Source organism: Xenorhabdus ehlersii (assembly GCF_003610465.1).
In the GTDB taxonomy this organism is placed as follows: domain Bacteria; phylum Pseudomonadota; class Gammaproteobacteria; order Enterobacterales; family Enterobacteriaceae; genus Xenorhabdus; species Xenorhabdus ehlersii.
On the sequence record NZ_RAQI01000005.1, the window covers coordinates 230,322 to 286,631 of the forward strand.

At 43.2% G+C, this 56,310-nt stretch carries 63 protein-coding genes and 4 pseudogenes (1 of these 67 cut by a window edge); 41 read left to right on the forward strand and 26 right to left on the reverse strand.

Annotated elements, in window-relative coordinates; all coding sequences use genetic code 11:
• The first annotated feature begins 150 nt into the window (after positions 1–150).
• Together BDE27_RS15850 and BDE27_RS15855 are read left to right on the forward strand one after the other, a co-directional pair.
• Positions 151–606 (forward strand): phage tail protein, encoded by a 456-nt coding sequence (locus tag BDE27_RS15850; RefSeq protein WP_244208810.1) that lies wholly within the window; start codon positions 151–153, stop codon positions 604–606.
• Entirely contained in the window at positions 603–1,199 is a 597-nt protein-coding gene (locus tag BDE27_RS15855; RefSeq protein ID WP_167450623.1) for a tail fiber assembly protein, read from the forward strand. Before BDE27_RS15850 ends, BDE27_RS15855 begins: the two co-directional genes overlap by 4 nt.
• Positions 1,200–1,224: 25 nt before the next feature.
• Here the strand turns inward: BDE27_RS15855 and BDE27_RS15860 are convergent, their stop codons facing one another.
• Positions 1,225–1,575, reverse strand: a complete 351-nt coding sequence (locus tag BDE27_RS15860) for a tail fiber assembly protein (RefSeq protein ID WP_099134094.1) — start codon at positions 1,573–1,575, stop codon at positions 1,225–1,227.
• Between the two features lie 2 nt (positions 1,576–1,577).
• Positions 1,578–2,378 carry a hypothetical protein gene (locus BDE27_RS15865; protein WP_143707551.1) on the reverse strand — a complete coding sequence of 267 codons (801 nt, stop codon included), beginning with the start codon at positions 2,376–2,378 and terminating at the stop codon, positions 1,578–1,580.
• 162 nt (positions 2,379–2,540) lie between these two features.
• Between BDE27_RS15865 and BDE27_RS15870 the strand changes: the two genes are divergently transcribed.
• Positions 2,541–3,344, forward strand: a complete 804-nt coding sequence (locus tag BDE27_RS15870; protein ID WP_244208811.1) for a phage tail fiber protein — start codon at positions 2,541–2,543, stop codon at positions 3,342–3,344.
• Positions 3,345–3,370: 26 nt separating this feature from the next.
• Here the strand turns inward: BDE27_RS15870 and BDE27_RS15875 are convergent, their stop codons facing one another.
• The gene (locus BDE27_RS15875; protein ID WP_099134126.1) at positions 3,371–3,802 is read right to left on the reverse strand and encodes a tail fiber assembly protein; all 432 of its coding nucleotides are present in this window, start codon (positions 3,800–3,802) and stop codon (positions 3,371–3,373) included.
• 1 nt (position 3,803) lies between these two features.
• On the reverse strand, positions 3,804–4,139 hold the full coding sequence (locus BDE27_RS15880; RefSeq protein ID WP_167450615.1) for a gp53-like domain-containing protein: 336 nt from the start codon (positions 4,137–4,139) through the stop codon (positions 3,804–3,806).
• A gap of 222 nt (positions 4,140–4,361) precedes the next feature.
• On the opposite strand from BDE27_RS15880, the gene BDE27_RS15885 reads away from it, so the two are divergent.
• Complete coding sequence (locus tag BDE27_RS15885; RefSeq protein WP_099134143.1) at positions 4,362–4,823, forward strand: phage tail protein; 462 nt, start codon at positions 4,362–4,364, stop codon at positions 4,821–4,823.
• Positions 4,823–5,419, forward strand: coding sequence for a tail fiber assembly protein (locus tag BDE27_RS15890; protein ID WP_244208812.1), 597 nt, complete (start codon positions 4,823–4,825; stop codon positions 5,417–5,419). Before BDE27_RS15885 ends, BDE27_RS15890 begins: the two co-directional genes overlap by 1 nt.
• Before the next feature lie 28 nt (positions 5,420–5,447).
• Here BDE27_RS15890 and BDE27_RS15895 read toward each other — a convergent pair whose 3' ends face one another.
• Positions 5,448–6,476 (reverse strand): phage tail fiber protein, encoded by a 1,029-nt coding sequence (locus BDE27_RS15895; RefSeq protein WP_120211378.1) that lies wholly within the window; start codon positions 6,474–6,476, stop codon positions 5,448–5,450.
• Positions 6,477–6,626: 150 nt separating this feature from the next.
• Here BDE27_RS15895 and BDE27_RS15900 point away from each other — a divergent pair, with 150 nt between their 5' ends.
• The 4 genes from BDE27_RS15900 to BDE27_RS15915 all read left to right on the forward strand — a co-directional run bounded on the left by BDE27_RS15900 (position 6,627) and on the right by BDE27_RS15915 (position 9,282).
• A complete protein-coding gene (locus BDE27_RS15900; protein ID WP_099134145.1) occupies positions 6,627–6,812 on the forward strand; it encodes a hypothetical protein in 186 nt (61 codons plus the stop codon).
• Between the two features lie 92 nt (positions 6,813–6,904).
• Positions 6,905–8,044, forward strand: coding sequence for an ISAs1 family transposase (locus BDE27_RS15905; RefSeq protein WP_120211304.1), 1,140 nt, complete (start codon positions 6,905–6,907; stop codon positions 8,042–8,044).
• Positions 8,045–8,183: 139 nt separating this feature from the next.
• A complete protein-coding gene (locus BDE27_RS15910) occupies positions 8,184–8,774 on the forward strand; it encodes a hypothetical protein (RefSeq protein ID WP_099131700.1) in 591 nt (196 codons plus the stop codon).
• On the forward strand, positions 8,767–9,282 hold the full coding sequence (locus BDE27_RS15915) for a tail fiber assembly protein (protein ID WP_099131699.1): 516 nt from the start codon (positions 8,767–8,769) through the stop codon (positions 9,280–9,282). The genes BDE27_RS15910 and BDE27_RS15915 overlap by 8 nt, the downstream gene beginning before the upstream one ends.
• 26 nt (positions 9,283–9,308) lie before the next feature.
• On the opposite strand, the gene BDE27_RS15920 is transcribed toward BDE27_RS15915, so the two are convergent.
• Positions 9,309–9,839 (reverse strand): tail fiber assembly protein, encoded by a 531-nt coding sequence (locus BDE27_RS15920; protein ID WP_244208813.1) that lies wholly within the window; start codon positions 9,837–9,839, stop codon positions 9,309–9,311.
• A complete protein-coding gene (locus tag BDE27_RS15925) occupies positions 9,826–10,776 on the reverse strand; it encodes a hypothetical protein (protein ID WP_120211379.1) in 951 nt (316 codons plus the stop codon). Before BDE27_RS15925 ends, BDE27_RS15920 begins: the two co-directional genes overlap by 14 nt.
• A 367-nt stretch (positions 10,777–11,143) precedes the next feature.
• Between BDE27_RS15925 and BDE27_RS15930 the strand changes: the two genes are divergently transcribed.
• The 8 genes from BDE27_RS15930 to BDE27_RS15965 all read left to right on the forward strand — a co-directional run bounded on the left by BDE27_RS15930 (position 11,144) and on the right by BDE27_RS15965 (position 19,115).
• Positions 11,144–12,322 carry a phage tail sheath protein gene (locus BDE27_RS15930; protein WP_099133797.1) on the forward strand — a complete coding sequence of 393 codons (1,179 nt, stop codon included), beginning with the start codon at positions 11,144–11,146 and terminating at the stop codon, positions 12,320–12,322.
• Between the two features lie 11 nt (positions 12,323–12,333).
• Complete coding sequence (locus tag BDE27_RS15935) at positions 12,334–12,852, forward strand: phage major tail tube protein (protein WP_074020972.1); 519 nt, start codon at positions 12,334–12,336, stop codon at positions 12,850–12,852.
• 106 nt (positions 12,853–12,958) lie between these two features.
• On the forward strand, positions 12,959–13,276 hold the full coding sequence (locus BDE27_RS15940) for a phage tail assembly protein (RefSeq protein ID WP_074024573.1): 318 nt from the start codon (positions 12,959–12,961) through the stop codon (positions 13,274–13,276).
• 14 nt (positions 13,277–13,290) lie between these two features.
• The gene (locus BDE27_RS15945) at positions 13,291–13,410 is read left to right on the forward strand and encodes a GpE family phage tail protein (protein ID WP_208638602.1); all 120 of its coding nucleotides are present in this window, start codon (positions 13,291–13,293) and stop codon (positions 13,408–13,410) included.
• Positions 13,403–16,840, forward strand: a complete 3,438-nt coding sequence (locus BDE27_RS15950) for a phage tail tape measure protein (RefSeq protein ID WP_120211380.1) — start codon at positions 13,403–13,405, stop codon at positions 16,838–16,840. The genes BDE27_RS15945 and BDE27_RS15950 overlap by 8 nt, the downstream gene beginning before the upstream one ends.
• Positions 16,837–17,301, forward strand: coding sequence for a phage tail protein (locus BDE27_RS15955; RefSeq protein ID WP_099133794.1), 465 nt, complete (start codon positions 16,837–16,839; stop codon positions 17,299–17,301). Before BDE27_RS15950 ends, BDE27_RS15955 begins: the two co-directional genes overlap by 4 nt.
• On the forward strand, positions 17,298–18,782 hold the full coding sequence (locus BDE27_RS20210; RefSeq protein WP_099133793.1) for a phage late control D family protein: 1,485 nt from the start codon (positions 17,298–17,300) through the stop codon (positions 18,780–18,782). Before BDE27_RS15955 ends, BDE27_RS20210 begins: the two co-directional genes overlap by 4 nt.
• Before the next feature lie 96 nt (positions 18,783–18,878).
• The gene (locus BDE27_RS15965; protein WP_045973604.1) at positions 18,879–19,115 is read left to right on the forward strand and encodes an ogr/Delta-like zinc finger family protein; all 237 of its coding nucleotides are present in this window, start codon (positions 18,879–18,881) and stop codon (positions 19,113–19,115) included.
• A gap of 143 nt (positions 19,116–19,258) precedes the next feature.
• On the opposite strand, the gene BDE27_RS15970 is transcribed toward BDE27_RS15965, so the two are convergent.
• Complete coding sequence (locus BDE27_RS15970) at positions 19,259–19,483, reverse strand: HP1242/YdcH family protein (protein ID WP_099133792.1); 225 nt, start codon at positions 19,481–19,483, stop codon at positions 19,259–19,261.
• A 267-nt stretch (positions 19,484–19,750) separates the two neighbouring features.
• Between BDE27_RS15970 and eco the strand changes: the two genes are divergently transcribed.
• The 3 genes from eco to BDE27_RS15985 all read left to right on the forward strand — a co-directional run bounded on the left by eco (position 19,751) and on the right by BDE27_RS15985 (position 21,720).
• Positions 19,751–20,227: a serine protease inhibitor ecotin gene (gene eco, locus BDE27_RS15975; RefSeq protein WP_099133791.1), complete on the forward strand. Its 477-nt coding sequence runs from the start codon at positions 19,751–19,753 to the stop codon at positions 20,225–20,227.
• A 231-nt stretch (positions 20,228–20,458) separates the two neighbouring features.
• On the forward strand, positions 20,459–21,166 hold the full coding sequence (gene aqpZ, locus BDE27_RS15980) for an aquaporin Z (RefSeq protein ID WP_099133790.1): 708 nt from the start codon (positions 20,459–20,461) through the stop codon (positions 21,164–21,166).
• A gap of 101 nt (positions 21,167–21,267) precedes the next feature.
• Positions 21,268–21,720 (forward strand): GNAT family N-acetyltransferase, encoded by a 453-nt coding sequence (locus BDE27_RS15985; protein ID WP_099133789.1) that lies wholly within the window; start codon positions 21,268–21,270, stop codon positions 21,718–21,720.
• A 79-nt stretch (positions 21,721–21,799) separates the two neighbouring features.
• Here BDE27_RS15985 and BDE27_RS15990 read toward each other — a convergent pair whose 3' ends face one another.
• Positions 21,800–22,393: an ATP-dependent Clp protease proteolytic subunit gene (locus tag BDE27_RS15990; RefSeq protein ID WP_099133788.1), complete on the reverse strand. Its 594-nt coding sequence runs from the start codon at positions 22,391–22,393 to the stop codon at positions 21,800–21,802.
• A gap of 408 nt (positions 22,394–22,801) precedes the next feature.
• Between BDE27_RS15990 and pvcA the strand changes: the two genes are divergently transcribed.
• The 4 genes and pseudogenes from pvcA to BDE27_RS20055 all read left to right on the forward strand — a co-directional run.
• Positions 22,802–23,800 carry an L-tyrosine isonitrile synthase gene (gene pvcA / locus BDE27_RS15995; protein ID WP_099133787.1) on the forward strand — a complete coding sequence of 333 codons (999 nt, stop codon included), beginning with the start codon at positions 22,802–22,804 and terminating at the stop codon, positions 23,798–23,800.
• A 43-nt stretch (positions 23,801–23,843) separates the two neighbouring features.
• A complete protein-coding gene (gene pvcB, locus BDE27_RS16000; RefSeq protein WP_099133786.1) occupies positions 23,844–24,716 on the forward strand; it encodes a tyrosine isonitrile desaturase/decarboxylase in 873 nt (290 codons plus the stop codon).
• A gap of 30 nt (positions 24,717–24,746) precedes the next feature.
• The gene (locus BDE27_RS16005) at positions 24,747–26,027 is read left to right on the forward strand and encodes a rhabduscin glycosyltransferase (RefSeq protein ID WP_099133785.1); all 1,281 of its coding nucleotides are present in this window, start codon (positions 24,747–24,749) and stop codon (positions 26,025–26,027) included.
• 534 nt (positions 26,028–26,561) lie between these two features.
• Positions 26,562–27,071: pseudogene (locus BDE27_RS20055) on the forward strand (ExeA family protein); the annotation flags it as partial.
• 76 nt (positions 27,072–27,147) lie between these two features.
• On the opposite strand, the gene BDE27_RS16015 reads toward BDE27_RS20055, so the two are convergent.
• Together BDE27_RS16015 and BDE27_RS16020 are read right to left on the reverse strand one after the other, a co-directional pair.
• Complete coding sequence (locus tag BDE27_RS16015; RefSeq protein WP_099133784.1) at positions 27,148–27,729, reverse strand: YceI family protein; 582 nt, start codon at positions 27,727–27,729, stop codon at positions 27,148–27,150.
• A gap of 21 nt (positions 27,730–27,750) precedes the next feature.
• Positions 27,751–28,305: a cytochrome b gene (locus BDE27_RS16020; RefSeq protein WP_099133783.1), complete on the reverse strand. Its 555-nt coding sequence runs from the start codon at positions 28,303–28,305 to the stop codon at positions 27,751–27,753.
• Positions 28,306–28,561: 256 nt separating this feature from the next.
• Between BDE27_RS16020 and BDE27_RS16025 the strand changes: the two are divergent.
• Positions 28,562–28,903: pseudogene (locus tag BDE27_RS16025) on the forward strand (glutathione S-transferase N-terminal domain-containing protein); the annotation flags it as partial.
• 434 nt (positions 28,904–29,337) lie between these two features.
• A complete protein-coding gene (locus BDE27_RS16030; protein WP_147423942.1) occupies positions 29,338–29,766 on the forward strand; it encodes a hypothetical protein in 429 nt (142 codons plus the stop codon).
• A gap of 277 nt (positions 29,767–30,043) precedes the next feature.
• Here BDE27_RS16030 and BDE27_RS16035 read toward each other — a convergent pair whose 3' ends face one another.
• The 4 genes from BDE27_RS16035 to prpB are packed head-to-tail and all read right to left on the reverse strand — an operon-like array spanning position 30,044 to position 35,533.
• Positions 30,044–31,936 carry a propionate--CoA ligase gene (locus tag BDE27_RS16035; RefSeq protein WP_099133781.1) on the reverse strand — a complete coding sequence of 631 codons (1,893 nt, stop codon included), beginning with the start codon at positions 31,934–31,936 and terminating at the stop codon, positions 30,044–30,046.
• A 36-nt stretch (positions 31,937–31,972) separates the two neighbouring features.
• Positions 31,973–33,424 (reverse strand): bifunctional 2-methylcitrate dehydratase/aconitate hydratase, encoded by a 1,452-nt coding sequence (locus tag BDE27_RS16040; RefSeq protein ID WP_099133780.1) that lies wholly within the window; start codon positions 33,422–33,424, stop codon positions 31,973–31,975.
• 38 nt (positions 33,425–33,462) lie between these two features.
• Entirely contained in the window at positions 33,463–34,635 is a 1,173-nt protein-coding gene (gene prpC, locus BDE27_RS16045; protein ID WP_099133779.1) for a bifunctional 2-methylcitrate synthase/citrate synthase, read from the reverse strand.
• On the reverse strand, positions 34,628–35,533 hold the full coding sequence (gene prpB, locus BDE27_RS16050) for a methylisocitrate lyase (protein ID WP_099133778.1): 906 nt from the start codon (positions 35,531–35,533) through the stop codon (positions 34,628–34,630). The genes prpC and prpB overlap by 8 nt, the downstream gene beginning before the upstream one ends.
• 294 nt (positions 35,534–35,827) lie before the next feature.
• Between prpB and prpR the strand changes: the two genes are divergently transcribed.
• Positions 35,828–37,501, forward strand: coding sequence for a propionate catabolism operon regulatory protein PrpR (prpR, locus tag BDE27_RS16055; protein WP_099133777.1), 1,674 nt, complete (start codon positions 35,828–35,830; stop codon positions 37,499–37,501).
• A 63-nt stretch (positions 37,502–37,564) separates the two neighbouring features.
• Here the strand turns inward: prpR and BDE27_RS16060 are convergent, their stop codons facing one another.
• The 3 genes from BDE27_RS16060 to BDE27_RS16075 form a co-directional block, all read right to left on the reverse strand.
• On the reverse strand, positions 37,565–38,533 hold the full coding sequence (locus tag BDE27_RS16060) for a threo-3-hydroxy-L-aspartate ammonia-lyase (RefSeq protein ID WP_099133776.1): 969 nt from the start codon (positions 38,531–38,533) through the stop codon (positions 37,565–37,567).
• Positions 38,534–38,681: 148 nt separating this feature from the next.
• Positions 38,682–38,993 carry an SH3 domain-containing protein gene (locus BDE27_RS16065; RefSeq protein ID WP_099133775.1) on the reverse strand — a complete coding sequence of 104 codons (312 nt, stop codon included), beginning with the start codon at positions 38,991–38,993 and terminating at the stop codon, positions 38,682–38,684.
• Positions 38,994–39,480: 487 nt separating this feature from the next.
• Positions 39,481–40,044 (reverse strand): TetR/AcrR family transcriptional regulator, encoded by a 564-nt coding sequence (locus BDE27_RS16075; protein ID WP_099133774.1) that lies wholly within the window; start codon positions 40,042–40,044, stop codon positions 39,481–39,483.
• A gap of 96 nt (positions 40,045–40,140) precedes the next feature.
• Between BDE27_RS16075 and BDE27_RS16080 the strand changes: the two genes are divergently transcribed.
• Positions 40,141–40,608 carry a nuclear transport factor 2 family protein gene (locus BDE27_RS16080; protein ID WP_099133773.1) on the forward strand — a complete coding sequence of 156 codons (468 nt, stop codon included), beginning with the start codon at positions 40,141–40,143 and terminating at the stop codon, positions 40,606–40,608.
• A 158-nt stretch (positions 40,609–40,766) separates the two neighbouring features.
• Positions 40,767–41,111 (forward strand): annotated as a pseudogene (locus BDE27_RS16085) (GTPase family protein); the annotation flags it as partial.
• Positions 41,112–41,390: 279 nt separating this feature from the next.
• Here BDE27_RS16085 and BDE27_RS16090 read toward each other — a convergent pair.
• From BDE27_RS16090 to BDE27_RS16100, 3 genes and pseudogenes are all read right to left on the reverse strand, one after another.
• Positions 41,391–41,639, reverse strand: coding sequence for a RusA family crossover junction endodeoxyribonuclease (locus BDE27_RS16090; protein WP_099133800.1), 249 nt, complete (start codon positions 41,637–41,639; stop codon positions 41,391–41,393).
• Positions 41,640–41,678: 39 nt separating this feature from the next.
• Positions 41,679–41,897, reverse strand: a pseudogene (locus tag BDE27_RS16095) (nuclease domain-containing protein); the annotation flags it as partial.
• Positions 41,834–42,151, reverse strand: a complete 318-nt coding sequence (locus BDE27_RS16100; RefSeq protein ID WP_099133771.1) for an IS630 transposase-related protein — start codon at positions 42,149–42,151, stop codon at positions 41,834–41,836. The gene BDE27_RS16100 and the pseudogene BDE27_RS16095, both read right to left, overlap by 64 nt.
• 974 nt (positions 42,152–43,125) lie before the next feature.
• Between BDE27_RS16100 and BDE27_RS16105 the strand changes: the two genes are divergently transcribed.
• Together BDE27_RS16105 and BDE27_RS16110 are read left to right on the forward strand one after the other, a co-directional pair.
• Positions 43,126–43,707, forward strand: coding sequence for a hypothetical protein (locus tag BDE27_RS16105; protein WP_099133770.1), 582 nt, complete (start codon positions 43,126–43,128; stop codon positions 43,705–43,707).
• 158 nt (positions 43,708–43,865) lie between these two features.
• A complete protein-coding gene (locus BDE27_RS16110) occupies positions 43,866–44,180 on the forward strand; it encodes a transposase (RefSeq protein ID WP_099133769.1) in 315 nt (104 codons plus the stop codon).
• A gap of 579 nt (positions 44,181–44,759) precedes the next feature.
• Here the strand turns inward: BDE27_RS16110 and BDE27_RS16115 are convergent.
• The 3 genes from BDE27_RS16115 to BDE27_RS16125 all read right to left on the reverse strand — a co-directional run bounded on the left by BDE27_RS16115 (position 44,760) and on the right by BDE27_RS16125 (position 47,778).
• Positions 44,760–45,794, reverse strand: coding sequence for an IS110 family RNA-guided transposase (locus BDE27_RS16115; RefSeq protein ID WP_099133768.1), 1,035 nt, complete (start codon positions 45,792–45,794; stop codon positions 44,760–44,762).
• Positions 45,795–45,879: 85 nt separating this feature from the next.
• A complete protein-coding gene (locus BDE27_RS16120) occupies positions 45,880–46,170 on the reverse strand; it encodes a hypothetical protein (protein ID WP_099133767.1) in 291 nt (96 codons plus the stop codon).
• Between the two features lie 1,113 nt (positions 46,171–47,283).
• Positions 47,284–47,778 carry a hypothetical protein gene (locus BDE27_RS16125; RefSeq protein ID WP_099133766.1) on the reverse strand — a complete coding sequence of 165 codons (495 nt, stop codon included), beginning with the start codon at positions 47,776–47,778 and terminating at the stop codon, positions 47,284–47,286.
• A 253-nt stretch (positions 47,779–48,031) separates the two neighbouring features.
• Between BDE27_RS16125 and BDE27_RS16130 the strand changes: the two genes are divergently transcribed.
• Together BDE27_RS16130 and BDE27_RS16135 are read left to right on the forward strand one after the other, a co-directional pair.
• Positions 48,032–48,385, forward strand: coding sequence for a gamma-glutamylcyclotransferase family protein (locus BDE27_RS16130; RefSeq protein WP_099133765.1), 354 nt, complete (start codon positions 48,032–48,034; stop codon positions 48,383–48,385).
• 578 nt (positions 48,386–48,963) lie between these two features.
• Positions 48,964–49,395, forward strand: coding sequence for an antiterminator Q family protein (locus tag BDE27_RS16135; RefSeq protein WP_187651270.1), 432 nt, complete (start codon positions 48,964–48,966; stop codon positions 49,393–49,395).
• A 135-nt stretch (positions 49,396–49,530) separates the two neighbouring features.
• On the opposite strand, the gene BDE27_RS16140 is transcribed toward BDE27_RS16135, so the two are convergent.
• The gene (locus BDE27_RS16140) at positions 49,531–49,800 is read right to left on the reverse strand and encodes a hypothetical protein (protein WP_099133763.1); all 270 of its coding nucleotides are present in this window, start codon (positions 49,798–49,800) and stop codon (positions 49,531–49,533) included.
• 890 nt (positions 49,801–50,690) lie between these two features.
• Between BDE27_RS16140 and BDE27_RS20215 the strand changes: the two genes are divergently transcribed.
• The 8 genes from BDE27_RS20215 (at position 50,691) to BDE27_RS16180 (ending at position 55,914) form a co-directional block, all read left to right on the forward strand.
• On the forward strand, positions 50,691–51,182 hold the full coding sequence (locus tag BDE27_RS20215; protein WP_274540011.1) for a host cell division inhibitor Icd-like protein: 492 nt from the start codon (positions 50,691–50,693) through the stop codon (positions 51,180–51,182).
• Entirely contained in the window at positions 51,175–51,417 is a 243-nt protein-coding gene (locus tag BDE27_RS16150; RefSeq protein WP_099133761.1) for a hypothetical protein, read from the forward strand. Before BDE27_RS20215 ends, BDE27_RS16150 begins: the two co-directional genes overlap by 8 nt.
• Positions 51,410–51,976 carry a hypothetical protein gene (locus BDE27_RS16155; RefSeq protein WP_099133760.1) on the forward strand — a complete coding sequence of 189 codons (567 nt, stop codon included), beginning with the start codon at positions 51,410–51,412 and terminating at the stop codon, positions 51,974–51,976. Before BDE27_RS16150 ends, BDE27_RS16155 begins: the two co-directional genes overlap by 8 nt.
• Entirely contained in the window at positions 51,976–52,314 is a 339-nt protein-coding gene (locus BDE27_RS16160; protein WP_099133759.1) for a hypothetical protein, read from the forward strand. The genes BDE27_RS16155 and BDE27_RS16160 overlap by 1 nt, the downstream gene beginning before the upstream one ends.
• 236 nt (positions 52,315–52,550) lie before the next feature.
• Positions 52,551–52,760: a helix-turn-helix transcriptional regulator gene (locus BDE27_RS16165; RefSeq protein ID WP_099133758.1), complete on the forward strand. Its 210-nt coding sequence runs from the start codon at positions 52,551–52,553 to the stop codon at positions 52,758–52,760.
• A gap of 71 nt (positions 52,761–52,831) precedes the next feature.
• The gene (locus BDE27_RS16170; protein ID WP_099133757.1) at positions 52,832–53,047 is read left to right on the forward strand and encodes a hypothetical protein; all 216 of its coding nucleotides are present in this window, start codon (positions 52,832–52,834) and stop codon (positions 53,045–53,047) included.
• Complete coding sequence (locus BDE27_RS16175) at positions 53,047–54,924, forward strand: DUF927 domain-containing protein (protein WP_099133756.1); 1,878 nt, start codon at positions 53,047–53,049, stop codon at positions 54,922–54,924. Before BDE27_RS16170 ends, BDE27_RS16175 begins: the two co-directional genes overlap by 1 nt.
• Positions 54,925–54,933: 9 nt before the next feature.
• Positions 54,934–55,914 carry a hypothetical protein gene (locus BDE27_RS16180; protein WP_099133755.1) on the forward strand — a complete coding sequence of 327 codons (981 nt, stop codon included), beginning with the start codon at positions 54,934–54,936 and terminating at the stop codon, positions 55,912–55,914.
• Between the two features lie 23 nt (positions 55,915–55,937).
• Here the strand turns inward: BDE27_RS16180 and BDE27_RS16185 are convergent, their stop codons facing one another.
• Positions 55,938–56,310 carry the end of a hypothetical protein gene (locus BDE27_RS16185; RefSeq protein WP_099133754.1) on the reverse strand. It continues 383 nt past the right edge of the window, so the window shows 373 of its 756 coding nt (coding positions 384–756); the start codon falls outside the window, past its right edge — the gene reads right to left on this strand; it ends in the stop codon at positions 55,938–55,940.

Here is a 56,310-nt window from a genome sequence, read left to right on the forward strand (position 1 = left end):
ATCAATTAATCATAATTTTTATTTATCATTTTTCCATTTGGAAACTTTCTGGATCCTCGTTCTGAAATTTGGAATGTTTAGGAGGTATCTTTTAACGTCGGTTTATCGGCAGGCTCAGCATTACCTGTTGGCGTACCGATTCCGTGGCCGTTGGCAACCCCTCCGGCTGGGTGGCTGAAATGTAATGGTTCGACGTTTACCGCTGCTCAATATCCAGAGCTGGCGCGTGTATACCCCTCATTGAGATTACCTGACCTGAGGGGTGAATTTATTCGTGGATGGGATGATGAGAGAAATGTTGATATTGGGCGTGCACTCCTCAGCGGCCAAAATTCCGCATTTCAGAACCATTTTCATGCATTACCAACAAGTAACGGTGATAGTGGCATGGAGGAAACAGGGATCACAACTGTTTTTAACGATAGTAAATCGTCAAATTTCGCGTTGAATCTAACAAATACACAACTTCCAGTCGGAAATAACGCTGGATTGTGGAACGGGACTTATTTCAGAACGTATAGCTCCAGCATTTATGGTGGTTTTTCTGTTGCAAATGAAACCCGTCCCAGAAATATCGCATTTAACTACATTGTGAGGGCAGTATAATGACTGCAAAATTAAACAAAAATCTGATCGCCACTGTAGCGGGTGATATCACTGTTTATAACTATGCGGAGGATACCAGAGAATATTTATCTGCTACGGTGGAATATCTGGCTATTGGGGTAGGCATTCCTGCACACTCGTGCGTTGATGCGCCGGATGAACGCAGGGTCGGTTATGCTATTTGCCGCACGACGGATTTATCCTGCTGGGAATATGTTGCTGACCACCGTGGTGAAACGGTGTACAACATTAAAACAGGTGCCGCACAGGTGATTGCAGCGCTCGGTGATTATCCTCCAAACACAACACCAGACGCACCCGCTACCCCATTCGATAATTGGGATGGCAAACGGTGGGTGACAGATGCTCAGGCGCAACGCTTGCATGAACAGGAACAGGCTGAGTCTCAGAAAAAATATCTCATGTCTCAGGCCACCAATTCCATCGCCCCGTTACAGGACGCCGTCGATTTAGGCATGGCAACCGATGCCGAAAAATCCGCATTAACCGAATGGCGTAAATATCGGGTGCTGCTCAATCGGGTGGATTGCTCAACCGCCCCCGATATCCCATGGCCGGAACAGCCGGAGTGAACACAGGGGCCATCGCCCCTGATTGTTATTCTGGCGCTTTAGGCCAGTCAATGTTGGGTGCTGCCGAACAGTCTACGCGGTTTAATAACACCATATATTTTTTCCATTCTGTCAGTTTGCTCTGCTCTGCGTTCGTTGCCATGTGTAGATCGACGGCATATTGCAGCGGGGCGATGGCATTTAAAGCCCGTGACATTAGATACAATTTTTCCTGTTCTGCCTGTTGCTGCAATTGCTCCGGCGTTGGCGGCGGGTTCGCGATTATCCGCGCTTCCGCCTCAGTAATCGGAATAAAATCCGATTTGATGTGTTTATCCTGAGAGCCGTCTGATTCAAAACCGTAAACCCGCCCGTCGTTCGATTTGTAATATTTCATGATTACCTTAATTCAACCCACGAATCAATAAAATCGCCATCATTAGCGATATACGCATTGACATCGTAATGCGCCCCTGTGGGGACAATAAAAAACACGCTCATCTCCACTTGTGGCCCATCGAAATCTGACCAGTTATACGCGACTTGAATTCCATTGACATTGGCACCAATTCCGATTGCACCCAGTTGTTTTTTTCGCGGTTTGGTTTTAACAAATACGGCTATTGGCTTGCCTGCATCATTTTTATATTGCGTCCCACCTATCCGTTTATACCGGACATTCTGCCAGCTCTGGTTAATGCCAATACTGGCGTTTTCAGCAACATCAGACAGCAAAGCTATCTCGCCGGATTTTTTGCGCAGATTGACGTAATATTGCGTTTCAGTGGTGCTATCCCGATAAAACACTGTGAGCATTTCCGGTTTTTCATGCGGCACGGCAGATAGCTGAACGTAATACCCGTTCGCATTTTTTAGTTTCACGCCTGCCCAGTCATGCGTAGCCTCAACATCCACACCACCGCACGAAAACATGTCATGTGATTTTTTCAGGGCAAAACGCCCGTTCGATTCGCTAGTCGAATACACACCAATTTCGCGGGGTTCGGGTTTGTGAGCCTCACTGTATACCTGCGACCACCGCCCGTCGGTATGGCGATCATGCAGCGTTGTTCCGCCAATCCAGCCTGTCGCCTCAATATCACTGGTAGTCCAAACTTTCCCCTCAATGGTTCCGCCTGTTTTAGGGTAGGCATTTTTCGCCCGTTTCACCGTCTCCGCCAAACCGACGTTTAGTCCCAATCAAAATTCATAACTGAATAAAGTATCCAACGAATACCCTTCTAAAAAATCAATTAATCATAATTTTTATTTATCATTTTTCCATTTGGAAACTTTCTGGATCCTCGTTCTGAAATTTGGAATGTTTAGGAGGTATCTTTTAACGTCGGTTTATCGGATACGGTGCCCAATAGTCGTCGAATTAACGGTAAACCGCTAACAGGTGACGTGAATCTGAACGCGGCTGATGTCGGTGCACTAAAAGTGGGTGATTATGGGATCGGTTCCCAACCCGTAGGAATCAGCTCACCCGCTGAATATGATGCCAACTCTATGACAACAACTGGTTGGCATAGTGGCGGTGGCTATGCTGCTAAAAATTTCTACAACACCCACGCCCCTATCATGGTGATGACACGTACTGGCGGTAGTGATAGCACGGGAATGGTCGCACAAATTCAGGTGGATGATGCAGGGATGGCGAGCCGTTACCGGTTGGGTAATCGGTGGAATAAATGGAATACCATTTGGGGTACAGCGAATACTACTGTTATTGATGGGTTCCTGAAAAAAGCTAGCCCCATCATCAAAATCTGGAATGACGGGAAATTTGAAACAAATGACGAATCAACGGGTGCTATTGTCGAGCGTTTGTCTGAGGGCGTTTACCTCATCAAAAACGTGCTGGGATTTAATGCCGATGCGGCATGGGGCGGTGTTGATGGCGGGGTTGAGATACCGCTGTGCAAAAATAAATTACCGTTGATTTGGGTGGATTATCGCGTGTTACCCGATGGTTCCATCAAAATCATGACCTACCACCGTGAGCATGTAGAAGCACCTACATTCGCCCAAAATGTACGGGACGGCTACTCCGACGGTGATCCGATTGATATTCCTGTTGGTCGGTCTATATCTGTCCGTGTCCAGATGCCAGAGAATTCTATCTGGAATCAGCAACAACGGAAATTGACTGAGTCGGAGTAAATATAGGGGCGCACAGCCCCTGATTGTTATTCTGGCGCTTTAGGCCAGTCAATGTTGGGTGCTGCCGAACAGTCTACCCGATTGAGCAATACCCGATATTTGCGCCATTCGGTCAATGCGGATTTTTCGGCATCGGTGGCCATATCGAGATCAACAGCATCCTGTAGCGGGGTAATAGCCATATCTGCCTGTTGTCGCAATGATGATTTTTGTTGTTCCGCCTGTTGTCGCAATTCCTCTGGCGTCGGCGGGGGTGGCGGCGGAATATCAACCCAGCATGGCATTCCATAGCTATCAGCTCCGCGCAACTTTCCTGATTTGGACTGGCTAAACTCCAAAAATACCGCATCAGCTACAGGAATGACATCATCAGGTAGAGTACCAGCGGTTTTATATTCCGCTAACAACGAAACGGGGTAAAAACTCAGAGTGGAACAGCTAAATAAATAATTTTTCATATTAATACCCTATTGCCATATATGTCACGACAGGTGGATAACTGGGTTCGTACAGGGATTGAATTAACAACTCTGCGGATTTTTGGTCGACTATTTTTGTGATGGCAATTAAAACCCACTGGCGGCTCGTTCCTCCATTTAAAACAGAATTTGTTAATGAAATACATTTGCTCGGAAATTGAATAGGGAATGCAAACATCCGCTGTGACTGATACCAGTCATTTTTACCCGCTCCCAGCGTTGCCGTTTCTCCATGTACCCGCCCCCATTGAATTATTAACCCACTGGGCAATTTTTGATAACCAGATTCAGTTAATTGGGATTCAAAATTTCTCATATCAGGAATCTGATTGCGCGCGTTTCCTACGGTTCGATAGACCGTCTCCGCTAAACCGACGTTTAGTCCCAATCAAAATTCATAACTGAATAAAGTATCCAACGAATACCCTTCTAAAAAATCAATTAATCATAATTTTTATTTATCATTTTTCCATTTGGAAACTTTCTGGATCCTCGTTCTGAAATTTGGAATGTTTAGGAGGTATCTTTTAACGTCGGTTTGGCGGCAGGCTCGGCGTTACCGGTCGGTGTGCCTATTCCGTGGCCGTTAGAAACCCCGCCGGCTGGCTGGTTGAAATGTGATGGTTCGACATTCAATGCAGAACAATGTCCGGAGCTAGCGCGTGTATATCCCTCACTACGATTGCCGGATTTGCGGGGAGAGTTCATTCGTGGTTGGGATGGCGGCCGCGGGATAGATGCGGGACGTGCTCTACTCAACTGGCAGGATGATAGTTTTCGCGCACATAATCATGGAATTACAGCATTTGATGCGTGGGAACCCACGGTGTTGACACCTAATGACCGATCTGGGGACGAGCTGTTGTCGACTGATAACGTCGTTAGAGATGGACGCAATCGGAACGGAACCGACAACCACAAATATCAAACCCGGAATGGAGGGGGGAGTGAGACCCGCCCCCGTAATATTGCATTTAACTACATCGTGAGGGCTGCATAGTGATTCAGGCAGAATTGAATAGCGATTTTATCGCCATCGTGGCCGGAAATATCACCGTATTTCATTACAATGAGAAAACGCATGAATATATTTCGTCCTCTGTAAATTATTTACCCGTCGGTGTCAGCATCCCTGCACACTCGTGTATTGATGCACCGAGTGAACGCAGGATTGGTTATGCTATTTGCCGCACGACGGATTTAGCCGGCTGGGAATATGTTGCTGACCACCGTGGTGAAACGGTATACAACATTAAAACAGGTGCCGCACAGGTGATTGCAGCGCTCGGTAATTATCCGCCAGACACAACACCAGACGCCCCCGCTACCCCATTCGATAAATGGGATGGAAAACAATGGGTCACGGATATTGCGGCCCAACAGGTGTATGAGGTACAACAGGCTGAATCTCAAAAACGACAATTGTTGGATACAGCCAGAGCCAAAATTGATATTTATCAGGATGCTGTTGACCTCGATATGGCCACCGATGCTGAGCAAACCGCATTAACCGAATGGCGCAAATATCGGGTACTGCTCAATCGGGTAGACTGTTCGACAGCACCCAACATTGACTGGCCTAAAGCGCCAGAATAACAATCAGGGGCATAGTTTGCCCCTATATTTATTCCGACTCAGTCAATTTCCGTTGTTGCTGATTCCAAATAGAACTCTCTGGCATCTGGACACGGACAGATATAGACCGACCGGCGGGGATATCAATCGGATCACCGTCGGAGTAGCCGTCCCGTACATTTTGGGCGAATGTGGGTGCGTTTGGATGCTCTCGGTGATACGTCATGATTTTGATGGAACCGTCCGGCAACACTTTGTAATCCACCCAAATCAACGGCAGTTTATTTTTGCACAGCGGTATCTCAACCCCACCATCAACGCCGCCCCATGCCGCATCTGCATTAAATCCCAGCACGTTTTTAATGAGATAGACGCCCTCGGATAGACGTTCAACGATTGCGCCCTCGGATTCGTCGTTGGTAGTGAATTTGCCATCGGGGTGAATTTCAATGATAGGGGACGCTGTTTTGATGTAACCGTCAACGACGGTGGTGTTCGTTTTTCCCCATAACGCACCTCCCCGAATAGATGATCCCACCTGCATCTGGAATTGCAGCTCATTGCGGCTCGCACTGACCCACAAATGGAATGCGTTATTGGCATCATACCGGAGCAAAATACCTGCTCCCCACCCTCCCCACATGTCCCTCCCAGCACCTCCCCCCATACGATAAAATGACGTTGGGAACCGCTTGGCTCTTAAATCATCGTTGGTAGCTACCGGTAGGTTAGTTTCACCCAACCCAAATCGCAGATATCGGTTGTCAAAATTTGAGTAATCTCCGGGCTGAACCTGTTTTCCAACTCGCAACCCTTCACGAATATTACATCCGCCTAATGTATCGATATTTGTAATACCCCGACCCCGCAAATAATGGTTGAATACAGGGTTTGATGATGTCCCGTTGTTATAACCCAGTTGAGTCTGTTCATCACCAACGCCGTTATCGTCCAATTGCGTAGATATCGCAATCGAACCTGTGCCCATCCTAAACCCTGAGAATCTGACCGGTGCCAGCAAATCTCCGCCATCATGTCTATTGAGGGCATTTTCCGCCAGTCGTTTTGTTCCCGCCAAACCGACGTTAAAAGATACCTCCTAAACATTCCAAATTTCAGAACGAGGATCCAGAAAGTTTCCAAATGGAAAAATGATAAATAAAAATTATGATTAATTGATTTTTTAGAAGGGTATTCGTTGGATACTTTATTCAGTTATGAATTTTGATTGGGACTAAACGTCGGTTTGGCGGGAACGGCGGAGCTGGCGAAAAATGCCCTACCGAAAACAGGGGGAACGTTAACTAACAACGGCCGCGTGCTGGAATTGAAAAATACAACCAGCAATTCATTGTATATTCAAGGAACCAACCATAACGATGCAGGGCAAACGGGTCTAAATTGCTCAATATGATTAGCGGAGTATATTCAGTACAGAGAAATAGGAATAATCGCCGTTTGTGATTTATCATTAGCACCTCATCAATGATAATCCTAGAAACTGCCATGCAAGCCACAACCCTCAGCAATGCTTTTGGACACCTCACTGATCCGCGTGTTAACCGGACTAAACAATATTCACTCATCGACATTTTGACTATCTCGATCTGTGCCGTAATCTGCGGTTGTGAAGGTTTCAATGCGATTGAAGAATACGGTAAATCTAAAGAAGATTGGTTCCGGCAATTTCTGGCTCTTCCTAATGGCATTCCCAGTCATGATACCTTTAACGATGTGATAAACCGGCTTGATCCCCAAGAATTTGGACTCGCATTTACCCAATGGGTGAAGAGCTTAGCCACATTCTCTGATGACATTATCGCCTTGGATGGCAAAACATTGCGGGGTACGCTTGACAAAGCGAATGGTGCACCGGCGCTTCATCTGGTTAGCGCCTGGTCAGTTGAGAATCAACTTTGCTTTGGTCAGGTGAAAGTCTCAGATAAATCGAACGAAATTACCACAATCCCCAACTTGCTGGCCTTGTTGGATATTGAAGGTTCCACTGTCACGATTGATGCAATGGGCTGTCAGTACAAAATTGCTGATCAGATTGTCGGGGAGCAGGCTGATTATGTTCTGGCATTAAAAGGCAATCAGGGTGAATTTCATGACGATATCAAATACTTTTTAGATACTCAGCTAGCAAAAAGTTTTAGGGGGATCCCCCACGCTCAAACCCGGAGTACAGGAGGCGATCACGGTCGTATCGAACAGCGTCAGTTGTGGCTGGTTAACGATATTCACTGGTTACGGGAACGACATCCTCAGTGGCACACACTGGGTGGCATCGCGGTGGTGGAGTCTTGGCGTGAAGAGCAGGGAAAACCCGAGAGTTACGCCCGACGTTATTATATTACCAGTCATCGTGATAAATCGGCGGACTTTATTGCGGGAGCGATACGTAGCCATTGGCATATTGAAAATAAATTGCACTGGCAGCTGGATGTGAGTTTTGGTGAAGACAGCCAGCGTCTGAGAAGCGGTCATGCTGCTGAAAATATCGCTTTAGTAAATAAAATAGCCCTTAACCTGCTGAAAAATGAGAAAACCGTAAAGGTAGGAGTGAAAACTAAGCGTCAGAAAGCAGGATGGGATAATAGTTACATGCTGAAAGTCCTCACGGTGGGTTTTACGTCAGTATAATTTAGACCCGTTTGCCCTGCATAACGATGTTGCAAAATGGCGAATTGGCAATACAGGTGCGAACAATGATTTTTCATTACATAACGTTATTGAGGGAACGTATGTTGTTATTGCAAACAAAACCATCACCGTTAACGGCGTGCCCATCATTAATGGAAACGATCTGGCATCCCTAAAAAATAATATTGATGCAGCAAATCAACAGGCAGAGAACGCAAACAAAAATGCGAACAATCGCGTTCCCAATAGTCGGAAAATCAACGGAAAACAACTAACTAGTGATGTTACCTTGAATGCAGGTGACGTTGGCGCGTTATCAACATTGGGTGGCACGCTGACGAATAATGGCAATGTGCTGGAATTGAAAAATACCGTGACCAGTTCATTATATATTCAGGGTACCGACCAGAACGGAAATCCCCGTTGGCGCGTCGGGAGTCCAGGTGTGAGTGATATGTTGACGGTGCATAACGTTATTGGCGACACCTATGTATATATCGGTAACAATGGGGATGTCAAAATAAACAATAACCCTATCATTACCGGCGTCAGATTGGGTGAAATGATATCGACATCCGTGCCTGCTGCACAGGTCACCGTGTTGCCAGACGGCCACGTTGTTGTCGGGATAACTAAAAACAGCGCGGGTTCAGTCTCACACGTACCGAGTCGCCCCATTCAGTATTTAATCGCCGGCCAGTGGCGAAATGTCGAGGTGTTCAATGGTTAAATTCGAATCGTTTCAGAAATACAAACCGACTGACGCGATTGCCGGCGTTGCCTATTTGATGAGTGCAGACAACACTGACTGGTACGAATGCCAGAAATTATTTTCCCCTGCCACGCTCAAAATTGTTTATGACGAAAATTTAGTTATCCGGTCAATGGGGTATGACGTCAGCGCATTTTTCCCGATTGGTCTGTCAATCGCCGAAATTGACCCCAAACAGGTGCCAGTGGGACTCAACATTAATGGGGGCTGGCAGTATAGGGCGGGTAAAATCTGTCCGCGTATTTATACCCCAGAGGAGTACCAACAACAGGCGGTGTATCAAAAACAGCATCTAATGAACATAGCGAGGGATAAAATCGCGCCGTTACAGGACGCGGTAGACCTCGATATGGCCACCGATGCCGAGAAATTATCATTAGCCGAATGGCGTAAATATCGGGTACTGCTCAATCGGGTGGATTGCTCTACCGCACCTGATATCCAATGGCCGGAACAGCCGAAATAAATAGAGGGGCTAAATGCCCCTGATTGTTATTCTGGCGCTTTAGGCCAGTCAATATTTGGTGCTGTCGAACAGTCTACGCGGTTTAATAACACGGTGTATTTTTTCCACGCGATCAGTGTCGATTGCTCTGTGTCTGTTGCCATGTTGAGATCGACAGCATATTGGAGTGGAGTGATTGAATTTGTAGCCTGAGACATTAGATAGCGTTTCTGCGATTCTGCCTGTTGCTGCAATTCCGCTGGCGTCTGAATTCTGGGCGTAATTTCCCCATTAATGAAAACCCACTCGTGATCCCAGCCAAAATCATCAGGAACATCATTTTTCACAATTTCAGCGACATATAACCCTATTGGACATAACGTGCTGGCATCATCACTAAACGAGCGGATAATACCATCATCATCATAGGCAATTTTTAACGTATCCGGTTCAAAATTCTGTTGTTGTTCGTACCAATCACCATCTGCATTTGTCAGATACAGACAGTTACCGTAGGGTTTTGATGTTGGCGTATATTCAACAAATTTTTTAGCCATTTTATTGTTATTGCGTGACATTGATCCACCCTCCATTTCTCATGATCTGCAAATTAGCGACGCGTAGCCGTTCGATGACCCAAACGCCGCCGCCAGGTGTTCGTGACAGCCGAACACCAACCACAAATTCGTTGGTTGAAAAATCCAACCATTCGTCTATTTTTGTTGTTATTTCACGGGGTGTTGATAATCGCAGCGACGTGACATATTTTTCCGCATCGGCCGAATTCAGTAATGTCCCGTTGGTTTTCGGTATATGATTTACATTTACCTGACCATTAGTTTTTTGTGAAATGATGGCACCACCGGCGCCATTCATTTCTATTGTCACGGTGTTTTTATTGCGTGTATCCGATAATTCAACACCGGCAAATCCATTATTCGCTGCAACATAGACCCTGTCATAGGTTGATAACCATTGTTTAACAGCAATACTGCCATCAACGACGCCACCCGTTCTCGGTAGGGCGTTTTCCGCTAGTTTCACCGTGCCCACTAACCCAATATTCCGCACAAACTCTGGTTTGTTGGGGATATCGGCGCCGTTTCGGGATTTTTCGAGGCGGTTGTCTAGGGCGTCAGTTACGGATTTCTGGCTCATCACCTGCGATACACTGTCACCCACAGATTGGATAATGTCCGCTGAATTCAATAGTATCCCGTTGGTTTTCGGGATGTGGTTTACGTTTACCTGTCCGTTAGTTTTTTGTGAAATGTAAACACCGCCGGTGCCGTTCATTTCTAACGTCGCCGTATTGCTGGTTCTGGAATCCGATAATTCAACACCGGCAAATCCATTATTAGACGCGACATATACCCGATCAAACGTTGATAACCACTGTTTAACTGCGAGGCTGCCATCAACAATGCCACCCGTTCTCGGTAGGGCGTTTTCCGCTAGTTCCACCGTTCCCGCTAAACCGAGGTTTTTCACAACCCATGGATCCTTACGATCCAAGCCAAGATCCCACTCCCTGAACCGCGAGAACCAAAACTAAGCGACAAAAAAGAGCCATTTTAGCCTATCAAAAAATAACCAAAAGCCAGAATCACACTGAATAATACCGGAAAGGATGAATTTTAAACTAAATTCGGTTATTAAATGACCTGTAAAAGGTTATTATTTAACCAATAAAGGGTTCTTTCCAACCAAACCATTTGATTTTCTCCCACCAACTAAAATCAATTAAAATCAACCCAACAAATTGATTATAAACAAAAATATAAGACCACATTTGTACCGTCCCCCACACACAGCCAATCGAATGATTTCCTCCGTCCAATCCGCCAATATATCAGCACACCTTAACAGGAGAACCGCTAATATGGCACAAGACTATCATCACGGCGTCCGTGTACAGGAAATTAATGAAGGTACTCGTACCATCACTACCGTTAGCACCGCTATCGTAGGTATGGTTTGTACTGCTCCTGACGCAGACGAAAAAACATTTCCATTAAACACTCCAGTTCTGATTACTGACGTTATGAGCGCCAGTGGTAAGGCTGGGAAAAAAGGGACTTTGTCCGCTTCACTGAAAGCTATCGCTGCTCAGGCTCAGCCTGTGACTGTGGTTGTTCGTGTGGAAGAGGGCGAATCTGAAAAAGATACTGTTACTAACATCATCGGTGGTGTTACTGAGGCCGGTAAGAAAACCGGTATGCAGGCGCTGTTGGCGGCACCAAGCCAACTCGGTGTTAAACCACGCATTCTGGGCGTTCCGGGTCTGGATTCACTACCGGTTGTTACTGCACTGGTTTCTGTTGCGCAGAAACTGAAAGCGATGGCTTATATCAGCGCTTACGGCTGCAAAACTATTGAAGAAGTGATCAGATATCGTGACTACTTCAGTCAGCGTGAGCTGATGCTGATTTGGCCTGATTTCCTGAGCTGGGATACGGTGACCAACAGCGAAGCGACTGCATTTGCAACCGCTTATGCGCTGGGTCTGCGTGCTAAAATCGATGAAGAAACCGGCTGGCATAAAACTCTGTCCAACGTTGGTGTTAACGGAGTGACTGGCCTGTCTGCTGATGTCTTCTGGGATCTGCAAGATACCGCGACTGACGCCGATCTGCTAAACAAAGCAGGTATCACGACGCTGGTCCGCAAAAACGGCTTTCGTTTCTGGGGTTCACGAACTTGTGCTGGTTCTGCTGATCCTCTGTTCCAGTTTGAAAGCTACACCCGTACCGCTCAGGTTCTGGCTGACACTATGGCTGAAGCACACATGTGGGCTATCGATAAACCGCTGACTCCATCACTGGTGCGCGACATCATCGAAGGCGTCAATGCCAAGTTCCGTGAACTGAAATCTGGTGGCTACATCATTGATGGCCGTTGTTGGTACGACGACAAGGCTAATGACAAGGACACCCTGAAAGCCGGCAAACTGACCATCGACTATGACTATACACCTGTACCGCCACTGGAAAACATGATGTTACGCCAGCGCATTACAGATAGTTACCTGATGGATTTCGCGAAAAGTATCAATAAATAAGGGGCTAACTGATGGCATTACCTCGCAAACTTAAATACCTGAACTTGTTCAATGATGGCAACAACTATCAGGGGATCGTGGAAGAACTGACTCTTCCTAAGTTGAGCCGCAAGCTGGAAGCCTATCGCGGTGCTGGCATGAATGGCAGCGCAATGGTGGATTTAGGTCTGGATGAAGGCGCACTGGATGCTGAATTCACTCTGGGCGGCGTTGAAGCTCAACTGTACAAACAGTGGGGCATCGCGAAAGCCGATGGTGTCATGCTGCGCTTTGCTGGCTCTTTTGAGAGTGAAGATAACGGTGAAGTGGTTGCAGTCGAAGTTGTGATGCGTGGTCGTTTCCAGGAGTTCGATCACGGTACTTATAAACAAGGTGATAACACCCAGACCAAAATCACTGCCAAAAATACTTATTTCAAACTGACATGGAATGGTGAAGAACTGATTGAAATCGACACCATCAACATGGTTGAGAAAGTAGGTGGGGAAGATCGTCTGGAGCAGCATCGCCGCGCTATCGGTCTTTTTTAATCGCTTCTTTTAGCAATTAACTTTTTTAAAACTTATTTCCTGTCTCATCAGTGTATTAATCGTGCCTGTTGAGACAGGTCTCTAATCGGATAAACAAGGTTGAACCATGACAGAAACACTGAATACTCAAAATGACGATCTGCGCACCATTGAATTGGAAGCACCACTGGCGCGAGGCAACGGCGAAATCACGGAAGTGATGGTACGCAAACCTAACAGCGGTGCGTTGCGCGGTGCACGTTTACAGGCACTGCTGGAAATGGATGTGGATTCTATGCTGCTTGTCCTGCCGCGTGTTACCACCCCTGCATTGACCAAAAATGACCTGATAATGATGTCACCTGGTGATCTGATTAATCTCAGTGTGGAGGTGGTCAATTTTTTGTTGCCGAAGTCGGTCAAGTCCGATTCCCAGAACGATTAACCGTTGATGAATTGGTGGCAGATATTGCCACCGTTTTTCACTGGTCACCGACAGTCACAGATGCAATGTCACTATCGGAACTATTGGACTGGCGACATCGGGCCATTTTGAGAAGTGGTGCAGAAAATGAGTAATATACAGTCACAGCTTAACAAGGTACTGAGTACTGTTGGTAAGTTGACCAGTTCCTTTAAATCTTTTCAACAGCATCAGAAAAAACTGGTAGGTTCAGTTGATAAAATTTATAACCAGTTTAAAAAACTTAATAAGACTGTTGAAGGATTAAAACCCATTGTAGGTTATGCGCAGGAAACTGCGCGTATGCGTGCCGATCTTAAGGCCTATAATCAAACCATTAAACAATCTTTCTCTGCGCGGCAGAACTCCTCACAAGTAATGCAGGTGAATTCTGCCAGCCAATCAGCTAATATTGTTCAAATAAACCAGAATGTCAGACAGGAAAACTCATCCAGTAAAAAGAATGAATTTAATCTTGGTGTGACGGGTAATATGACTAACAATTTTAAATTGTTAGATAAATTGGTTATTAATATTAATCCAAAAATAACAATTTTATTTGATACGCTGAAAAAAATCAAAACAGTTTTGAAATTTCCCACTAATTCAGTGAAGGCATCATTTCAAATTCTGATTAATTCTATAAAAATTTTTGGTAGTGTTGGTATAAGAGTTTTTGGTTCTCTGAGAGTTAGTCTCCGTATCTTTGGTATTTTGTCTATTCAGATTTTTGGAACATTGAAAGTTCGGCTAAATATTTTTGGAAAGATAGGAGTTAGAGTTTTTAGTTCGTTGCGTATTGGATTTAATGTATTTGGGCAATTAGGAATCCGAATATTTGGTTCATTGCGTATTAGTCTGAATATCTTTGGACAATTGGGTGTCCGGATCTTTGGTTCATTGCGTATTAGTCTGAATATCTTTGGGCAGTTAGGTGTCCGAATCTTTGGTTCATTGCGTATTAGTCTGAATATCTTTGGGCAGTTAGGTGTCCGAATCTTTGGTTCATTGCGTATTAGTCTGAATATCTTTGGGCAGTTAGGTGTCCGAATCTTTGGTTCATTGCGTATTAGTCTGAATATATTTGGTCAGTTGGGAATCCGGATCTTTGGTTCATTGCGTATTGGCCTGAATATATTTGGTCAGTTGGGAATCCGGATCTTTGGTTCATTGCGTATTGGCCTGAATATCTTTGGGCAGTTAGGCGTCCGAATATTTGGTTCGTTGCGTATTGGCCTGAATATATTTGGTCAGTTGGGAATCCGAATCTTTGGTTCATTGCGTATTAGTCTGAATATATTTGGTCAGTTGGGAATCCGGATCTTTGGTTCATTGCGTATTGGCCTGAATATCTTTGGGCAGTTAGGCGTCCGAATATTTGGTTCGTTGCGTATTGGCCTGAATATATTTGGTCAGTTGGGAATCCGAATCTTTGGTTCATTGCGTATTGGCCTGAATATCTTTGGTCAGTTGGGAATCCGAATCTTTGGTTCATTGCGTATTGGCCTGAATATTTTTGGTCAGTTGGGAATCCGAATCTTTGGTTCATTGCGTATTAGTCTGAATATATTTGGTCAGTTGGGAATCCGAATCTTTGGTTCATTGCGTATTAGTCTGAATATCTTTGGGCAATTAGGAATCCGGATCTTTGGTTCGTTGCGTATTGGCCTGAATATTTTTGGTCAGTTGGGAATCCGGATCTTTGGTTCATTGCGTATTAGTCTGAATATCTTTGGGCAGTTAGGCGTCCGGATCTTTGGTTCATTGCGTATTAGTCTGAATATCTTTGGGCAGTTAGGCGTCCGAATCTTTGGTTCATTGCGTATTGGCCTGAATATTTTTGGTCAGTTGGGAATCCGAATCTTTGGTTCATTGCGTATTAGTCTGAATATATTTGGTCAGTTGGGAATCCGAATCTTTGGTTCATTGCGTATTAGTCTGAATATCTTTGGGCAATTAGGAATCCGGATCTTTGGTTCGTTGCGTATTGGCCTGAATATTTTTGGTCAGTTGGGAATCCGAATCTTTGGTTCATTGCGTATTGGCTTGAATATATTTGGTCAGTTGGGAATCCGGATCTTTGGTTCATTGCGTATAAGGCTGAATATCTTTGGACAATTGGGAATCCGAATCTTTGGTTCATTGCAAATTAGGCTGAATATTTTTGCTCAGTTGGGGATGCGAGTTTTTGGCTCTCTGAGAATTAGCTTAAATATATTTGGTCAATTAGGTGTAAGAGTATTTAATTACTTAGGAAGTAGCCTCAATATATTGGGTAGTGTTGGAGGGAAAGTTTTTGGTTTTCTCAGGAATTCATTAAATACACTATTCAGTAGCGGTAACAAAAACGGTATTTTTGTAGGGTTAAGAAAAAGTATAGGAAAACTAGGAAGTATTGGACAACAAGTATTTGGCTTTTTGGGCAATAGTATAAGAATGCTGGGAAGTATTGGTGCGAAAGGTTTAGGTTTTTTAGGTAATGCTTTCAGTATACTGGGTCGTGCAATAATGATTGTTGGCCGAGCTATGATGGCGAACCCCATTCTTGCCATTATTGGTGTTATTGCAATGGCTGCTATTTATATTTGGCAGAATTGGGAAACATTAGGACCCAAATTCACTGCTTTGTGGGAAAACATCAAAAATGTCTGTAGCAATGCATGGCAGGGAATTAAAGACAGAGTCAGTGCTGCTTGGGAGGGCATTAAGAGTTATTTCATGGATGGTGGATTAATCGGTCTTATTTACCAAAATTGGGACACGATTAAACAAAGTACTTTAGAAGCTTGGGAATCAGTTAAAGCTAAAATAGGTGAAGTTTGGGAATCCGTTAAACAGAATACTTTAGAAATTTGGGAGAGCGTTAAAAAATCAATTTCAGATAGATGGAATGAAATTGTTGCTGATGTTCAGGCTATTCCTGAAAAATTAAAAGCGGCTGGCTCAGCAATGATCGATAGTTTGCTAATTGGTATTCAAGAAAAATGGGAGCACCTGAAAAGTAAATTCGCCTCTATTACTGATTGGTTTAAATCGTGGTGGTCTGGTGATGATAAAAAGGAAGTTACCGTAAAAACATCACAGGAAATTACTAAGAGCGATACATCTCAGCAGGCAAAACAGATTACTCAACATGATACAGGCGGATTTATTCCTGCAGGGAAACAAGGCCTTGTGGGGGAATATGGTCCTGAAATTATCAATGGCCCAGCTAATGTTACCAGCCGGAAAAATACCGCGAAACTTGCTGCTTTGGGTCTTGCCGTTAGCTCAATGTCACTGCCGATTGCGGCGCAGGATGCACCATTACACGCGCAGAGTTTACCTGCTCACGCTTATGAGGAAGTGCAGGCGAAACGGGAGCGGAGTCAGCCACAGCAATATGGTGGCGCAGCCCCGCAATATAACATCTATGTCTATGGCACCCAGGGGCAATCCGCGCAGGATATTGCCCGTGTGGTCAGGCAGGAATTGGAACAAAGAGAACGTATGCACCAGGCGCGTATGCGTAGCTCACTTTCAGACAGAGGAGAAGATTTCTCATGATGGCTGCACTTGGTTTGTTTGTTTTTATGCTGAAAACAACGCCCTATCAGACTTTTCAATATAAACAGAGTTGGCGACATGCCTTCAACAGCCGCGTGGGAGCGCGGCCTGCCTGGCAGTTTGTCGGTTCAGACAATGATACTATCACGCTATCAGGGGAGCTTTATCCTGAACTGACCGGTGGTTCACTTTCATTGACCGCATTGAAAGTGATGGCAGATAGCGGCAAAGCGTGGTCATTTATTGATGGCAGTGGTGCCATTTACGGTATGTTCGTTATCGAAAGCATTGATGAGACAAAAACAGAATTTATGTCAGGTGGCGCGGCCAGAAAAATCAGTTTTACGCTGACTTTACGGCGTGTTGACAATAACTTGTTTGAAATGTTGGGAGACTTGCAGGATCAGCTTTCTGATATCAAAGACGATATTGTCAGGAAAGTCAGGGGAGTGTTCTCATGATCGATTTTGAAAAGTGGATACCCGACACGGATTGGGTTCCCCAATTTGATTTGGTCACTGGAAAAGTCAGTGAGCCCGCTTTTCGTCTGGAAATCAACAACAAGGATATCAGTGGGAAGATCCAATCACGCCTGATGTCATTAACATTGACGGATAATCGTGGTTTGGAATCAGATCAGCTCGATATTGAGTTGGATGATGCGGATGGCATGCTGATGCTGCCTCTTCGTGGCGATATTCTTACATTAGAACTGGGGTGGCATGGCCACTCTTTAACGCCGAAAGGAAAATTTGTTGTTGATGAAATTGAACATGTCGGTGCGCCAGATCGATTGACCATTCGTGCCCGCAGTGCGGATTTTCGTGGTGATCTGAATGTGAAACGGGAGGCTTCTTACCATAAATGCACTTTAGGCAGTATTGTCAGTACCATCGCTGCCAGAAATAAATTGGAGTTTAAGATTAGCTCAGAGTTAGAAAATATCTCTATGCATATCGATCAAACAAATGAATCTGACGTCAGCTTTTTGACTCGATTGGCAAAACAAGAAGGCGCAATCGCTTCAGTCAAAAATGGCGAATTATTGTTTGTTCAGCAAGGGCAGAATAAAACGGCGAGTGGTAAGCATATTCCGCCTGTACTGATTACGCGTAACTCAGGGGATAGTCACAGATTTTCTCTGTCCGATCGTGAGGCTTATACTGGTGTGGCTGCTCAGTGGATGGATACACGTACAGCGACTAAACAGACGGTTAAACTGAGGCGAAAGGAATCAGAAGAAGGAAAAGTTGAACTTATCGTTGAATATGAAAGCAGTAGTAGCCAATCATCAGACAAGGATTCTTCTCAAAAAGACAAAAACGCCACTAAAAAAAAGGGGGGGACTTCCAGGCAAAAGCAACCACAATCCACTAAAAAGGGAAAAGATCTTAAACCTAAACCTCCTGCACCTGGCAAAGTTAATTTGGCGAAGAAAAACCCAAAAACTAAAGGTCGTGGAAAGCCGACTTATATTAAAAAGGGGAGTAAAAAGAAAAACAAAAACAAAGGTAACGGCAGTATCGAGATAGAAGCAAATTTCGATATTGAAGCAAGCATATCTTATGAAGAACAGCGTGAATCAACGGTTGAACACCATCAAACAACTACAGTACAGCAAGAATCTGCAAGCTATTTGGTGGGAACTCAGGAGAATATTCTGACGCTTTCGCGCATTTATTCTAACAAAGAAAGTGCAGAGCGTGCTGCTATCGCCGTTTGGAAAAAAATGCAACGAGGAGCTGCGCAGTTCTCTATCACATTAGCATTGGGGCGTGCTGATATTTATCCTGAAACTCCCATCCAGTTAGAGGGTTTTAAGTCAGAAATTGATGAAACTGACTGGACTTTGGTCAAAGTCACTCACACGCTCAATGACAGTGGTTTTACGACATCATTAGATCTCGAAATAAAAATTGACGAATTTGAAATGAGTTCTTGATCTCAATATGAGATCTTTGGTATATTGTTCACCAGACGAGATAATGTTATTTCAAGACAGTTATTTCAAGATAACGATTTCAGAAAGGTGAACAATATGATTAAGTGTCCTCTGTGTGGTCAATCAGCGCATACTCGTAGCAGCTTTGAGCATTCAAGCCAAACAAAGGAGCGCTATAACCAATGTCAGAATATCAATTGCGGAGCAACGTTCGTCAGCCATGAAACCTTTGTCCGTTTCATTTCTAAGCCAGGTGAAGTCCAAAACGTGACGCCACATCCAAGGGCAAAAACCAAGAGACAACCTCGCCAGAAAGCGGCTGCCGTACAATAAATAACGAAAAAATTATTGCTCCAGCTTTTTGCCACCGTTATGGTGGCTTTTTTTGGATGTTAGGTTGAAGTGGGTTCTCTATTCGAGAACTTCTTGTGACGCCCACTCGTCAACAAAGTAGGCGTCAAAACCATTTGGCTGATTTACTTCTGGCTCTGATATTGTTCCTGCAAAATCCTTTGCATTTCATCTTTGATGTGTAGTTTTTCTTTTTTCAGGCGCACAACTTTATCGTTGTAACCCGCACCATTTGGGCCTTCAAGTTGGGTTATCTCGTGGTCAAGTCGGTTATGTTTTTCAAACAGGGATTGGAAGCGGGGATGAGATTCTTTCAGGTTGGATACTAAATCACGATATTCTGGAAACATAAGACCTCCTATACGAAATTCACTACTACACTCAGTGAGTGTAGTAGGTCATTTTAATATCAGATTTGAGAAATATCACATAAAAAAGAACTGGTAGAACCTGTTAGTTTGTTGATGATAAATAAAATTTGACATTGATTATGAGTGGATAGATTTTTCCATATCTAATGCCTTTAAGAATCAGTGCCTTGCCAAAAAACATAATTTACCCCTGTCTTTTTGTTGTTATTATCTAGTCTCCTTTTTAAATATATTCAGAGGTGATATATGAAAAAATATCTATTCCCTTTAGCTGCACTGATGGTATCAACTTCGGTTTTTGCCGACAAAAAACTTGAAGATATCGCCCCTTATCCTGCGCCTTCTGAGAAAATGGCTCGTAGCGTGATTGAATTGCCTCAGAAAGAACATGAAAACGGCTATATGGTTGAGTTGGTGATTGGCAAGGATATGAAAGTGGATTGTAATCATCACTGGTTTGGCGGTAAGTTGGAGACTAAAATCCTGGAAGGGTGGGGATATGACTATTATGTGCTAAATAATGTGACTGGTCCCGCTTCAACAAAAATGGCTTGTCCAAATGAAGAAAAAACAGTGCGTTTTGTTCAGGTTCAGTTAGGTAAGGATGCTTTTATCCGTTATAACAGTAAATTACCTATCGTAGTATATACGCCAAAATCGTTGACAGTTAAATATCGTATTTGGCAAGCTTCGGATGAGGTAAAGAAAGCTGTTATCAAATAAGTTATTGATTAACTAAATAAACAACCTGAGTTGTTATATTAAACTCAGGTTGTTTTAGAAATGCATTTCGTCGTTGCTTATTGTTAAGTTAACAATAAATAAATTTATATTGGTGATATTGGTTTTTTCTTTATTTTTCTGTCTGTGATTTCTTGCCCATAATTAAAAACACTAACTAAACTATTTTTGGATTCTTTTGCATTCATGCAAATATCATTGAGGAATCGTCGAATGTTTAAAAAGTTATCGGCAGAGTTTTTAGGTACTTTTTGGTTGGTGTTTGGTGGATGTGGTAGTGCTGTTTTAGCTGCAGCATTTCCACAGCTGGGGATTGGTTTTGTGGGTGTATCTCTGGCTTTTGGTTTAACTGTGGTAACAATGGCCTATGCGGTAGGGAATATTTCAGGAGGGCATTTTAATCCGGCAGTAACATTGGGCTTGTTCGCTGGCGGGCGTATTTCTGCTAAAGAGGTTATTCCTTATATTATTGCCCAAGTGATTGGAGGAATTGCGGCAGCTGCGGTACTGTACCTTATCGCCAGCGGTAAAAGTGGTTTTGATGCAACGGCAAGTGGTTTTGCATCTAATGGCTATGGTGAACATTCTCCCGGTGGTTTTTCATTACGAGCTGCAATTATTATTGAATTAATATTAACCGGATTTTTCTTAATTGTCATTCTTGGAGCAACAGACAAAAATGCACCAGCAGGTTTTGCACCATTGGCTATCGGCTTAGCATTGACACTTATTCACTTAATCAGTATTCCAGTAACAAATACATCAGTTAACCCGGCAAGAAGTACCGCGGTTGCTATTTTCCAGGGGACCTGGGCCTTGGAGCAGCTTTGGGTATTTTGGTTGATTCCATTAATTGGTGGTGCTATCGGCGGGTTGATATACCGGACACTCTTACAGAAAGGTAATTCATCCATTAATTAATATCTCCTTCATTTTGATAAGCCATGTTATAGCATGGCTTTTTTTACTCCTTTTTATGGTAGATTTATTCACATTTCAATCTTTTCTTAAAAGGAGGAATAATGGAGAAAAATATAACATGGGAACGAGGTGAATATTGGATTACAACGGATAAGAGTAAGATTGATATTCATTTCGTACATAGTGAATTAACGCAATTATTTTGGGCGCGTGGCGTTGAGTTTGAAAAAGTCAAAATTGCAATAGAAAATAGTTTATGTTTTGCATTATTTCATTGTCATAAAGAAATTGGATTTGCAAGATTAGTGACTGATTTTTCAATGTTTTCATATCTTTCAGATGTATTTATTATCGATGAATATCAGAAGAAAGGGCTGGGACGTTGGTTGGTCGAATGTGTTTTACAGCATCCGATTATTCCTCATGTAAAACATGTGATGTTGGTGACTTCTAATGCAGGTTGGCTTTATCAGAAACTAGGATTTTCACCTGTCGTAGAACAGGATTTTGTATGGACATTAGACAAAGAGAAAATACCTGGAGTACCTCAATAAATGCTGAGAAAGCAGGCGGCTATTATTAGTATTTGGATAATTCCGCCTGTGTTATTAGCCAATAAGGCTCATAAGTTCATCAATATTCATGCAATTCATCCCAATGATGAATGATCTGCCCAATAATACCGTAATCACGGGCTTCTTCTGGTTCCATCCAGTAATTCCGATCGGTATCTTTTGCGACCTTATCAAGGGATTGATTGGTTGCTTTACTGATCAGTCGATTTATTCGGTTGCGAATTTTTATTATTTCTTTGGCTTCGATTTCGATATCGGAAGCGCGTCCTTGAACACCGCCTAATGGTTGGTGGATCATAAAACGGGTATTTGGTAGTGAGTAACGGTTTTCTTTATTGGCTGCAAGGAAGATGGTAATGCCAGCACTTGCTACCCAACCCGTACCAATCATTATAACCTTGGGTTTGATAAATTTGATCATGTCATGCAGAGTATCACCTGCTTCAACGTGTCCACCTTGGCTATTGATAAATATTTTTATTGGGTCATTACTGATTTCCTGCAAAATTATCAGTTGTGTCATTACATTTTCAGCGAGCGGCTGATTAATTTCCCCGGAAATAATAACAGATCGTGATTTAATGAGTTGATTTTGAGTAGATGAGATTGCTGTTGTTTCTTTTTCTGATCTATTTGTCAATTCGCAATGCATTATTTTTTTCTCCTGTGATAAATAATGTTGGATATATAAAAAATATAGCTTTAAAAAATAATATTTTCTAAAAACTTTGAACTTTGTTTCAGTTTTGTAACATCATCAAAAAAATTGAATTATTTTTTTAAAAAAATTTAATTTATTTGTGAAATTATAATGATATATATTTATGTCCATGATTTCTTAGAGTTTTACAGTATGTGTAATAAAATAAGATAAAATAAAAAACTCAGTATATTTATAGTTAGGTTTGGTTGTATATTGTAACTTTCCTGCTGTAAGTTTTATTTCGATATTTATATATTCAAAAGCATGTGAGTTAATGTTTTTATACTCAGCAATATCTGCATATTGCTAACTGTATTAATTGGCTGTGATGTAAATGTAATAAATTAGGAATGAATTATGGAACGTCTTGACATAGAAGAAGTGTCTAACAAAATTCTACATGAATTATTGCAGTATCGACGTCGTTTCCCTGAGTCTGAACACTCACTTCAATATGAAGAAAAAAAGGTTTCTGAGGTTCAACTGCCTCGTATCCGTGCATTTGTGGAGCAAGGGAAACCTATCGAATGTATTTTACCTGCATTTCCGACAAAATCCCCCAACCCTAGAAAAGTATTGGGTAAAATGCCAGATATGGCAGAAAAATTATCACTGATTTTTCTAAATTCCCTTTGTCAGCGTATTCAGCTTTATTATCCACCTGGGGCAAATATTGTTATTTGTTCTGATGGACATGTTTTTAGTGATCTTATTCTTGTCGATGATGACACAATTACCCATTATCAGTTAGAAATTGAAAAGTTGTTGCATGAACTGGGCGCGACTCATCTTTCAGTTTTTAATCTTGGTAACGTTGAATCACTAACGCAATATACTAATGATTACGATCAACTGCGTGAATTATTGGTCAGTCGTTATGCCTCTTCAATAGAGGAGATTAAGGTAGAACTCAAAAAAACCGAAGAGGGTGTTCAATTATATCGGGCGATTACTCGTTTTCTTTATGAAGATAGCTTATTGCCAGAATATACAGGTTCAAAAAATGCGTTGCAAAAAGATGCCCGTCAGCGCTCGGCTGGGGTTATCCAACGTAGTTGGGCGTGGGGTAATTTACTAGCAGAGCAGTTCCCCTTGGCGATCCGTCTTTCTATTCACCCGCAACCCGTGGACAGTATTAAAATTGGTATTCATATGATGCCAACTCGGGATGATTGGTTAACGCCGTGGCACGGTGTGGCGGCCAACATTAACGGCCAGTTTTTACTGATGAAAAGTGATGAAGTGAAAAAGATGAATGGAAAGCTGATCGAAATTCGGGGTGTTCCAAGCCATTACTTGATTGAAACGCCATCTGAAGAAAACCCGCAAACAGAATTCCAAACGGCGACAGCATAAGCAGAATAACCACGTGGTATACCGTATTTTAGAGAGAAAAATCATGAATACCTATGAACTTGATTGTCATATTGAGGCGATGAAACCTTTTGGCGTATTTATTACTCCCAATTACCCTGATCAGGATATTACCACACTGTCAGTTGATGCTTTGCGTGAATTAGCTCGTACTCATCTGTTGGTTGTATTGCGTGGCTTTCAATCCGGTTTTACGGATAAAGAGAAATTGGCGGAATATTCTGGCCGTTGGGGTGAAATCATGATGTGGCCATTTGGTGCTGTATTGGATGTTATGGAGCACCCGGAACCGTCTGATCATGTTATGGACAGTGGTAATTTGCCGTTGCATTGGGATGGAATGTATAGAGAAACAATTCCTGAATTTCAGCTATTTCACTGTGTTTCTGCTCCCGAAGCGGCTCAAGGAGGGCGCACCACGTTTGTCAACACTGAACAATTGATTATTGATGCCAGTGATGATGAGCGTAATACATGGAAAAATACCACCATTACTTATCGTACAAGCCGAGTAACACATTATGGCGGTGAAGTGACTTCACCATTGGTTTGTTCTCACCCCGACGGCAAAAAATGGGTGATGCGTTACAATGAGCCAATGGGTAAAGAAGATGTGAAGTATGCTGATCATCACGCCTTGAAGATAGATGGCATGTCACAGGAAGAGCAACAAGCCCTTAAGGAAACACTGTATAACCGATTGTATGATCCGCGTTATTTCTACGCTCATCAATGGCAGTCTGGTGACATTGCGATTTGTGATAACTTCACTTTATTACATGGACGGGAAGCTTTTATTTCCCGTTCTCCTCGCCATATTCAACGGGTGCATATCCATGGCGTGCCTGTGTGTAAAAATCAAAGCTTCCGCACTATTTCTGTTTCCAGTGCCGATTGAGTAGAAGTTGCCTTGAAGGAGGCTTGATTAATGTCTCGTATTGTTTTAGCTGCTATTGCAACTCCTGGCCATGTTTTTCCAATATTCACTATTGCGGAACATTTAATAGGGCAGGGACATGATGTCACCATATTCAGTGGGTCCCTGTTTCAACAACAAACGGAAGCATTGGGGGCCACTTTTGTTCCCTTCGATGAGAAAGTGGATATTGATTACCGTTGTTTGGAAAAATATTTTCCTGAACGGGCAGAACTCCCGCCGGGAAATGCCCAGATGGCGCTGGCGTTAAGGCAATTTTTTGCCGCACCTATTCCTGTGTTATCGAAACAATTGCTGCAAGTTATCGATGAGGGACAAGCTGATCTGCTGATTATCGATAATACTTTTTATGCCGCGCTGCCGTTATTGCAGAAACCAGCTGAAAAACGTATCCCGGTCATTGCTATTGGTGTTACTCCATTGGCGTGGTCAGCAAGGGATGCCATATTCTGGGGGGCTCGGATACCACCTGAATTATTGCCTGCTGATTTGACACGCGAGCAATTGGTCGATGAGGAAACGGACCAATTAATTGAGCAGGTCAGGGCAGCATTCAATCAGTCGCTTGCGGCGGTGGATTGTCCCCCACTGACAACGGATCACAATGATGCTTTAATGGGCGGAGTTGATCGTTTCTTACAACTGGCAACTCAATCATTTGAATTTTCTCGTGATGATTTACCTGAAACGGTGGATTTTATCGGATCGCTGCCGGTGAAAGTGGAAGATGATAAAACGCAAATCAGTTGGCCGGATGAAAGCCTGCCGTTGATCTTGGTGACTCAGGGAACGCTGGCTAATGTTGATTTTAGCCAATTGATCTTGCCCACATTGCGTGGATTGGCAACTTTGCCGGTTCGGGTATTGGCGATTACAGGCGGTCGTTCTATCGATGTCCTGGGCAACGATCTTCCAGAGAATGCCAGGGTGGTCGAGTATCTCAATTTTGAACACTGGCTTCCCAGAGCATCAATTTTTATTACTAATGGTGGTTATGGTTCTTTGAATTCAGCCATTCGTCATGGAGTACCTTTGGTGGTCGCGGGAACAGGAGATGGTAAATTGGAAGCTGTCGCTCGTGTTATCTGGTCACGTTGTGGAATCAGTTTGCATACTGATACGCCAAATGAGCAGCAATTATATCAGGCAGTGACAAGGATATTATCTTTCCCGATATGGCGCCAGCAGTCACAGATCATTAAGGCAGATTATGATGCCCATAATGCTTTGGCACTAATAACGCATCACGTTAATGAACTAATTGCCCAATAGATATTATGTCTGTCTAAAACAGGGTAAATGGAGCGCGGTACGTTTTTCTTACCGCGTTCTTTTATGATTAGGTGTAGCGACTCGCAATCAGCGCCAATTTCGACTCACATTAACTGCAAATAAACCCCGTCGCCGCCAACATCCTGTCACGCCGCTCTGCCGTCAGGATCAGACGGATTGCTGAAGAACACCTATATTACCCTTCAGTCATATTACTTAGTGTTTCCCTCAGGTTGCTCAAATTCTCTTTATGAATTGTGAATCGTAATTTTATACCTACGCGTCTTGCCACTCGCCGAATCCGGTAGGTGCTGTCAGGAATGTCGGTCCAAGATCTGCCTCCATCCTTGCTTTGCTGGTAGGTTTGGGTTACTACCAGCTCAAGCTCACCGGGATCGTGAAACTCCAGTATCTTGGGTGAAAATGGTCCCATCGCCGCGTGGGTATCTCGAGCCAGACCTATATTGCTGGGCGTATAGACAGCATTACCTAGACCAAAGTGGCCCCTCTCTGACGGTAATCATTGATCACATAGGACCGTATCGTGTATCTGTCGTTCTGGCCGGTCATCCAAAACTGCGTAATGACCTGCGTTGTCCGACGGTGGCGGAAATTGGTTATCGTACCGATATTTTCACACTAGACGGGATCACCGGCAGTCAGCGCGAGTATATTCAGTGGTTGTTGAAGATCAGCACCGGTAAGGGTAAATCGGAAGATATTCTGACAACCGAAGCGTTCGACCTGTTGGCGATGAAACTGCGTACACCGCTGCAAGTACAGTTGCACCTGACACTGGCAATGGAAGCAGGATACCAGACAGGTGAAAAACCGATTACCGCCCCGCTGGTTGAGTCCGTGCTGTCACGTCAGTTGGATGACCTTGAGCCGACACTCACGCGGCATGGTTATCGGCTAAAAGATATGGTGGAGCAGTTTGATGCAAAACCGGCTGAAATCAGGGCATTATTTAACAATCAGTTGGATCCAGCTCGTACTGCTGAACTGCGCGACAAAATGTTGGCTGTCGGTTTACCGATATGACGATGTTTATTTGCAGTTATTGTGAGCCCGGTGGAATAGATTGCGAGCCGGGCAGGATAAATGCGAGCCGCTACAATTAGGCTTTTTCTCGCACGCCTTCAACGGAAATGATCAGTTCGACTTCCTGAGATTTTGGCCCCAGATCTTCTTTGATATTAAAGTCTTTTAATTTGAGTTTGCCTGTCGCCTCAAAACCAGCACGGTATCCACCCCACGGGTCGTTTCCTGCATTGATCAATTTTGCGTCCAGTGTGACAGGTTTGGTCACACCATTTAATGAGAGATCTCCGGTAATAAAGTAATGTTCACCTTCTTTCTTAACATTCGTTGATGTGAATTTAGCTTCAGGATATTTATTACTGTTCAAAAAGTTAGGTCCACGTAAATGCTTATCTCGTTCGGCATGTTTGGTATCTACACTATCGGTTTTGATAACCACATTCACTTTATCGTTTGCTGGATTTTGCGGATCAAAAGTAAAGTTACCATCGAAATCTTTAAAACCACCATAAAGCCAGCTAAATCCTAAATGTTGAATACGAAATTCAATAAAGGCATGTTGGCCTATTTTATCGAACTTATAATCAGCAGCGAGTGCGTTTCCTGTACTTATGAGCCATCCCCCAACGGTCAGGGCTACTAGCGTCTTTTTCAGCATAATAATTCTCCAAAAGTTATTTTAGTTTGGTTTGTAACCAAACATTCTTTTTAAGGTGGTATCACGATCAATAAAGTGATGTTTCAGTGCAGCAAGCCCATGTAATAGGGAGAGCACCACAACAGTCCAAGCAAGATAAAGATGAATAACGCCCGCCGTATCAGCCTGTATGCCTTGACCTGTTAAGGTTGCAGGGATTTCAAACCAGCCAAAAATGCTGATAGGTTGCCCATCGGCTGTAGAAATGAGATATCCACTAAATAGAATACCAAATAAGGCGATATAGAGAATGAGTTGCATTAGTTGTGAACTGATGCGTATAAAGAGACCGTAGCTTGCCAAGGGTTTTGGTGGCGGCGAAATAAATCGCCATATTACCCGAATAATCATGATAATAAATAATAAACTACCTATACTTTTATGCAGTTCAGGAGCACGATGATACCAGTTATCGTAATAACTTAATGTGACCATCCATAATCCAAGTGCAAACATACCATAAACAGCGAGCGCTACTAGCCAGTGAATTAAAATAGAAATATGGCCGAAGCTGGTGGAAGTGTTTTTGAGTGACATATTATATCCTTATTTTTAATATAAAGATGTTTCTACAATATAGACGAGAGTTTTTAAAGTGCATAGTGAATTAATTTCTTTATTTTATGTGCTATTTATTTTTATAAATCTTTGTTTTAATGATAAGAATTTTTATAATGGACAACCCTTACTTTATAAGGGGGTATTTTATAGGATTAACTGGCTTACTATTTTAATATGAAAATATAATGTGATTATGTAATCACTCTATTTTATCATTATAGCGATAAAGACGATGTATACATTGTGGATAGCCAATAAAAATTACTCTTCCTGGTCACTGCGTCCATGGATTTTGCTCAAGGCGCTGGATATTCCTTTTAATGAGAAGCTGAGCTATTTTGAAGATGGCAAAAGCAGCCGTGAGAAATTCCAGGCATTTTCACCTACGGGTTTGGTTCCTTGTTTGATTGATGGTTAGATTACTGTTTGGGATTCTCTGGCAATTGTTGAATATATTGCTGAGATTCATGTTCAAGTTTGGCCATCAGATAAAACAGCCAGAGCGTGGGCGAGAAGTGCTGCTGCGGAAATGCACTCTGGTTTTGCGACATTACGTCAGCTTTGCACGATGAATTGTTCTGCTCGCACTGAGTTAAATGAAATAACTCCAGAATTGAAGCTTTCTGCAATCAGCCAGAAGTGGGTTAATCGTATGTTAAAACACCCAGCAATGATGGAATGGGCTGAGTCTGCACTAAAAGAACCTAAAATAGCACATTAATTCACATCTTATGAATGAAATTATGATTCAGGGTGCTTTGTGTGCCCTGATTTAATAATCTATTTTTATAGTTAACGATACGATTTGTTTTTTATTTATCAGATTTATAACTTAGGTGATTATTTAAGTTTTTTTTAAAATCATTTAAATAAATCAGTGTTTATTTATCCATTTTTATACATAATGTTTACTTTCATTTTCTATAACGGAAAGGGTAACAGATGGATTGAGAACACATTGTTTTTAATCGTATTTTGTTTGCTCCTGATAAAGAGATTCTTGCTCATGTGCAATTGGTTATAAAACAGATGGAGTTTTTGCAGAAAGAAAGTGCTGAAAAATGCCTTTGGTTTGATCTTCCAGATATAAACAGAGATATTTATGATATTTTGGAATTATCAAAATTGTTTCCAAAGGATTTGTATAACCAACGGCTTAGATCTGATAGGGAGATGATTATTGCCTCTTATAGTGAGAAGCAGTATCAATCCTCAGCCGAGGATGATGTTCTTGCTTTACAAGATATAGAAACAATCATGGTTGATATGGTGCATAAATATGGGGAAGATATTACCTTGTTGGAATCTTCTCAGAGTGCCAATACGAATAAAGAGAAAAGCTGCCAGATACTTATTGATATAAATAAAAGATTTATTGTATTACCTCCAGAGAAATCTGCTCGCTTATATCATTATTTGATGCGTCAGATGCAATAGAATATAAACGATTTTTTTACTATTCAATTTAGTGAGTCCATAATAACTGTTAATATTTTTCTAATTCATATTAACAGTTATTTAATTAAATATAATTACCATTCTAATTTAAAAATAAACGAACGAAAGTGTTAATCTATTTATTTAGATAAAAAAAGCTCCGTGTAGGAACGGAGCTGGAATGGGTAAAAGTAGCTGGGAAAATGTAGTACAAAGGTATGATAACTCTGCGACATTAAATGCGGATTAAACAAAGAAGAGATGAGTATATGATTGCTTAATGGGAAATTGCATCCCGAATGGCTTCTAATGAAGCGGGGTTTTCAATCAGGGCAATATCGCTTGGCTCACGTCCTTCACAAATGGCCTGCATGGTACGGCGCAACATTTTTCCTGAACGGGTTTTCGGTAATTGCGTTACAAAATAGACTCGTGCCGGACGTCCAATGTTGCCGATTTTTTTATCTACCAATTCCATTAATGCTTTCTCCAATGTGGCAAAATGGTCAGCACTCTGGATTGCTCGTCCTTCTTTGAGGACAGCAAATGCCACGGCGGCTTGTCCCTTTATTTCATCCTTGATACCAATAACGGCAACTTCGGCAACATCTGCGTGGCTGGCAATGCACTCTTCAATTTCCCGCGTTCCTAAACGATGGCCGGAAACGTTAATCACATCATCCGAACGTCCCAGAATAAAATAGTAACCATCACTGTCACGTATCCCCCAGTCAAATGTCGAATACACTTGCTGGTCAAAGTGACGCCAGTAAGTATTAATGAAACGGGGATCGTCACCATAGATAGTCTGGATGCAACCTGGCGGTAAAGGGCCTTTGATGACCAGCATGCCTTTTTCATTATTACCACATTCCTGACCAGTCAGTTCGTTGAGCAGTTTGACGTTAAAACCGTACATGGGAAAGCCTGTACTACCAAAACGGCCTGGCCTGTCATCCAGACTACGTGCAATTGCCATAATGGGCCAGCCGGTTTCAGTTTGCCAGTAATTATCAATGACAGGCACATTAATGGCTTCGGCAACCCAACGGGCAGTATGTTCATCAAGGGGTTCTCCCGCTAAATAGAGTGTTTCAAGCGATGAGATATCATATTTGGCGATACAATCCGTAGGATATTTTTTCAGGACGCGAATTGCCGTAGGGGCAGAAAACATTCTGGTGACACGATATTTTTCGACAATTTGCCACCAAATGCCAGCATCCGGGCGTATCGGGAGACCTTCATACATGATCGTTGCCATGCCGGCGATCAAGGGAGCATAGACAATATAAGAGTGCCCGACGACCCAGCCAATATCCGATGTGCAGAAAAACACGCCTCTTGCCTTACCACCAAAAATAACATCCATTGATGTCGCCAGCGCCACGGCATAACCGCCGACATCGCGTTGAACCCCTTTCGGTGTTCCGGTTGTGCCTGATGTATAGAGCACACAAGAAGTTTCATTGGATTCGAGCCATGTGACAGGAACTTCTGCATCAAAATGTTTCTGCCGTAATGTGGCAAAATCTACATCCCTGCCATTCACCCAATTAATATCAGACAGTCCACGATCTACCATTAAAACATGGTGTGGCGTGTGCTTGGCTAACGCAATAGCTTCATCAAGCAGAGGCTTATAGGGGATGATTTTTCCCCCCCGTGAACCAGCATCCGCTGAGACGACTAAAACCGGTTCGGCGTTATCCAATCGGGTAGCGAGACTGTGGGAAGCAAAACCTCCAAATACGACGGAATGGATTGCCCCAATGCGGGCACAGGCCAGTAAAATAAACAGGGCTTCGGCCACCATTGGCATATAAACAACGACACGATCGCCTTTTTTTACGCCAAGCGACAACATGATAGCGGCGGCCCGGTTCACTTCCCGATGTAATTCTTTATAGGTGAAAACTCGCTCGCTATTGGTTTTAGTTTCCGTTGAAATGGCAATCAGTGCCCTGGCATCGGGTTGGCTTTCCAGCCAGCGGTCTAGTGCGTTGTAGCAGAGATTAGTTTTTCCTCCACAAAACCAACGGGCAAACGGAGGATGGCTATGATCCAGCGTTTGTTCAAAAGGCTGCTGCCAGTGAATGCGTTTGGCCTGTTCTGCCCAGAAAGTATCGGGATCATCAATTGAATGCTGATAGAAATCTTGGAATGACATAATCTCTCCTACATTCATCTCTCAAGGGTATACAAATTATATGACATACAAATCAAGGTATTCGTTTACCGGGATGTCTTTCAATGACATCAGGTCAAGAGATACCGCTAAAATTTTCTGTTGTTGCTCTTGCGGGAAACGACGCGCCAGATTGATTTTGAATTTCTCCTCTAATAGCGGAATACCATCTTTACGACGACGAGCGTGTCCAATCGGGAATTCGATTTTAACTTCGTCTAATTGAGTGCCATCGGTGAATGTCAAAGTCAGCGCATTGGCGATGGAGCGTTTTTCGGGGTCATGATAGTCACGGGTGAAATCGGGGTTTTCGACGCAGACTATTTTTTCCCGCAAGGCGTCAATGCGTGGATCGGCAGCAATATCATCTTCGTAATCCGCAGCTGTCAGACGACCAAAAATCAGTGGAATGGCAATCATATATTGGATGCAGTGATCCCTGTCTGCGGGATTATTCAATGGTCCCTGTTTATCAATGATTCTGATACAGGCTTCATGGGTACGGATAGTGATTTGAGCAATATCTTCAATACCTTTGCCGTGTTCTTTCAGTTGCTGATGCAAGATCATTGCTGCTTCTACGGCAGTTTGTGAGTGGAATTCTGCTGGAAAAGAGATTTTGAACAGCACATTTTCCATGACATAAGAACCATAAGGGCGCTGGAATTTGAATGGCTGACCATTAAACAGGACGTCGTAAAATCCCCAGGTTTTGGCAGTCAATACGGAGGGGTAGCCCATTTCGCCTGTTTGGGCTATCAGAGCCAGACGTACGGCACGTGCAGTTGCATCTCCCGCAGCCCAGGATTTGCGAGAGCCGGTATTGGGGGCATGGCGATAGGTTCTCAAGGATTGTCCGTCAACCCAGGCCAATGAAACCGCACTTAATATTTCTTCACGTTTCAGCCCTAACATTTGGGCAACAACTGCCGTAGAAGCTATTTTGACTAAAACGACATGATCCAAACCAACTTTATTGAAAGCATTTTCCAATGCCAGACAGCCTTGAATTTCATGCGCCTTAATCATCGCAGCCAGAACATCCCACATGGTGAGTGGTTTTTCTCCGCGGGCAATTGCATTTCTTGATAGCCAGTCGGCGGTGGCAAGTATTCCGCCAAGATTATCAGAAGGATGTCCCCATTCGGCCGCCAGCCAGGTGTCATTGAAATCAAGCCAGCGAATCATGGCACCAATGTTAAATGCAGCCTGAACAGGATCGAGCTGGAATTGGGTTCCTGGTACGCGCGCGCCATTAGGCACTGTTGTTCCCGATACAATTGGCCCTAATAGTTTTGTGCAGGCGGGATATTCCAGCGCTTCTAATCCGCAACCCAGGGTATCTATCAGGCAGTGGTGGGCTGTGGCGTAAGCAATTGGGGATGTTATGGTGTAGTCCATGACATAATCCACAATATCTACAATCACCTGATCGTAATCAGGTCGGTTGTTAACAACAGAGGTAGACATAATCAATCCTTAAATCGTGTTATTTGTAAATCAGATTATTAACGTTGTTCAATCGGTATAAATGCCAAATTTTCAGGGCCAATATAGTTAGCTGATGGACGGATGATTTTGTTATCAATACGTTGTTCAATAATGTGAGCGGCCCAACCAGAAGTACGGGCAATCACAAACAGCGGGGTAAACATGGTAGTAGGTACTCCCATCATGTGATAGGAAACCGCCGAGAACCAATCGAGATTCGGGAACATTTTCTTGTTATCCCACATCATGGATTCAATCCGATCAGCAATGTCATACATCTGGGTTGTACCTGCTTCTTGGGAAAGTTGCAGGGCAATTTCTTTAATGACTTTATGGCGGGGATCGGAGACAGTATAAACCGGATGGCCAAAACCAATGATGACTTCTTTTCTTTCCAAACGAGCCAGAATATCGGCTTCGGCTTGCGCGGGAGTGTCATAGCGTTGCTGGATTTCGAATGAAACTTCATTGGCTCCCCCATGCTTTGGTCCACGCAAGGAACCTATCCCGCCGATAATGGCAGAGTAAATATCCGATCCCGTGCCCGCAATCACTCGGCTGGTAAAGGTAGAAGCATTAAATTCATGTTCGGCGTACAGGATCAAGGAAGTTTGCATGGCTTTTTCCCATGATACCCGTGACTTTTGACCATGCAAGAGATGGAGAAAGTGCCCGCCAATGGAATCATCATCGGTTTCAACTTCAATGCGGCGGCCATTATGGCTGTAGTGATACCAATAAAGCAGTATTGAACTGAGAGAGGCGAGTAAGCGATCAGCAATATCGCGGGCACCAGCCAGATTGTGATCTTCTTTTTCTGGCAAAGTACAACCCAGTACAGAAACACCAGTACGCATGACATCCATAGGATGTGCTATCGCAGGCAGTGCTTCCAATGCGGCTTTGACGCTGCTAGGCAGGCCACGTAAGGATTTCAATTTGTTCTTGTAGGAAGTTAATTCTGCGTGGGAAGGGAGCTTGCCGTGGATGAGAAGATAAGCTATCTCTTCAAACTCGCAATGGGTGGCCAAATCGAAAATATCATAGCCACGGTAATGTAAATCATTGCCATTTTTGCCAACGGTACAGAGCGCTGTATTGCCTGCTGTAACACCGGACAGTGCAACTGATTTTTTGGGTTTAAATGGTGTAGATTCAGAGACTCCTATTGCCGTATTTTGCTTACTCATTAGTATCACCTCTGCTATTTTTCTGGGAAAACAGGACATCCAGTTTTCGTTCAAAATCGTAGTAGTTGATGCTTTCATAAAGTTCATTACGGGTTTGCATCGTATTGATGACATTTTTCTGTGTGCCATCTCGACGCAAAGCGGTATATACCTGTTCGGCCGCCTTATTCATAGCTCTAAATGCCGATAGAGGGTAAAGGGCAATGGCGACGTTTACACTCCTTAATTCTTCGACTGTAAAGAGCGGCGTCGCACCGAACTCGGTAATATTCGCTAAAACAGGAACCTGCGTTTTGGACGCGAATTCCTGATACATGTGCAGCTCGGTGATCGCTTCAGGGAACAGCATATCGGCGCCAGCTTCGATATAAGCTGCGGCCCTGTCCAGTGCTGCATCTAACCCTTCTACTGCCAGTGCGTCCGTGCGGGCCATAATGACAAAATGCTCATCGGTGCGGGCGTCAACAGCAGCCTTGATGCGATCTACCATTTCCTGCTTGGAAACAATTTCTTTATTTGGACGATGGCCACAACGTTTGGCACCGACCTGATCTTCAATATGAACACCTGCGGCTCCTGCCTTTATAATAGACCGAATTGTGCGGGCGACATTAAACGCTGAGGAACCGAAACCAATATCGGCATCGACAAGCAATGGTAAGTCACAAACATCAGTAATGCGGCGGACATCAATCAACACATCATCCAGTGTAGAGATCCCCAAATCGGGTAGCCCCAGCGAACCCGCAGAAACACCACCACCTGAAAGGTAAATCGCCTTGTAGCCTGCCTGTTTTGCCAGTAATGCATGGTTTGCATTGATGGTTCCGACGACTTGTAACGGAGATTCGTCCTCTATTGCCTGACGAAAAGCAAAACCAGCGGAAGAAAATGCCATACATAACCCCATTGTTACTAAAATGAAACCGATTTGTATTTGATTGTTACTATGGAAAGGTTTCTAGCAAGGTCTATGCCAATACTTAAAAAGTGGGAAGGTGAGTCAGTGGGGATATAACAAATGTATTGTTTTTATTATCTAAATTAATTTGGTGAATAGGTTTGGGGTGATAAGTGGTTACTGTTTAGCTATTGGCTATAATGTACATTTGTTTCATCTTGAATCAATTGTGTTTCATTTTTGTTTCATGATTTGGTGATGAAACAGTATACAAGAAATAGGGGAGGAGATATGACATCAACAAACGCAGGTGAACGTGATAACAATAGACCGGTGATCTGGACAGTCTCTGTTTCCAGGCTTTTTGATCTGTTTCGTGATATTACGCCGGAATTTGATCATCAGGCTAATATCACACCGATTCAGTTGGGTTTTGAGCGTGCGGTTCAACATATTCGCAAACAGCTAGAAACCGAACACTGTGATGCTGTGATTTGCGCGGGGTCTAATGGGGCCTATTTAAAAAGCCGTTTATCTGTGCCGGTGATTATTGCCAAAGCCAGCGGATTTGATTTTATGCAGGCATTGGCTCGTGCCCGACAAATTAGCTCCCGAATTGGTGTCATTACCTACCAGAATACTTTGCCTGTATTAGAAGAATTTCAGCAGCGTTTCAATTTGCGTATTGAACAACGCAGTTATGTCACAGAGGAAGATGCCAGGACGCAGGTCAATGCTTTGAAGGCGATGGGTATCAAAGTGATAGTAGGGGCAGGATTGATTACCGATCTTGCTTATGAAGCTGAGTTAGTGGGGGTTTTTGTCTATTCAGCGGATTCTATTCGGCAGGCATTTCGAGATGCTTTGGAGATGGCTCGAATGAGCAAACTCAATCAAGCTGTGATTTCTCCTTATCCTACAGAAGACAAACTACGCACACGGCATACAATCAACGATATCAGAGGCAATTCTGTTGCGGTAGAACATGTGCGCAATACTATTATGCTGTACTCCCGCTCGACGGCAACAGTTTTAATTCAGGGAGAAAGTGGTACAGGAAAAGAGTTGGTGGCGCAGGCTATTCATCATGAATATACCTTGCGATATGGGCCGTTAGCGGGTAAGCATCCACGGCCGTTTGTGGCGGTTAACTGTGGCGCGATTACCGAGTCTTTGCTGGAGGCTGAATTATTTGGCTATGAGGAAGGTGCTTTCACCGGTTCACGACGTGGTGGGCGAGCGGGGTTATTTGAAATTGCACACAGAGGGACGTTATTTCTGGATGAAATCGGTGAAATGCCGTTGCCTTTGCAAACGCGGTTATTAAGGGTATTGGAAGAAAAATCTGTTGTCAGGGTTGGTGGATATCGTCCGATTGCCGTCGATGTACGGATCATCTGTGCTACACATTGTGATTTGGATACTTGGGTTAGAGAAGGGCGTTTTCGGGCAGATTTGTTCTACCGTTTAAGTGTATTGCGGATCAACGTACCAGCATTAAGGGAGAGGGGAAATGATATTGGTTTGTTGGCAATAGAGTACTTACAACGGGCTTTTGCGGTACTTAACTTACCCGTTTTTGCATTGAGGATACAGGAGCTTGCTGGGTGTCATGATGTGTTGCACGCTTATCATTGGCCGGGAAATGTACGTGAACTACGTAACTTAATGGAACGGATAGCGCTTTATTTAAGTGCTCATCCAGAACAGGCGTTAACCTCCGCATTGATATTATCACTTTCACCTGAGCGCCAGATTGGCACCAATACCATTAACAGCAGTATGAAATCCGCCCAAATTGCATTCCCTTCTTTTATTGAAAACACGCCTTCAGTACACGGTATTTCATTACATGGTATTGTGGCGAGATTTTCAGGTAATCGGCGTGCGGCAGCAGAATATCTGGGAATTAGCCGCACAACGTTATGGCGGAAGTTAAAGAAGGAGCAGAAAAAAGCTAAGTAGAAACATTTTCCACATTTTTATCATGCTAATCGGGTCTTTTAATTATTAGACAATGAATGCTAGTTAGATCTTGTTTGCTAACAAATGTGCATATCGTTTTATATCAATATTTCCGCCACTCAAGATAATTCCGATACGTTGCCCTTTCAATTGTTCCCGCATTGCTTTTGCCGCAGCAAACCCCAAACAACCAGTAGGCTCGACAATGGTTTTCATTCGCTCTGCCAAAAAGTACATGGCATCAATTAATTGATCATCTGACGCAGTAAGAATACCTTTGACAAGGTGGCGAATGATGGCAAAAGTATGTTGCCCCAAGTGCTGTGTTTGAGCACCATCTGCGATTGTTTTTGGGGTATCTATATGAACTATTTCACCTTTTTTAAAAGATTGCTGACCATCATTACCGGCTGCTGGCTCGACACCAAAAACCTGACATGTAGGGGATAAGTGAGCAGCGGCAAGCGCAGAGCCAGACAATAAACCACCACCGCCAAGAGGTATAAACAGAGCATCCAACTCACCGATTTCTTCCAACAGCTCCTTAGCCGCAGTGCCTTGACCAGCAATGATATGTGGATGATCGAAAGGCGGAATGAGTGTCATACCGTGTTTTTCCGCCAGTTTCCGCCCAATTTCTTCGCGATCTTCAGTATATCTGTCATAAAAAATGACTTTACCACCATAGCCTTTGGTTGCAGTTATCTTGGCCTGGGGAGCATCATGTGGCATGACAATGGTGGCAGAAATATTCAGTAACTTAGCTGCCAGCGCAATTGCCTGTGCATGATTGCCTGATGAAAAAGCAATAACCCCTGCTTTTTTCTGCTCATCACTAAACTGGCATAGAGCATTCATGGCTCCGCGGAATTTGAATGCTCCCATTTTTTGATAGTTTTCACACTTGAAATAGACTTGGGCGTCAAAGAGTTCATTGACAGTTGTTGATGTGAATACAGGAGTCTTATTGATATAGGGTTTAATACGAGAATGTGCTGCATGGATATGATTATAATCGGGAATAAACTTCATTACTTTAGTCTCCTTTGCTCAGTAACGTATCCCATTAATACTATTGAATACCTTGATAATAAGAGGGTAGTGTAATCACAATATTGTGGTTAATACTGGGGTGGCTGTATCATTATGGTATATTAGAATTTATATATTCCAGAGGGAGCTAGCCTGCTTCCCCTGAGTCTTTATATGCCCAATACCAACCATTTAATACCTGATCCAGATACAGATATTCTCCCGCTTTTACTGTTAACTCGTGAGCCGTATAATCTTCCTTACATATTGCGTTATCAGGATAAATGAGGTACAGAATTTGTTGGGGAACCCAGCCGCTGACATTTAAAGAGTTTGTCGTCCAAATCCAGTAAGGGTATTCAATATCGCTATGGCTGATCGAAACAATATCTCCAGCTTGTAATTTGATCGGATTTGGATAAGCGCTAACATAATCGTGAATTACAATACCTTTTCTCATTATTTTTTACTCCTCATTGATAGTTATGGTCAGGATATTACAACACAAAGATACAGAGATAATTATGTGCTATAGCTAATGGTGCCCCATAAATTGCCTGAAATAGGTTCATCAATATTGGAAAATGCAATGTGTCTAATTAAGTTTAGTTGGTGAGTTGTATGTTTTGGTGGCAATGGTCGTATAGTCTTATCAGATCAAAGTAAGTATAAAAGAACACAAGATCACTACACGTTTGGCAGCTATCGAGTACTTCTTAGTCGAGGCAGAAATGGGTTGATCATTAAGAGTGATGATGATGAGACCTTTGATTACCTTAAATCTTGTGGGATGCATATATTGTCAAGTGAGGTGACCGCCTAGATGGTCACCTCTGAGAAAGGCATTTACACAAAATGCAGTACAGGCTCTACAGAAACACACCCGTTCAGAGAGGGACTTTGGGTCGTGAATTTTTCGAATTTGTTGTTGTAATGTTGACTTGTAGTCATTCAGACATAGAAATATCCGATAGACACTCCCGCAATAGTAACAAGACTTCATCACTGTGCTCAGTGCGTTGCATCATAGTGATGGCACCTTCGATAAGTAAAGCAAATTTCTGCGCTAGGCGTTTTCCACTAAGTTCTGAGGGGAGAGAAAACGCAATGACCTGTTCCATTTGCTTTTTATGCTCCTGAATAAGAGGAATAACTTGTGGTTGCTCCTTTCCTATTTCGATGACTGTATTGATGAATGCACAACCTCTGAATTCATTAGAGTTGAACCACTCAGCTAACGTTTCTGTCAGAGCTTCAATCGGTGAACTATAACGGTTTATGTTGTCTTGGAGAGATTTTTTAAACCACTGAATCCACAGTTCATGGCGATAATCAAGAAAGGCCAGTATCAGGTCATTTTTGGATGGAAAGTGGCGATAGAACGTTACTTTCGTTACTTCAGATTCCTTAATGATGCGGTCAATGCCTGTAGCTCGTATACCATCACGATAAAACAACATGTGGGCTGTTTTTAGTATGCGCTCACGAGCTTTGGATACTTTTTTATTCATAATCTCTCCCTATGCAATGATTATTTTTGTAGACAGCTAAGTCTACTTAATTTACTTTATGTAGACATATTTGTCTACATGCAATAAGGAGACATTATGGAAATCAGACAACCTGTACCTCCATTTACACTTGAAACTGCTGAACTGAAAGTTCGTCTGGCAGAAGACGCTTGGAACACCCGGAACCCAGAGAAGGTCTCGCTAGTATATACAAAAGATACATTGTGGCGTAACCGAACTGAATTTGTGGAAGGGCGTGAAGCCGTTGTCGATTTTTTGACACACAAATGGAATAGAGAGATTGATTACCGTCTTATCAAAGAGTTATGGGTATTTGATACAAATCGTATTGCTGTACGCTTTGCCTATGAATGGCATGATGACTCAGATAATTGGTTCCGTAGTTTCGGTAATGAAAACTGGGAGTTTAATGGGCAAGGTTTAATGACACGTCGTTTCGCATGTATCAATGATATGCCAATCAAGGAAACGGAAAGGCTTTTTTACTGGTCATTGGGGCGTCGCCCTGATGAACATAAGGGGCTAGGTGAATATGGTTTATGAACTAATCATATACAGGATCTTAAGCAATAACCGTCTATTTTAGATAGCAAAAAGGCTTCAAAGTCGCTTAATCCTCAGATAATTATGGCTCGCAACAGGTAGGGGAAGTTATTACTTAAATTGTCAGATAACCCCTTGAAATCGTTCACCCGCCGGACCAGCAGTTAACGATTGAAGCTAAGCGGAGCGCTGTCCAGCAGTTGTTTTTACCACATCATCCTGTCTGCGTAGCGTCGGCGCAAACCGGATGGGGTATGGAAGCGATGGTGGAGACCATGATGTACTGCCTGCCTGACCGTGCCACCAGCCCGCTGGCGACGCAACTGCGCGGGAGGTTATGTAGTGAACCTGTAAAAAAGCAGGCTCGTGAGCGCTTTGGCGATGCGGTTGGGGAGGTGTTTGATTCTGCGGAAGCGGCATCATTTATTCCCGCGCCACTAAAAGCGGTTATTCGTTCAGTCCGTGAGGCTGTGGTATCCGTTGCCCGTGCCGTTTGGGACTGAATTTTCTTCTGACCTGGCTTACCTGCCATTTTCTTCGGGACATACCCTGTCCGTTCTGACGTTTTATAATTTGCCGAATTTGGTCCTATTTCTCTTTACGCCCCGCTATGGCTGCATTCAGCAACATTAAAAAAAACGTCTTCTTGTGTCCATTCCCTGTCCTTCCCCCTAGTTAAAATAACCTTTTTATTTTCAGTTAATTATCTCACTGGAGAACCTGCCTCATGGCTCAAGTTGAACGCCGTCATGACCGGCTTGATGTTATTTTTATTTCAACATTCATGTCTCCAGCTCCCATATCTGAATATCCAGACAACCACCCTTAACCCGTTCGCCGCGTTTGATGCTCATATAATCAATCTGATTGTCATCAGCCCAGAACCCGGCATGAGTCAGCGAGTCGAAAACCGCTTTAGGCAGGTTATCGAGGTCTCTCTGTCGTCTGTCTGGGGGATTGGCAACTATTTTGATTTTGATGCGTGATTGGGTATTGATACTGAGGTTTTGCTGCTGAATGATGTTGCTGATTTGCTGTCGGAGGCCACGGCAATCTTAAATTGTAATAACTCAAATCTTACCCTCCGATAGTAATATTGATTGTGTTCTGATTACGCTCTCCAGATAGGCTATGTGTGCATAGTCTGTATCTGTCAGTCTCTTTCTGCGGTCTATTTCATCGTGACAACATGAACACGCCCACGCCCCAAACAGATCATTGGGTTTCATCCCCATGCCACAAATGCCAGCCATCCGGTAATGAGCCAGAACCACTGTTTCACTATTGCCGATTGTGAGACACCTAAACGTTTTGCTCTTTCCCATTGATAGTCATCAGGAAAATTTTGGACATCCACAATGAGTACCTCATCAGGGATTTTCGTGGCGGGTTTATCGCGGGTCATGCAAGGTTCTATTTTATTGCACCACCGGAACAAGGTACATATGGAGATTTCAAAATGGGCACTCGTTTGTTCGAAAGTCAACGAATGCTTGTCTTTGTATGCCAGTACTCGCTTTCGAAAATCTAAGCTGTAGCCCATCTCATTTTATGCCTTGTCATTTTAGATTTAGATATTATGTCATATTAATATGATTTAGCTATAATCTATGGCTTTCACGTTAATTATGCAAAAACGCACAGTTCAGCATTGAGCGCACAATAGTGAAAAACCTATCTATTTCCGCTGCGTTGCATCTTAAAATTCATAAGTAATCTTCCCTTATTGCTTTTTATTATAATAATAATTATTGAAATGATTATTATCAGGTAGTATTTATTGCTGTGGTTATTTTCTCTAACTGACAAAGGCATAAATGTTTATGTATCTATCGCGTAAAAAATGAATTTATTATTTTATCAATGAGTTAAGTTACTTTGTCACTGTTATGGAAAATAATATTAGTAATAACAGGGGGCGAAGAAGATGAAAAAATATCTGGTTGGCGCGTTATGTGCATTGTATTTTTTACTTGTTCCTGTTCAGGCAACTGCTCTCCGATTATTTGTAGTCCTCAGCAAACAGATGCAGAGTATTTTGCTTGTATAGGCAAGTGCGCATCAGATAATTGGTGGGCTCCAGCATGGATGTGTGCTTTACTCTGAAAATTATCGTGGACGTGGTCGGCTTCGATGATACTCAAATCAACATGGGGGTCGCCTCATTAAGTATACACTCGGTATCTGACTGATTATTTTCTCGGGTTTGTTTTGAGATCCTGGATGAACCCTTAGAAATAGATCTAATCTATGGCTTCCACGTGAACGGGATGAATCTGTCCAGTTCAGCATTGAGCGTCCAACAGTGAAAAATCTATCCACTGCCCGTAACTTAGGGTAAAGCCGTTTGTGCGTCAATATTATTTTCTCGCAAACAGAGTTAACTGTAACGGCATGATAATTCCGGACACCTCAGAAACCCGTTAGTCTAACGACAGTCAAAGACGGTGTAATCACTTTATCATACGAGGCGGTATCCTGACTCATATGGCAGTGTTTAGCAAAAGAGATAATTAAATGAATTTCAAAAATAGAATATATAAAGCCGCAGGAAGAATACCGCTAATTAAGTCTCATGAATGGCCTTTTGGCAAGATAGAAGTTGTCTTAGCTTACGACTTTAAAAAGCGTAGGCCGCAAGAGTATAGCTATTTAAAATCAAAATATAAAGACATGCTTGAACTAGTGGGGCGAGAATCCAACAGTGAGGAACAAAGATATTTTTATAATAATTTCCATTATCTTCAATGGGTGACGGAAAATGACCGCGTAGATATTTTTGCTCATTCCAGCGAGAGTTCTTTAGGTAGTCGTTATAACAGTCCGGAAGAGCTAGCTAACGATTTGAAAAGAATGTCGCTTCGCCGGGTTGGCGTGATTAAATTCCAAGCATGCTATATCGGGAGAGGAAACTGGCTAGAAAACGCACGAAAGGCCTTTATTGAAGCAGGAATTGATTTCGCTTATATGGCAGGCCCCATAGACCGCGTGGTCTGGAATAATCCTTTTATAAAATATGTGCATGGTAACCGACATCAGGCATATAAAGTGGTTAAAGGTAATATCGTTAAACAATTCCCCGGGACAAGATACACGTAATTCATGGGTATTGTGTAGTAGTCTAATTTGTCCAGAATGCTAAGACAGAATCCTGCCTTTGACCAATCCGATTACTTTTACCAACCCTGTAGTGGCATGATAATTCCGGACACCTCAAAAGCCTGCTAATGTTAATCACATGACAATGAGGTGTGACAATGAAAGTGAAACTCACCAAACGCCACTATTCCGCTGAATTTAAGCTGGAAGCGGTTCAACAGGTTATTCGCCATCAACAACGGGTTGTCGATGTTGCCCGTTCATTGGGGGGCAATACCAGTACGCTGGGTAAATGGGTTCGCCAGTATAACGCCGAAATACAGGGGATAACGCCGGTCAGTAAGGCACTGACGCCCGAACAACGCCAGATACAAGCCTTAGAGAAACAGGTGAAACGCCTGGAAATGGAAAAAGAAATCCTAAAGCAGGCGGCCGTGCTGATGAGCGAGATGCGCAGTGGCGCTATGCGTTGATCACACGGCTGAGCCCCCGATGGCCGGTGACGGAATTGTGTCACCTTGAGCCATCTGCTGACCCATGAAGGTAGGCCGGTGGGTCGCTGGAAGGCCAGACGCTTAATGCAGGAAGGTGGCCTGCAAAGCCGTCAACCGGGGGTTCACCGTTATCGCCCGGCAGGCGAAGACGCTCTCGCCAGCCCGAATCTCTTGCGGCAGTACTTTGCCCCGGCTTGCCCGAATACCCACTGGTGCTTGGCGGGTATTACAACGACATCCGACCTCATCGTTTTAATGGGGGGATTTCTCCTGCCGAATATGAAAGACAGTGGGAAGAAGCGAGAAATGTGTTCGAAACTTCTTGACCATATATGGACGCCCCGGTTGTGCAAGCACTAAATTGATACGGTTTGCGACCATATATCCGGCGTCATTATGGACTCATTTGTCCGCGCCATGATGTCATCCGCACCCTGTTTCCTTATCACAACACCGGTATCTCACTACCTTGGTCAAGAGCAGGCTCTGACAGGGACGGGAGCCGTTTTCTCATCAGTGTTTGCAAACTCGATAATGCGTCTATTTTTTGTTACTCAATTAATTGATAGTAAAAGCTTTTTGCATATTAAAATCCACGTCATCCCGCAGAACACGCCAAATAATCCGGGTCAGTTTGTTGGCTAAAGCCACCGTGGCTTTCATGAACCCGCACCGGTCAATCAGTTTTCTCAGCCACTCTCCCAGATAATCATCCCGTTTTTGAACACAACGCATCACGGCACGGGCACCGTGAATGATTAACGTTCGGAGATGACGATTGCCATGTTTGCTCAGGGAACACAGACGGCTTTTTCCTCCTGAACTGTGTTGCCGGGGAACCAGTCCACACCAGGCAGACAGTTGTCGGCCATTGGCAAATTGGGATGCACTGACGTCACTCACGAAGGCGGCCGCAATAAGGGGACCAACGCCGGGAATAGTGAGCAGATGCTCATAACCCGTTTGCTGACGGGAAAGTGCCGCTATTTCGTTATCCATGTCATGAATGTCGGTGTTCAAATTCTGCATCTCTTCCCATAAGGTATGCAATAAACGACGCAGCACACAAGACAGGTGATTGCTGTCATCTTCCAGAATATCAGGGAGATGCTGTTGAAGTTTTTGAATGCCGGCAGGCACAATTCGTCCCGATTCAGCCAGAAAAGCCCGCATTTGGTTAGCAAGTGCGATACGCTGTTCCACCATGAGTTGCCGGGCACTGCGCAGTGCCTTGATATCTTGTTGTTCCACGGTCTTGACGGGAACAAAATGAAGACCTGGACGCCAGGCAGTTTCACAAATAGCCAGCGCATCATTGGCATCGTTTTTTTGATGATGGCTGAAGGCCTTGACGTGTTGAGTCGGGACTAACCTGACGGTATATCCCATCGCTTGCAGCGTTCGCCCCCAGTAGTGAGACGTTGCACAAGCTTCCATCGCAATGACAGTGCCAGGCGGAAAAGAGCGCACGGCATCAAGCAATTTTTGCCGTGAGATTTTTCGGTTCGAGGCGACAGAACCGTCCGCCATCCAGACACAGACTTGAAAAACGTTTTTGGCGAGGTCAATGCCAACGACTTTGATCGTATTTATGATAGGTTCTCTCCCGAAAAATTCAGTGCATCGGAAAGAAAGATGGCACTATTTGCCGCTGAAAAAGGGGTCGTCCATCACATCACTACAAAAGCTGACTGGTGCGGTCTATCTGTTCTTTTAATGTTTTAAACGAATGACCATCTGTATTATGATATACTATATCAACAAGTGCCTTACGTTCTTTGCTACATGTCTCCATTAGTTTTTTGATTTCATTCGTTCCTAAGCTACCTGCCCTTGCTTCCATTACAGCCATTTGATCTAGGTGTGTATTATTTAGCCTTCGTTGTGTGTCTTTGTGAACTTGAGAATCACTGTCTTGAAGATTGTATATAGCCTGCATCGTTTTTAGATCGGTAATCAGATATTCCACTAATGGCTCTATGAGGTGTTTTTTATTGAGTGCTACATATTCATTATATTTCTTTGTCTTATCTTGTTGAATAAGTTCAATTTTTTTATTTTATAGTTATGTCTCAATGTTATACATGTACCTAACAGAGTAAGACCTCCTCCGGCTAGGCTTCCCAAAAATCCCCATAAGACAGACGGATTGTCTAATAGTATCTCTATCACTTATATAAACTCCTCTCGGTTGTTATGATTAATGTATTTCCAGATGATAGTGTTTCTTGAGTGGACGCAAAGTGGACACTGGGCAAACAAAAAGGGTTACACTTGGCTGGCGGAATTTGAATTGGTTATTTAATTAATTGATAAATAATGTTTTTGTTAATTTTAAGTTGGTTGGTTACTACCAAACTTACTACCAAAAACATTTGCGATTGCTTTTTGACCGAGGAGGGGGGTAGCTATGTATATTCATATTTATAAACAGTATTTTTATGTGTCCCGCTGTCCCTGTGTCCCTTACTTATTTATATAAATATAAAAATATTATATATATTATATATTTATATGTATTTTATAAAATGCATACTCAGTACAAACGAGGGACAAGAGCGGGACAACACTTAATATAGGTGTCCCGATGCTTCAATAAAGCCCTCCCCGGAAATGAGCAACACTTTTTGCCTACGGTAAATGTTTATACGGCTATACCAGATTTAGCGGTAGAGTTAAGCAGGAATTCTTGCTTAGGTCTGTAGGAGAAAAATTTCTACATGCAGCTCTCTTTTCTGTCTGGCTACTTCATCCATTATGGGTTTTTCGCCGGGCGTAGTCTCTTGGCTTTCAAGTCCAGTAGTTTGATGTAGTTTAGGAGCGGTTAATCTTTTTCTGTAGTTTACTGTAGTGTTATGTGAAAAAATTTGAATGATGTTGGCTCGCGCTCTTGCTTGCTCATAGCTTCATTGAATCGTTCGGCGAGGGGCTTTGCCCTCAGAGATGATCCAATTTTTGAATCATTAGCATAATCATGTGGTTAGCCGTAACTCGATATTGAGCTACGGGCGGTGTGCTAATTCCCCTGCTTCGGAGCAGTTAAACCTAATCAAGGAGTTAAGGCGGAATTTTGCCTTATATATCAGCTCCCCGGCTTATCCCAGTCCAGCTTTCTAAGTTCTGCTCTCATAAAGTCATATGCAGTAATCGTAGCTCTGGTATTTTTCGCATGTTGAGTACAAAAAATAGCAAAGGCTTCTACCGGGGAAAATCGTTTTGTGTAGAAAAAGTATTTTGCCAGCGGGTGCTTCTTTTCTGCGTAGATAGGTTTATCAGGGCAATTATATTGCTCGTCCATCCAAGATATAAATTGGTCTACAGTCAGGTCATAGACTTTTTTGTCAATTTCTAACCAGTAATGATGTATTCTCTTTTTTCTATCACTACCTAATACAATTTTAATATCGGCATTGGGGAAAAATTGCTGGGCAACCATACCAAAGAATACAGAAGCCCCCTGACAAGAATTAATCGGGAAGCTATAAAAGAAAGGAATGCCCATATCATTTATTTTTTGGTGCTCTTTTTCAAATACTGTTCGCGTATCAGCCGCTAATTTAACAAGTCCGTTTTGCATAGTTTATAATCGATATTATTTAGTTTATAGAAGTGTGAGGGAATAGTTTATCAAGCCCTGCTTTGAGGGTGAAATAAACAATAGGATATTCTTAAAACGACCCCATGCCCGAAATTTATTTACAAAAGTCCCGATTACGATAGGATTAACTCGTTGAGTTTTATCCGATTAAATATCATCCAGCACTGTACTTTAATACTATATGTACTTCATGGTGTAGACGTTATATTGAATCATATTATTAGAGGTGGTCATGACATCCAATTCAAACACTGAACTTCTTTTTTCTTATGGAACACTCCAACTGGAAGCAGTACAGCAAGCAAACTTTGGGCGCTTACTGGAGGGAAAACCTGCTGCAATGGTTGGCTGGCGTAAAGATATGCTCGAAATCACTGACCCAGAAGTTTTGGCAGAAAGTGGAGAACAGTTTCACCCGATTGTTAGCCAAAGTGGGAACGATAGCGACAGGATTGAAGGAACAGTGTTTTATGTTTCATCAGATGAACTTCTCAAAGCAGATGCTTATGAGGTATCAGACTATCACCGTATTAGCGTGAATCTGACATCGGGAGATGTTGCGTGGGTTTATGTCGCTAAAGAGTAATAAGTAATGAGCCGAACGGCTATATAAAGATGATTGGAATTTCGATCATCATAAAAATCAAACAGTTACTCGTAAAGCAAACTTGCGTTACGAACACTTTCAAATAGATAAATCTCTTATGCCGGGGAAACTACCGATATCCCGTCAGTTAAAAGCGAGGGGTTTTTGATTCTACCTAATCGGTATAATTTAAATAAACCAGTAGGTTAAAGTGATGATCGAAAAACCAATCATCACAATTACAGATAACTCTTTGATTACATTAGTACCCCAAATTTGGGGCACGATAGTTAACCCTCTGTTTTCCCTCATGACGCAAATTTGCGTCATCTATTGCCCGTTAGCCAACGAGATGAGCACTTCCCCGGCAAGCTATTGATAAGACTTAATTCTAGCCGGACACTAGAATTGAAAAGCCTTTCAAATCAGCATGGTCCAAAGTTGGGCCATATACTCAACCCCTTGATTTTTATTATGGTCAAAATCTTGACCATCTACTCTTGGCCCCATTTCCCCTTATCCACCAGCGATGCTAAGATGTACTTGTTAATTAGTACAATCAAAGCGGATAAAAGATCATGCACAGAGATATGCAGAAAATACTATTGCATTGGGGCGGGTGGGTAGTGCAGGGGAGAGTTAACATTGGTTGGAAGTCTGTTTCTGCTGGATTTAAAGACGCGGTGACTTATACCAGCAACAACAAATTATCGTGCAGTGACGAGGACGGGATGGTCATTGATGGCTGTGTTGCCAAGCTGCGTACTGTCGGTATGTCTCAGGAGTGTGATTTTATCGAGCACCACTACGTTAGCGGCATGTCTAAACGTGCGATTGGCCGCAAGTTCAAGCTTAGTGAAAGCGAAGTCAGAAAGCGTATGCTGGTGGCTGAAAGTTTTATTCTTGGGTGCCTGGAGGTGTTGGACGAACCATTAGAAATAGACCTAATATATGGCTTCCACGGTAACAGGGAGAATTTGTCCAGTTCAGCATTAAACGCCCAACAGTAAAAAGCCTACCCATTGCCCGTATACCTGCGCGAACGGCTACCGCCAAATATGGCGGTAGGGTTAATATATTCAGTATGGTAAGGCGTGATGCCCACTTAGAGTACAGAAGAATACGTGGGCATCTTTGATTACGTTTTATGAGAGGTAGCGGTCTGTTGCTGGTTTTATTTTTCTACCAAAGTCTTCAATGTAATCCTCATAGATGAAGACATTACTGTTAGCAAATATAAAATAAGAATTTCTTTCTCCATTCTTAATAATACCCATTATAAAACCCCGTTCATCGCTACGATCCCAAGTGTCACCCGAACCAGGGGTGAACCTGTACCAATCCGTATCTCCATTTTTACCCCATTTATTAACACAAACAGAAACAGCATTATTTGAAAGATTCGTTATTCTCATAAAACCCTCTCTTTTTTAATTGTGTAATATGTTAAAAATAAGAAAATTTATGTTGTCGACTCTATTTCAATAACATTCCATGTAAGCGATTTTCATTATTGTTTTTTACCCAATTAATACAACAATAATGAAACTCAGTGGTCTGATCGTGTTGGCTGTTGTAATAATAAGTTTCGCCAAGCATCACCAACCCGCAGGGGCAAAGCTCAGGTATTACGGGCAATGCAAAGCCCTTTTTAGGGTTTAGCTCACAGGGTCGCGGAAAACTTTTACCCGACCTCATAACCCATTGATAAAAATCAAATACCCTGAAACGCAGAGTTTGAACCGTTATGGGAATTCCCATAGCGCCCGGCTTCCCCCAATGGGGGATTCCGAAAATATCAAAGGGTTAGGCTTTTTTATTGGAATCGACCTAATATAGCCAGACTGCAAATATGCAGTCTGGTCTAAAAATATTCTGGTGATGTCCGGGGAATGGGTACAGCTTACCCCAATGGGGATTGCTGCGATTATCAAAGAGTTAAACGGGCAGGGTATGAATATGCACACTGGGTAGAAATCAGCTTACTCCAACGGAGGTTTTTGAAAATATCAAAGGATTAGCGTTTCTGTATACCGTTCTGAACCAAGCTGCATATTTACAGCTTGCCCGTATATCCACCAGCAAAGCGATTCCGTCTATTCAGCGAAATTAAGCCAACCCAATGAGTTAAATACTCCTCGGCAATACTTCTACCAATGGAGTAATTTAGAAATATATCAATAACCTTTTGATTGGGCTTAATTGGGCTGAAACAGAACAATTGATTACCTGCTGATAACCGAGAAAAGCTATAGGAGCGATCACATTAATATCTTTATTCAATAAATTGTGCTTGCCTTTGCTGGTGGACTTTGGCTATATTGACCTTGCACCAGCAAAATCTGGTGTCAGGCGTGAGAACCTGAATCAATACACGGCGACACATGACGCGCCTAGCGTCTTTTTTTGTGTCACTGCATCGCAGCACCTTTCATTTGAGGCGGTATTCGCCTATATGTATTCAATGGTGATGCTAGCGGAGCTACCGAAAGGTAGGCTGGTTTCCGTGTGTGCCAGTATTCTCACCTCTGTTAGCGTCACCACCCTTTCCGAGCGTGAGAACTCAGGTGGTGACTCCGTAAACATACACACGGAGATCGCAACTATGGCGACTATCCCTACCCCAACTCATTTCAAATTCGTGTTTCTGAGCATCAAACGTGCAGATTTGGACGCAACCCCCAGCCGTATAGCGGCTATTGCCTCCGACGAGCACAACGCCCGTTCTATGCTTTCCCGTGATTTCGTTTTGTTCTTTGCTGGTCCCTTGCCTGTTCAGGAGGTGCGCCATGTCTGATCGTTCCTTAGCAAATATCTATGCTCACCCCGCTGATGTGTTAGAGCCAGTGGCGGCATTTCTTAAGGCCGTGGAGTACCTACGATTAGACCCCGAAGCGAGGGATATCGAGGCTGATTTACTGGAATATGCGCAGCAACTCTTACAACTGCATGCCAATGAGGCCAAAAGCGCTTACTTGACCGCTGAGGCTGCCCCTGTGGTTACCCATGCTAATGAGGTGCAATATGCTTAATAATTACCGTTCTGTCATAGAAAACGGCATTGTGACGCTGTATAGCCAATCCGAAAACAGCCCAGAGATGATAGTGGCTTCATTGCCCGTTACCTCCATCTTAGACCGGGTTAATGGTGGCGAATGGGACAACCAAAGCGAATTAGCTTTACAGCTACTCATGGCATGGCTAACCACACACCCAGAGGGGCAACCCGTAGAGGATATTCGCTTCTTTCGTTGGGTAGTGGCGCATGTATGGATTTCTGAGCAAAGGGAAAAGCATCACGGTAAAGCTATCTTCAAGCTGGAAAATTCCCCTATCGTTTTACCGCTTTACTTATCAAGTGAATGTTCTGCCTTGGCAAATAATGTTGAGGGCACGTTGATTGAGCGATTCGGTCACGAGCAAGGGGTAAAGAACGCCGCTATTTTCTATCAGCAAATGCTGGAGGGTTCCCCTGAACAAGGGTTGTCTCTTTCTGATTTTGGCAGAGAAGTGCTGTTCGAACTGCATCGCAGCTTCATTGAAGAGGGTTTACCTCAGATGGCGGTCAACAAGCCGAGGATGATGCACTGATGAACAAATCTAAATCCACCAGCGTTGTAACTGAAACAGATAGTGATTGCGAGAACGAAAATACAGGGGGAGTCATGGGTACAGTTAAAGAAATCGATTTTGGCGAAGATTTTCGAGAGCCAAGAGTTGTGTCCACAATCGCGGCGTTTGAAGAAAATACGACCAAATCACGTAGCCGCAAACTCACAAAGAACATGACCAGAACTACTCCACGTGCCCAGTTGGTTAAAGGTCATAAAACTATGTTGTTTAGTGGTGGCTCAAAACATACCGGAACCAAGTCTAAAAAATGTAAACGTAAGCAAGGGAAGAAAAATAAAAAGAAAGGGAACCGGTAGCTGAGTCATACCAGTTATAAACGCGAACGCTAAAAGAAGCTCATTACAAATTTAGAGCGAAATAAACACTTATCCCCTCCACGGAATAATAGCCAATACGTAGGAAATTACATATTGGCTTTCTGTGTTTTGTTATTACAGCCTGCACATGTAAAGGGCTTATTTGTTATTTCATTAGTGGTTATGTTGCTTGCGTTTATAGCCGTTTATGACCGTTTAACGCAGGAGAAAATGCAATGAGTATTAGTGAATCGATGCTGACTAAAAAAGAAGTTAAAGCGGCGCTGCACTATAAATCTGATAGTGGCTTCCATGAGTTTTTAAAAAGAACACCTGAATTTCCAAAGTCTGTGAAATTGGGGTTAAGGCGTGTGGGATGGGCAGCAAGTGAAATTAATGAATATATAGCATCCCGTCTTAATACCCGTGGACGGGAGGATAAATAACATGATTAAAACACACCCCAAAATAACTATCACTTTACCGCGTCCAAAAAGTTTTATTAAAGGGGGTAATTATGCCGCGTAAACATCGCTCTTCGGCAAGCCTTACTCATTTAATTGAATGCCAGCAAAAAGTAGATCGGTTAGGTCTTCAAACAATGATTAACAGCCCAGTTCCACTTAATGGAGAAACGGGAACTTATGCCACAAACCGACATACCCGTCGTAGATTGAAGAAGCTTCATGGTATAGAGGCAAAGAGAATGTGTGACTTGGGTAAGGGCAAATAATGGCAGATAAAATTTACTATTCCCGTGGACGGGATGTATACGATATTACCCCTGAGCAACGATGCGCTGAAAATACAGAACAGTTCATTGAGCAATTAATAACTGATACGGCGACTGCCAAGAAGAAACAATATTTTTGTGCAGCAATGGAACAAGGGGAACATCCAAAAGGCCAAGACCCAAAAGAAAAATACCCTGAGAAGTTTCAGGGTATCAAAAACTGGAGGCTTTCAGCATTAGCGGCTAAACGCCGCTTTGCATCGTTTGACTGCGATAGTTTTGACAGCCCCAAGACGTTTGATGCGTTAGTCAGTTACTTAAAAAAGACGTTTAAAGGTGTACTCTATACGACTTTCAATTATACCGCAGATGCTCCGCGTTGTCGTTTTGTTATTATCTTGGATTCTGAGGTAGATCGCACTGTGGGTATTCATGTATGCCAGATGATAGCCCATGGAATAGAAACGGCGATACAGCAAATCGCGGAAGAGGATTTGACCAGCGAATGGACTCCTGTCATTGGGTGGGATGAGTCTGTCTATCGTGCCGAACAACAATGCTATTTGCCAATAGTGAATGCTGTACGCCGGAAAACGAAAAGCGGGGAGGATGTGACTGATGCGATCATTCACCGTTTAGACGGCGAATTGGTAGACGTAGAGAACTATCTTGCAATGGCTCCGCTTGTGTCGAAGACAACTCCTCGGCCTGTACAGCATTATGATAGTGACACTGATTTAGAACGTTGGTTTGAGGTAGACGAGCATACATTAGCTGATTTACAGGTTGCTTTGTTTTCCCCCGCGATGCTGGCGATATCAGAGGGGGGCAGACAAAATTGGCAGAGAGTGATCGCTGCTCTTGGTAGTTTGAAAAACACACCCTATGAAGATAATGCGTACCAACTGGCGTTGGAATGGTCAGAAGCTGGTGGAGCGGCATTTGATGCTGAACATTTTGAAGCAACTTGGGATACTTCCCGTGCTGATCTCACCAGCTATAAATGGATATTTTCGCAAGCTGCCTCGCTGGGGTGGGAAAACCCCCAAATTCTTCGACCTTATTTAGCGCTGGAAAAAGTCGGTTTTTATATGACCGAGGACGGGTTAATGAAGAATGTTGAGGAGGGAAAAGGTAAGGTAAAAAGCATTGTAGCCCGGAAGATATCTGCGCCGTTCTCAGTACTGGGATTAACCCGCGATGTATACAGCGATAATTGGGGAAAGCTGATTTCATTTAAAGACAGTGATAGAGAAACGAAGCAATTCATTGTACCAAATGAGCAATTACATAAACCTGCTAGCGATATTATTCCTAATTTGTCGAAGTTGGGGTTTTATATCGGTACTGGCATGAGCCGTGACTTATTGGGTTATCTGAATATCACAACGGCAAAAGAGCGCATAACCTTAGCAACTTCGACGGGCTGGTTTAATGATCACTTGTTTGTACTGCCTGAAAGCACAATAGGTAGCTCCACCAGCAAAGTGATGTACCAATTATCCGGGCGTAAAAAGAGCGAACGCAGTCAGTTAGCGCAATCAGAATCTCTTGAAGACTGGCAGAAACTTATCAGCGCGAAATGTGCCGGTAATACCCGGTTAGTATTTTCTCTCTGTGTTGCTTTTGCTGCTCCTTTACTCAATGTATTGGGGGTTGATGGTGGGGTATTCAGCCTGAAAGGGGCTTCAACCAAAGGTAAAAGTACCGCTCAACATGTCGCTGCCTCTGTATGGGGGAGTGGTGCAACAACAGGCGGATATTCCCATAGTTGCAATACTACCTTAGTCGGGATCGAGGTATTAGCCACAGCGCATAATGACTTACCGCTAATTCTGGATGAACTGAAAAGCGTTAACCCTAAGCTGGTGGGTTAAGTTGCTTATATGCTGGCTCTTGGGCAGGGAAAGGCTCGAGGCACAAAAGACGTTACTTTGCGTGAAACGCTACAATGGCGAACTCTGGTGCTGGCATCAAGCGAAGATGCTTTCGAAAGTTATCTTAAGGCATCGGGTGAAAGTGTTGCCGCGGGTCAGCAAGCTCGCTTTGTGGATATCCCTGCGATAGTAAGCGATGAGAATGGCGTTTTTGATACCCTCCACGGACTAGGCACAGCTAAAGAATTTGCTGATTCTCTGAATGCCTTAACAACGAAATATTATGGATGTGCTGGTATCACATGGCTTGAAAAGCTTACTGCGTCTTCCCGTTCGGAGTTGGTTGATCGCTTGCGAGCGTTAATTATTCAGTTCAAGGAAGCTTATAGACCAGAAGATGCAGGAGCACAGTTAGACCGGGTATTAGAGCGGTTCGCGCTCTGTGCTGCTGCGGGAGAGCTAGCGACGGAATGGGGTATTACTGGTTGGGATACCGGGGAGTCTCTACGCTGTGTTGGTGAGTGCTTCAAAGCCTATGTAGATAGTAGGGGCACGACTGGTGATCTGGAAGCGGTAAATGGCATTGAGCGGCTGAGGGTGTATCTCAGTACTTATGGTGAATCCCGCTTTCGTTCTTCCTCTAATGACGGGGGGAGTATGCCTATATTCGATGGCTATATTACTTTATCTACCGGGGAGTGTGTTAATGTAGCTGATTTCAGCAATGAATCAGTATCTGCTGATGATACCTCCTTATCCCGTATTTATTGGATTACGTCAGAAGCATTGAAAGAACGTGTTTTGGAGGGCTGTAATTTTGATATGACACTCGCCGCTCTACACAAAAAAGGTGTGCTTGTTGGCGTAACAGAGGAGGTAGGTAAGAACGGTAAACCTCGTACCGTTTATAACCCTAAGAAACGTGATCCGCTTGGTTATAAAGACCAGCGCCGATTTTACAGGATAGACGCAGGTAAGCTATTTGAGTGATAAGAGAGCCGGAGCAATCCGGCTTATTTCTTTTTCCTCGCCCGTTTCCCCAGAGTAAGGTGTGATACCCATTTATAGATGGTTCTGTAATCTTCCATTTGTGGTCTGTGTGTACCACGTTTATCTATGGGGTGTAGGAGAGTGTAATTATCAGTGCCTTTAGGGTTCTCGATAATAAAAGTAACATATTTGTCATAAACTGATTCGGCTAGCTCTTCTTTACCAACGATGTAGTCTTTTGCTTTGGTAATATCTTCTGCCCATTTTATGCATTGATCTTTAAGCGCACCGTCTCGTTGTTCACTGCGGATCTTTCCCGCTTTCCGCCGGGCATTTTTGATGTCCAGATTTTCAAATTCATTCAATGTATCACTGTCATATTGCTCTTGTGCCAAA

What these genes read in the sequence shown, in the direction of transcription:
- prpB (WP_099133778.1), bottom strand. Translation starts at nt 35,533, where the DNA reads ATGGCATTTTCTTCCGCTGGTTTTGCTTTTCGTCAGGCAATAGAGGAC.
- BDE27_RS15990 (WP_099133788.1), bottom strand. Translation starts at nt 22,393, where the DNA reads ATGCATTGCGAATTGACAAATAGATCAGAAAAAGAAACAACAGCAATC.
- BDE27_RS16005 (WP_099133785.1), top strand. Translation starts at nt 24,747, where the DNA reads ATGTCTCGTATTGTTTTAGCTGCTATTGCAACTCCTGGCCATGTTTTT.
- BDE27_RS16150 (WP_099133761.1), top strand. Translation starts at nt 51,175, where the DNA reads ATGTCTGATCGTTCCTTAGCAAATATCTATGCTCACCCCGCTGATGTG.
- BDE27_RS15920 (WP_244208813.1), bottom strand. Translation starts at nt 9,839, where the DNA reads ATGTCACGCAATAACAATAAAATGGCTAAAAAATTTGTTGAATATACG.
- BDE27_RS16160 (WP_099133759.1), top strand. Translation starts at nt 51,976, where the DNA reads ATGAACAAATCTAAATCCACCAGCGTTGTAACTGAAACAGATAGTGAT.
- BDE27_RS15915 (WP_099131699.1), top strand. Translation starts at nt 8,767, where the DNA reads ATGGTTAAATTCGAATCGTTTCAGAAATACAAACCGACTGACGCGATT.
- BDE27_RS16130 (WP_099133765.1), top strand. Translation starts at nt 48,032, where the DNA reads ATGACATCCAATTCAAACACTGAACTTCTTTTTTCTTATGGAACACTC.
- BDE27_RS16140 (WP_099133763.1), bottom strand. Translation starts at nt 49,800, where the DNA reads ATGAGAATAACGAATCTTTCAAATAATGCTGTTTCTGTTTGTGTTAAT.
- BDE27_RS15970 (WP_099133792.1), bottom strand. Translation starts at nt 19,483, where the DNA reads ATGTTTCCAGAATATCGTGATTTAGTATCCAACCTGAAAGAATCTCAT.
- BDE27_RS16175 (WP_099133756.1), top strand. Translation starts at nt 53,047, where the DNA reads ATGGCAGATAAAATTTACTATTCCCGTGGACGGGATGTATACGATATT.
- BDE27_RS15905 (WP_120211304.1), top strand. Translation starts at nt 6,905, where the DNA reads ATGCAAGCCACAACCCTCAGCAATGCTTTTGGACACCTCACTGATCCG.
- BDE27_RS15940 (WP_074024573.1), top strand. Translation starts at nt 12,959, where the DNA reads ATGACAGAAACACTGAATACTCAAAATGACGATCTGCGCACCATTGAA.
- BDE27_RS15955 (WP_099133794.1), top strand. Translation starts at nt 16,837, where the DNA reads ATGATGGCTGCACTTGGTTTGTTTGTTTTTATGCTGAAAACAACGCCC.
- BDE27_RS15985 (WP_099133789.1), top strand. Translation starts at nt 21,268, where the DNA reads ATGGAGAAAAATATAACATGGGAACGAGGTGAATATTGGATTACAACG.
- BDE27_RS20210 (WP_099133793.1), top strand. Translation starts at nt 17,298, where the DNA reads ATGATCGATTTTGAAAAGTGGATACCCGACACGGATTGGGTTCCCCAA.
- BDE27_RS16065 (WP_099133775.1), bottom strand. Translation starts at nt 38,993, where the DNA reads ATGAGAAAAGGTATTGTAATTCACGATTATGTTAGCGCTTATCCAAAT.
- BDE27_RS16075 (WP_099133774.1), bottom strand. Translation starts at nt 40,044, where the DNA reads ATGAATAAAAAAGTATCCAAAGCTCGTGAGCGCATACTAAAAACAGCC.
- BDE27_RS16110 (WP_099133769.1), top strand. Translation starts at nt 43,866, where the DNA reads ATGAAAGTGAAACTCACCAAACGCCACTATTCCGCTGAATTTAAGCTG.
- eco (WP_099133791.1), top strand. Translation starts at nt 19,751, where the DNA reads ATGAAAAAATATCTATTCCCTTTAGCTGCACTGATGGTATCAACTTCG.
- BDE27_RS16105 (WP_099133770.1), top strand. Translation starts at nt 43,126, where the DNA reads ATGAATTTCAAAAATAGAATATATAAAGCCGCAGGAAGAATACCGCTA.
- BDE27_RS15935 (WP_074020972.1), top strand. Translation starts at nt 12,334, where the DNA reads ATGGCATTACCTCGCAAACTTAAATACCTGAACTTGTTCAATGATGGC.
- BDE27_RS15880 (WP_167450615.1), bottom strand. Translation starts at nt 4,139, where the DNA reads ATGAGAAATTTTGAATCCCAATTAACTGAATCTGGTTATCAAAAATTG.
- prpC (WP_099133779.1), bottom strand. Translation starts at nt 34,635, where the DNA reads ATGAGTAAGCAAAATACGGCAATAGGAGTCTCTGAATCTACACCATTT.
- BDE27_RS16020 (WP_099133783.1), bottom strand. Translation starts at nt 28,305, where the DNA reads ATGTCACTCAAAAACACTTCCACCAGCTTCGGCCATATTTCTATTTTA.
- BDE27_RS16080 (WP_099133773.1), top strand. Translation starts at nt 40,141, where the DNA reads ATGGAAATCAGACAACCTGTACCTCCATTTACACTTGAAACTGCTGAA.
- BDE27_RS16165 (WP_099133758.1), top strand. Translation starts at nt 52,551, where the DNA reads ATGAGTATTAGTGAATCGATGCTGACTAAAAAAGAAGTTAAAGCGGCG.
- BDE27_RS16125 (WP_099133766.1), bottom strand. Translation starts at nt 47,778, where the DNA reads ATGCAAAACGGACTTGTTAAATTAGCGGCTGATACGCGAACAGTATTT.
- BDE27_RS15860 (WP_099134094.1), bottom strand. Translation starts at nt 1,575, where the DNA reads ATGAAATATTACAAATCGAACGACGGGCGGGTTTACGGTTTTGAATCA.
- BDE27_RS16100 (WP_099133771.1), bottom strand. Translation starts at nt 42,151, where the DNA reads ATGGGCTACAGCTTAGATTTTCGAAAGCGAGTACTGGCATACAAAGAC.
- BDE27_RS15950 (WP_120211380.1), top strand. Translation starts at nt 13,403, where the DNA reads ATGAGTAATATACAGTCACAGCTTAACAAGGTACTGAGTACTGTTGGT.
- pvcB (WP_099133786.1), top strand. Translation starts at nt 23,844, where the DNA reads ATGAATACCTATGAACTTGATTGTCATATTGAGGCGATGAAACCTTTT.
- BDE27_RS16135 (WP_187651270.1), top strand. Translation starts at nt 48,964, where the DNA reads ATGCACAGAGATATGCAGAAAATACTATTGCATTGGGGCGGGTGGGTA.
- BDE27_RS15930 (WP_099133797.1), top strand. Translation starts at nt 11,144, where the DNA reads ATGGCACAAGACTATCATCACGGCGTCCGTGTACAGGAAATTAATGAA.
- BDE27_RS16155 (WP_099133760.1), top strand. Translation starts at nt 51,410, where the DNA reads ATGCTTAATAATTACCGTTCTGTCATAGAAAACGGCATTGTGACGCTG.
- pvcA (WP_099133787.1), top strand. Translation starts at nt 22,802, where the DNA reads ATGGAACGTCTTGACATAGAAGAAGTGTCTAACAAAATTCTACATGAA.
- BDE27_RS16170 (WP_099133757.1), top strand. Translation starts at nt 52,832, where the DNA reads ATGCCGCGTAAACATCGCTCTTCGGCAAGCCTTACTCATTTAATTGAA.
- prpR (WP_099133777.1), top strand. Translation starts at nt 35,828, where the DNA reads ATGACATCAACAAACGCAGGTGAACGTGATAACAATAGACCGGTGATC.
- aqpZ (WP_099133790.1), top strand. Translation starts at nt 20,459, where the DNA reads ATGTTTAAAAAGTTATCGGCAGAGTTTTTAGGTACTTTTTGGTTGGTG.
- BDE27_RS16035 (WP_099133781.1), bottom strand. Translation starts at nt 31,936, where the DNA reads ATGTCATTCCAAGATTTCTATCAGCATTCAATTGATGATCCCGATACT.
- BDE27_RS15965 (WP_045973604.1), top strand. Translation starts at nt 18,879, where the DNA reads ATGATTAAGTGTCCTCTGTGTGGTCAATCAGCGCATACTCGTAGCAGC.
- BDE27_RS15875 (WP_099134126.1), bottom strand. Translation starts at nt 3,802, where the DNA reads ATGAAAAATTATTTATTTAGCTGTTCCACTCTGAGTTTTTACCCCGTT.
- BDE27_RS16040 (WP_099133780.1), bottom strand. Translation starts at nt 33,424, where the DNA reads ATGTCTACCTCTGTTGTTAACAACCGACCTGATTACGATCAGGTGATT.
- BDE27_RS16015 (WP_099133784.1), bottom strand. Translation starts at nt 27,729, where the DNA reads ATGCTGAAAAAGACGCTAGTAGCCCTGACCGTTGGGGGATGGCTCATA.
- BDE27_RS16180 (WP_099133755.1), top strand. Translation starts at nt 54,934, where the DNA reads ATGCTGGCTCTTGGGCAGGGAAAGGCTCGAGGCACAAAAGACGTTACT.
- BDE27_RS16060 (WP_099133776.1), bottom strand. Translation starts at nt 38,533, where the DNA reads ATGAAGTTTATTCCCGATTATAATCATATCCATGCAGCACATTCTCGT.